The following is a 57,671-nucleotide window of genomic DNA, read 5'->3' on the forward strand; positions in this document are numbered from 1 at the left end:
CGACTGGCGCGACATCGAGATCGCGCTGCCGGCCTTCCTCACGATGGTGCTGATGCCGTTCAGCTACTCCATCTCCGCCGGCATCGGCGTCGGCTTCATCGCGTACGTCGTGATGAAGGTCGTGCGCGGCAAGGCCTCGCAGATCCACCCGCTGCTGTGGGGCGTCGCGGGGCTGTTCGTGATCTATTTCGCGATCGACCCGATCAAGCAGGTCTTCGGAGTCGCCTGAGCCGCAACGGTTCTCGGCCGGTCGCGCTGGCTCACTCGACGCGGATCTCCTCAGGCCTGATGCGGGTCGTGGTCGCGACCGTGGTGAGGGCGGCGACGACCACGGCGCCGGTGGCGATGGCCGCGAGCAGCCCGGTGACCGCACCCCACGGATATCCGATCTCCGGCGCCGCGGGGGTGAGGTAGGCCGAGCCCGCCAGCGCCCCCGCCAGCACCGACAGCACCCCGCCGGCGACGATCGGCAGCGCGGCCTCCCACCACTGCGCGCCGCGCAGGGTGCCGGGCGAGGTGCCGACCAGGCGCAGGCTGGTGAGCTCGCGACGGCGTACGAGCGCGCGGTCCACGAGCGTGATCGCCAGCCCGAGCAGGCCCAGGGCGAGGATGGTCCCGGCCACGGTCCACAGCGCGCGGCGCAGGCTCTCCACGAAGTCGTACGAGCCGAGGTCGGCCGAGCTCAGGAACGCGTGGTTCGCGTCGGGGCTGGGCCCCTCGATCAGGTCCCGACCGGGGCCCGCGACGACCCGGACGTCCCGGTCGGTCCGGGGGAGCAGCGCGGCGATCCCGGGGGCCGACGGCGGGATCACCATCGCGAAGTTCTGTCCCAACGGATCCTCGCCCCGTGCCTGCACGGGCGTGCCGACGACCGGGACCGCGGCGCCGACCGACCGCGACTGCACCGTGGCGCGGGCCACGAGGTCGCGGTCGCCCATGGGCCACAGGTTCGTCGGGCGGCCGTCCACGCACCCGCGCAGCTGCGGCGCCACGCGGCGCAGGTCGGCGCAGGTGGCGACCAGGGCGTTCCCGATGTAACCGCCCGGTGGGCTGCCGTTGGGGTCGACGCCGGGCTCCGCCAGCTGCACGACGGGCAGGGCGGTGACCGACCGGGCGCCGGGCAGCGCGCGACCCTCCTCGATCGCGCGGGGGTCTCGGCCACCGAGGCGGTCATCCACAGCCGCTGCTCCGACTCCAGGGAACGCTTGGCCTCGAGGTACTGCGGGGTGGTCTCGAACGCGACGAGCACGCCCCGGGCGCCGACCACGACGAACACGCCGATCATGAGCGCGGCCACGGTGCGGGTGACTCCAGCCGGCTGGGCCTGCAGGCGGCGGGCCGCGACGAGCAGGCTCGGTCGCGTGGCGACCCGGAGCAGCAGGTCGGCGGTGAGCCGCACGAACACCGGCACGATCAGCACGATGCCGAGACCGACGAGCGTCACGCCGGCCAGGACGACCGTGCCCCAGGCCCCACCGAGGTTGTCCGGCTTCTGGATCCGGACGACGGCGCACAGGGCCAGGCCGAGCGCCAGGGGCGCGGCGCGCCACAGGCTCGGGCGGCGGGCGTCGGCGCGGTTCGCGGTGGCGACCGCGCTGGAGATGTCCGTGCGCACCGGGATCACCGCGACGGCGACCACGGCGAGCGGCACGCCGACGAGCGCCAGCAGCCAGCCGAGCCAGCCCGGGTCGAGCTGGGCGGCGGTGCGCTCGGCCGTCACCAGGCGTACGCCCGCCAGCACCGGGCGCAGCGCGACGAACGCCACGGCCCCGACGACCGCGCCGACCAGCGCGGCGACGACCGCCTCGACGGCAGCCGTGAGCCGGGTCTCGGCAGGGCTGACGCCCAGCAGCCGCAGGCCCGCGAGGCGGCGGTCGCGCACCGTGGCGGAGAGCCGGCCGACGCTGGCGGCCAGTGCGAGCGTCGGCAGGGCGACCGTCGCGAGCACCGCGAGGTTGAGGCGCTGCAGCTCGGCCGCGGCGTACTGACCGACGAACGACTGCGTCTCGGCGCGCACCGACGCGGTGACCGCGAGCAGCACGAACGCCGAGAGCGCGCAGGCGATCGCGACGAGGACCGACCGGCCGCGCTGACCGGGGAGCCCCACGCCAGGCGCAGCCCGAGCCGCGCTGCCGGCTTCATCGTGCCCCGGCGACGGGCGCGTCGAGCGCCCCGTCGCGCATCGTCACCAGCTCGTCGAGCGAGGACGCGACCCGGTGGTCGTGGGTCACGACCAGCAGGGCGGCGCCGATGCTGGCGGTCAGTCCGACCAGGGCGTCGAGCACGACCTCGCCGGTGACCGTGTCGAGCGACCCGGTGGGCTCGTCGGCGAGCACGACCGCGGGGCGGTGCACGAGCGCCCGGGCGACGGCCGCACGCTGGGCCTGGCCTCCGGAGACGGCGCCGGCGCGCCGGTCGGCGACGTCACCGACGCCGAGGTCGTCCAGCAGCTCGCGGGCCGTGGCCGTCGCCGCCTGCCGGGAGCGGCCGAGCAGCATCAGCGGCAGCGCGGCGTTCTCGACGAGCGTCAGCTCGGGCACCAGGTCGCCGCGCTGGAAGACGATGCCGAAGCGCTCCAGCCGCAGCCGGCTGCGCCTCGCCTCGGACAGGCCCGTCAGGTCCGTGCCGTCGAGCGTCACCCGCCCGGAGTCGGGCAGGATCACCCCGCACAGGCAGTGCAGCAGGCTGGACTTCCCGCTGCCGGACGGGCCCATCAGCGCCGTGCGTTCCCCGGTCGAAGAGTCAGTGACACGCCGCCCAGGGCCGGCGTCGGCCCGTAGGACAGGTGCAGGTCAGTTGCCTCGAGCATCGTTCCCCTCCTTGCGAATCTGCTTGGCCAGCAATTCGATTCGAGTGCCCGACTCCTCGATCCAGCGCAGGTCCGCGTCGAGGTGGGCGAGCTCGTACGTCGTCGTCAGCAGGTCTGCGCCGGTCGCCTTGCGACGGAGTTCCTGCAGCACGCGCATCCGTTCGAGGTGCGCCGCGCGCTGTGCGTCGAGGATGCGTTCGACGGGCCGCCCGGACAGCAGCGCCACGGTCACCCGCGCGCACAGGTCGCTGGTGGCGAACTCGTCAGGCGCCTGCGACTCGAAGACCCACTGGTCGACCCGCGCGACCCCGGCGGGCGTGATGCCGTAGCTGCGACGGTCGGGGCCGCCCCCTGGATCGACCCCGACCATCGCGGCGAGGCCGTCGCGCTCCAGCCGCCCGAGCGTCGCGTAGACCTGCCCGAACGCCAACGGCCGCCGCTGCGCGAACCAGGTGTCGAACTTCTGCTTCAGCGTGTAGCCGTGCGCGGGCTCGGGCTCCAGGAGCGCGAGGAGAGTGGTGGCCGTCGACATGCCGGCGACTGTACACCGAGAGTATTCACTGAGTGAGTAGTTTGGCGCGTGTCGTGTCGAGGGATCGCTGTCCGGTCCGCCGCCCGACGCAGCGGCCAGCCGATCGCGTCACCAACCTCCCGGGTCAGTGCAGCTAGTCGGCGTGCTCGGACAGGTCCTCGGCATCGACGATGCGATAGGCGTAGCCCTGCTCGGCGAGGAAGCGCTGGCGGTGCGCGGCGAACTCGGCGTCGACCGTGTCGCGGGTGACGACGGTGTAGAAGTGCGCCGTGCGGCCGTCGCCCTTCGGGCGCAGCACGCGACCGAGGCGCTGGGCCTCCTCCTGGCGCGAGCCGAACGTGCCCGACACCTGGATCGCGACCGACGCCTCGGGCAGGTCGATCGAGAAGTTGGCGACCTTGCTCACCACGAGCAGCGAGATCTCGCCGTCGCGGAACGCCTGGAACAGCTTCTGCCGCTGGCCGACGGGGGTCTCGCCGGTGATCAGGTCGGCGCCGAGCCGCTCGGCGAGCCCCTCGAGCTGGTCGAGGTACTGCCCGATCACCAGGGTCGGGGCACCGCGGTGCTGCTCGACGATCCGCTCGACCACGCCGTCCTTGACCGGCGCGCACGACGACAGCCGGTAGCGGTCCTCGGGCTCGGCGGTGGCGTACGTCATCCGCTCGGACTCCGACAGCGTCACCCGCACCTCGACGCAGTCGGCGGGCGCGATGTAGCCCTGCGCCTCGATGTCCTTCCACGGGGCGTCGTAGCGCTTAGGCCCGATCAGGCTGAACACGTCGGACTCGCGGCCGTCCTCGCGCACGAGCGTGGCGGTCAGGCCGAGCCGGCGCCGCGCCTGCAGGTCGGCGGTCATCCGGAAGATCGGGGCGGGCAGCAGGTGCACCTCGTCGTAGACGACCAGGCCCCAGTCGCGCGCGTCGAGCAGGTCGAGGTGGGGATAGATGCCCTTCCGCTTCACGGTCAGCACCTGGTAGGTCGCGATCGTGACCGGCCGGATCTCCTTGCGGGACCCGGAGTACTCACCGATCTCGTCCTCGGTGAGCGTCGTGCGGGCGAGCAGCTCGTCGCGCCACTGCCGCGCGCTCACGGTGTTGGTGACCAGGATGAGCGTGGTGGCCTTGGCCTCGGCCATCGCCCCGGCGCCCACCAGCGTCTTGCCGGCGCCGCAGGGCAGCACGACCACGCCCGACCCGCCGTGCCAGAAGCCGTCGACGGCTTGCTGCTGGTAGGGCCGCAGCTCCCAGCCGTCGTGGCTCAGGTCGATCTGGTGCGCCTCGCCGTCGACGTAGCCCGCGAGGTCGTCGGCCGGCCAGCCCACCTTGATGAGCTGCTGCTTGATCGCGCCGCGCTCGGAGTTGTGCACCGCGACCGTGAGGTCGTCGAGTCGCTGCCCCACGAGGGGCTGGATCTTCTTGTGCCGCAACACTTCTTCGAGCACCGGCTTGTCGGTGGTGACCAGCACCAGCTGCTCGCCGTCGCGCTCGAGCCGCAGCCGGCCGTAGCGGTCCATCGTCTCGGCCACGTCGATCAGCAGCGCCTGCGGCACGGGGTAGCGGGAGAACCGGATGAGCGCGTCGACGACCTGCTCGGCGTCGTGCCCGGCGGCTCGTGCGTTCCACAGCGCGAGCGGCGTCACCCGATAGGTGTGCACGTGCTCGGGGGCTCGCTCGAGCTCGGCGAACGGCGCGATCGCGCGCCGCGCCTCCTCGGCCTGCTCGTGGTCGACCTCCAGCAGGATGGTCTTGTCGCTCTGGACGATCAGTGGCCCGTCGGCCATACGTGCACTTCCCCTCATAGTCCGCCAGGAGAGTAACGATCCGGGCCGCCGGATCCTTCCCGCGCCGGCACGGCGCAGATCCTCGACGCGGTTGCCGACGGCAGACGGTGATCGTCGTCGACGCCTCGGCCGTCGTGGAGGCGCTCGTCGGGCTCGAGCCCGACCCGTGGCTGTGGGACGCGCTGGCCGGCGAGCTGGCGGCGCCGCAGCTGCTGGACGTGGAGGTGCTGTCGGCGCTGCGCGGCCTCACCCTCGCCCACCGCCTCGAGCAGAAGGTGGCTGAGCAGGCGGTCCAGGACCACTTCTCCCTGAACATCCACCGGCACGAGATGGCGCCGCTCGCGACCCGGGTCTGGGGCCTGCGTCACCGGTTCACGGCGTACGAAGCGAACTACCTCGCGCTCGCAGAGGGGCTCGGCGTGCCGCTCGTCACCTGCGACGCGAAGCTGGCGACCGACGGTCACGCCGCAGAGGTGCGGGTGGCCTCGCCCAGCCGCCGGTGATTCGCGTCAGGTGCGACGATGCTGGGCATGACCGCGAACCTGCCGATGACCGTGCCGATGGACGGCATGCCCGACCGCATCACGATCTACGAGGTCGGCCCGCGCGACGGTCTGCAGAACGAGAAGTCGGTCGTGCCGACCGAGGTCAAGGCCGAGTTCGTGCAGCGGCTCGTCGGTGCCGGGCTGGAGACGGTCGAGACCACCTCGTTCGTGCCGCCGTCGTGGATCCCGCAGCTGTCCGACGCGCCCGACCTGCTGCAGCAGCTCGCGGACACGGGGCACGGCCCGAAGCGACCGGTGCTCGTGCCCAACGAGCGCGGTCTCGACAACGCGCTCGCGGCCGGCGTCGGCGCCATCGCGATCTTCGGCTCGGCCACCGAGACCTTCGCGCAGAAGAACCTCAACCGCTCGGTCGCCGAGTCGGTCGAGATGTTCACCCCGGTCGTGCGGCGCGCGCGCGAGGCGGGCCTGTGGGTGCGGGCCTACGTGTCGATGTGCTTCGGCGACCCGTGGGAGGGCCCGGTGCCCGTCGAGCAGGTCGTCGACGTGTGCGCGCGGCTGATGGACCTCGGCTGCGACCAGCTCAGCATCGGCGACACCATCGGCGTCGGGACGGTCGGTCACGTGGCCAAGCTGCTGGAATCCCTTGACGCGCAAGGAATCCCGGCGTCGAAGACCGCGGTGCACTTCCACGACACCTACGGTCAGGCGCTGTCCAACACGCTGACCGCGCTGCGCCACGGGGTCACCGTCGTCGATGCTTCGACCGGCGGCCTGGGCGGCTGCCCGTACGCCAGGAGCGCCACCGGCAACCTCGCCACCGAGGACCTCGTGTGGGCCTGCCGCGGTCTCGGCATCGAGACCGGTGTCGACCTGGACGCGCTGGTCGGCACGAGCCTGTGGATGGCCGAGCAGCTGGGGCGGCCCTCGCCGTCCGCGGTCGTCCGGGCGCTCGGCGGCGCCTGAGGCGCGCGGCAGGTCAGACCGACGTACGCCCTCCGAGCCGTGCGCGCAGCGCCGCCCGGAGCTCCTGCTCCTGCTCCGGACCCACCGGCGCCGCCGGCTGCTGCGGGACGAAGCGGGCGCCGTCGGCGTCCAGCAGCACCCACGACCCCTCGCGCACCGGACCGTGCACGAGCGCGGTGCCGGCGGCGTGCGGGTGGGCGCGGCCGAGGTCGAGCAGCCACGCGGGCCGCCCGTCCTGCACGAGCAGCGCCTGCCAGGTGTTGAGGTCGGTGCGGAGCGCGAGGAACGGCCAGGGGCGGCCGGGCTCGCGCGCGGCGGCGCTCAGCCGGGCCAGCGTGCGCGCCGCGCCGAACAGCCCGTAGCCGACGACCAGCAGCCCCGGTACGACGAACACCCATCCGCGGGGCAGCCCCAGCAGCCCCATGCCGAGCACGATCGCGGCGAACCACCACAGCACCGGACGGTGCAGCGCCGCCCGCCACCGCTGCCGGCGCTCGGGCAGGACCACCTGCTCCTCGGCGTACCAGCTCTCCCGGGCGGCCACCGCCTGCCACAGCTGGACGAACGAGGCCCCCGCCGGGACGTACGCCGTCGCGCCCGCCCCGGGGTCGGGCTCCTCCGGGAGCAGTCGGGTCGGGCGCCGGGCGATGCGCACCGCACCGGTCACGAGCTGCACCGTCGCGAGCAGCAGCATCGGCAGCAGGGTGAGCACGGTGACGGCGACGAGGGTCTCGTCGGAGATCGTCCAGCGGCTCAGCGGCCACGGCATCGTGTGGATCGTGACCTGCTCGCCGGCGCTCGCGAACCAGTCGCGGCAGCCGAGCTCGCTGGTGGCGCCGTCGGCCCAACGCACCTCGCAGCGCTCGCCTTTCGCCGGGTGCTCCCAGGTGCGCACGATCGAGACGGTTCGGTCTGAGCCGAGCCAGTAGAGCAGGTGCGTCACGACCGGGATCGGCACGATCAGCGCCAGCACGACCCCGATCCAGCGCGGCCCCGCGAGCCACCAGCGCCGCGGCCAGGCCAGCGGCCGCCGGCCCTCCACGGCGAGCGCCTGCCGCCACGCGCGCAGCACGCCGACGGTCCAGCGCTGTCCCGACTCGTCGCGCAGGACCACGGCATCGACCTCGCCCACGCCCTCGCGGACGTACGACCTCGCGACGGGGGCCTGGCGCAGCGACTCCAGGGGCAGGACCGCGTGCAGCCGGGACCCGACGACGCGGCCGGTCGGGCCGTCGAGGACCAGGCGGGCCATCTGCTCGCTGCGGGCGCCGCCGTGGCCGACGCGTCCGGGGTGCTGGACGAACGCGGGCAGCGCCACCCCGCCGCGACGGCGCCGCGCGAGCCGGATGCTGGCCCACGGCAGCACCACGACGCCGATCAGGGTGAACGCCGCGGTGAGCAGCTCGGCGACGACGCGCGTCAGGGTGCTCCCGGAGTCCACGTCCGCGACTGTATCCACGCGCTGACGCATCCCCGGCGCGGCGAGCAGGCCCCGCCCGTATGTTGGGCGGCATGACGTCTTCCGGCCTGACCCTGGACAACTTCGACCGCGACGTGCGCCCGCAGGACGATCTGTTCGGCTTCGTCAACGGGGCGTGGGTGCGCGAGCACGAGATCCCCGAGGACCGGGCCCGCTACGGCTCGTTCGACCGGCTGCGCGAGGAGTCCGAGGCGGCCATGCGCGAGCTGATCACCGAGGCCGCGGGCGCGTCGGCCGAGCCGGGCACCCCGCGCCGGCAGGTGGGTGACCTGTTCACCTCGTTCATGGACGAGGAGCAGATCGAGCAGCTGGGCGCCGAGCCGATCCGCGGGGACCTCGCGCTGGCCGACGGGCTGCAGACCGCGACCGACCTGGTGCGCGCGTCAGGAGCGTTGGCACGCAAGGGGATCGACGGTTTCGTCGGGTTCTACTCCATCGCCGACGCGCGCGAGTCGACCACGAACGTGCTCTACCTCGCGCAGCACGGCATCGGCCTGCCCGACGAGTCCTACTACCGCGAGGACCAGCACGCCGAGACCCGCGAGAAGTACGTCGCCCACATCGGGCGGATGTTCGAGCTCGCCGGGCTCGACCCCGAGCAGGCGCAGGTCGTCATGGACCTGGAGACGCGGCTGGCCAAGGCGCACCGGGACCGGGTCGCCAACCGCGACGCGGTGAAGACGTACAACAAGACGACGCGCACCGAGCTGGACGAGCTGACCCCGGGCGTCGACTGGTCGGCGTGGCTCGACGGGGTCGGCGCCGAGGAGTCGGTGCTCGACCCGGTCGTCGTCGAACAGCCTTCGTACCTCACGGGATTCGCCGAGGCGCTCGCGCAGGAGCCCATCGAGGCGTGGCGCGCCTGGCTGCGCTGGCGGATCATCTCCTCGCGCGCGGCATACCTCAGCGGGGCGTTCGTCGACGAGCAGTTCGAGTTCGTCGGCAAGCAGCTCTCGGGCATCCCGCAGCTGAAGGAGCGGTGGAAGCGCGGCGTGGGGCTCGTCGAGGAGCTGATCGGCGAGGCGGCCGGGCAGCTGTACGTCGAGAAGCACTTCCCGCCGCACGCCAAGGAGCGCATGGAGAACCTCGTCGCCAACCTCGTCGAGGCCTACCGCCGCGACTTCGAGTCGCTGCCGTGGATGAGCCAGGCGACGCGCGACAAGGCGCTGGAGAAGCTGGCCAAGTTCACGCCGAAGATCGGCTACCCGCAGGAGTGGAAGGACTACTCCTCCATCGAGATCGACGCCGCCGACCTGGTCGGCAACGTCGACCGAGCGACCGCGTGGGAGGTCGACCGGATGCTCACCCGCGTCGGCGACCCGGTCGACAAGAACGAATGGTTCATGACCCCGCAGACGGTCAACGCGTACTACATGCCGGTGATGAACGAGATCGTCTTCCCGGCCGCGATCCTGCAGCCGCCGTTCTTCGACGTCGACGCCGAGGACGCGGTCAACTACGGCGGCATCGGCGCGGTGATCGGGCACGAGATCGGTCACGGGTTCGACGACCAGGAAGCCGTTTCGACGGCGACGGCAACCTCACCGACTGGTGGACCGAGGACGACCGCGAGCGGTTCGACGGCCTGGCCAAGAAGCTCGTCGAGCAGTTCGACCAGCTCGAGCCGCGCGATGCGCCGGGGCAGAAGATCAACGGCGGCCTCACCGTCGGCGAGAACATCGGCGACCTGGGCGGGCTGACCATCGGCTACAAGGCGTTCCAGATCGCGCAGGAGACCGAGGCCTCGCCGGAGCTCGACGGCTTCACCGGCGACGAGCGGTTCTTCCTCGGGTGGGCGCAGGTGTGGTGCGGCAAGGCGCGCGAGGCCGAGGCCAAGCGGCTGCTGACGATCGACCCGCACGCGCCGACCGACCAGCGCGCCAACGTGGCCCGCAACCTGCAGGAGTTCCACGACACGTTCGGTGTGGCCGAGGGCGACGGGATGTTCCTGGCCGAGGACGACCGGGTGCGAATCTTCTGATGACGCAACCGAGCTCGTACGGCAGCTGGCCCTCGCCCATCACGGCCGACTACGTGCACGGCAGCACGGTGGGGCGCGGCCAGCCCTGGGCCGACGGGGAGCACGTCTACTGGCGGGAGACCCGCCCGCAGGACGAGGGGCGCAGCGCGCTGGTGCGTCGGGCACCCGACGGCAGCACGACGGACGTGTCGCTGCCGGGGCAGGACGTGCGCACCACGCTGCACGAGTACGGCGGCGGCGACTACGCGGTCCGCGACGGGATCGTGGTCTACGTCGTGCGCGACGGCCAGCGTGTCTGGGTGTCGCGCGACGGCGGCGAGCCGCGGCCGGTGACCGCCGAGACCGACGGGCTCGTGCGCTACTCCGGCTTCTGCATCGACCCGCGGCGCGGCGTCGCGTACGCCATCCGCGAGGACCAGCGCGACCCGAGCCTCGAGCCGGTCACCTCCCTGGTGCGGCTGGACCTGTCCGGCGACGGCTCGGGCGTGGGCGAGGTGCTGCAGCCCGGCCGGGAGCGCCAGGTCGCCGACCAAGCCGGACGAGTAGCGCGAGGGACGAGCGCGTATCGAGACCAGGCCGAGCCTGGTCAAGATGGTCGAGTAGCGCGAGGGACGAGCGCGTATCGAGACCAGGCCGAGCCTGGTCAAGATGGTCGAGTAGCGCGAGGGACGAGCGCGTATCGAGACCACGCCGAACCGGACGACACCCCCGCCCCGCCCGACTTCGTGCTGGATCCCGCGTTGTCGCCGGACGGGCGCCGGCTCGCCTGGCTGACCTGGAACCACCCCCAGATGGCCTGGGACGGCACCTTCTTGTGGGTCGCCGAGCTCGACGACGCGGGCGGCCTGCGCGAGGCGCGCGTGGTGGCGGGGTCGACCGAGGAGTCGCTGGAGGAACCGACCTGGCTCGACGACGACCGGCTGCTGGTCCTGAGCGACCGCAGCGGCTGGAGCACGTTCCACCTGCTCGACCTGCGCGAGGAGTCGGCGGGGCTGCGGCCGGTGCACGACGACCAGCACGACTACGGCATGCCGCGCTGGGTGCCGCACATGCGCAGCTTCGCCCTGCTCGACGACGGTCGCGTGCTGGCGGGCCGCATCGTCGAGGGTTTCCGCGGTGCCGTCCTGCTCGACCCGAGCAGCGGTGACGTGACCGACGTCGAGCTGCCGATCACGTACATCGACCAGCTCGGCGCCGCCCCCGGCAGCAAGGCGGTGGCCGTGGTCGGCGCGGCGGACGCGATGCCGACCGTGGTGCGCATCGACCCGGACGAGGCGACCCTGACGCCGCTCGCGGGTGAGACCGACGAGCTGCTCGAGCGGTTCGCCGCGCCGCCGGAGGCGATCACCTGGAGCGGTTTCGACGGGCAGACCGCGCACGGATTCCTTTATCTGCCAAGGAATCCCGACGTCGTTGCTCCCGAGGAGCAGCGGCCGCCGCTGCTGGTCACGACCCACGGTGGGCCGACCGCCGCGACGGCTGCGGTCGCGACCCGGGCGCGGACGTACTGGACCTCGCGCGGCTTCGCGGTGCTGGACGTGAACTACGCCGGGTCCACCGGCTTCGGCCGGGCGTACCGCGAGCGGCTGCGCGGGCAGTGGGGCTGCGCCGACGTGCAGGACGCCGCTCTCGGCGCGCAGCACCTGGCCGACAGCGGTGTCGTGGACGCCGAGCGGATGGCGATCCGCGGCGGGAGCGCGGGTGGCTACCTGACGTTGGCGGCGCTGACCACGACCGACGTGTTCTCAGCCGGCACAAGCCTTTTCGGGATCGCCGACGTCGGCGCACTGGCCGAGCACACGCACAAGCTGGAGAGCCGCTACACGTGGGGACTCATCGGTCCGTGGCCGGACGACCGGTCGACGTACGACGAGCGCTCGCCGATCAACCACCTCGGCGGACTCTCCGCGCCGCTGCTCCTGCTGCAGGGTGACGAGGACAAGGTCGTCCCGCCGAGCCAGGCGCAGATGATGGCGGATGCGTTGCAGCGCAAGGGGATTGCGCACGCGCTGGTCCTTTTCGCGGGGAGGGGCACGGCTTCCGGGTGCCCGCCAACCAGATCCGCGCGCAGGAGCTGGAGCTGTCGTTCTACGGCCAGGTGTTCGGCTTCGACCCGGCCGGTGAGGTGCAGCAGGTCACGCTGTCGTGAACGGCTGGCGGGTGCGCGCTGTCGGGGACGACCTGGACGTGGTCGACCCCGCCGGGCGCTGGCAGCTGCGGGTGACGTGCGCGTCGACGGCCGAGGGTTGGGAGGCCGCGAGGCGCGGTCGCATCCCCTCGACGCGGCCTGCACGCTCCAGACCCCGGCAGGTGAGCAGGTGACCTGTCGGCCGCGCGCGGAGATCCCGTTGCGTCGCAGGTCCGCCACGCGCGACGTCACCCTCGCCGGCAGGACGTACTCCTATCGGCCCACCACCGACCGCGTCTCGGTGCTGGAGCGTGACGGGGTGCGGATCGCGCGGCTGCACCGGTCGTGGCAGCTGGTGTGGAGCGGGCGGCGTCCGAGCACCAAGGACCCCGGCTTCACGATGGAGGCGTCGGCGCCGTTGGACGTGCTCGACGAGGCGCTCCTCGTCGCGTTCGGCGCCGTGATCGCCCCGCCGGGCCACGAGGGAGCCGTCACCAGGATCGTGCGGTGCCCGATCCGCCTGGCGTACTCGACGGCCGACCTGCTGCAGGTCTGAGCCGCGCTGCTCGGGGCGGCGGATGTCCGCCGGAGGGTGCGGGGTGCGTACGGCGTCGCGGTCCACCGCCGATGGGTGCGGTGGGGCGCTCGGGGCGGCGGTCCTCCGCCGGAGGGTGCGGCGTGCGGCGTGCGTACGACGTTGCGGTTGTCCGCCGGAGCGTGCGGTGGGGCGCTCGGGGCAGCGGATGCCCGCTGGAGGGTGCGGCGTGCGTACGACGTTGCGGTCCACCGTCGAGGGGTGCGGTGGGGCGCTCGGGGCGGCGGTTGTCCGCCGGAGCGTGCGCGGGGCGTGCGTACGGCGTTGCGGATGTCCACCGTCGAGGGGTGCGGTGGGGCGCTCGGGGCGGCGGTTGTCCGCCGGAGCGTGCGCGGGGCGTGCGTACGGCGTTGCGGTCCTCCGTCGATGGGTGCGGTGGGGCGCTCGGGGCGGCGGTCCTCCGCCGGAGCGTGCGCGGGGCGTGCGTACGGCGTTGCGGTCCACCGCCGATGGGTGCGGTGGGGCGCTCGGGGCGGCGGTCCTCCGCCGGAGTGTGCGGCGTGCGTACGACGTTGCGGTTGTCCGCCGGAGCGTGCGGAGGGGCGCTCGGGGCGGCGGTCCTCCGCCGGAGCGTGCGGCGTGCGGCGTGCGTACGACGTTGCGGTCCTCCGTCGATGGGTGCGGTGGGGCGCTCGGGGCGGCGGTCCTCCGCCGGAGCGTGCGCACGCTTGCGCGGAGGACCGCGGCGCCGGCCGGTGGCGCACCACGTGCCCCAGAGTAAAGGGGTCGTGGCACAGGTCAGGGCGGGCGGCGTAAGGCCACCCCGAACCGCCCGCCCTGACCTGGAGCGCCGACCGCCGCAGTGCTCAGCGCGCCTGCGGCACCCGGATGGTGAAGCTGCCCTGCCCGGGCGCGACCGTGCCCTCCGCGGTGTAGTAGCGCGTGTAGACGTCCAGCCAGGGGGCGCGGGCGCCGTAGGTGCGCCGGTCGTACGCCGGGTTCTGCAGGTCGAGGCTCAGCTTCGCCGCCTGCACGGTCACCTTCTGCCCGCTCGAGCTCGGCAGCCAGTAGCCGTCGTCGAAGTTCGTGCCGACGCGGACCGCGAGCCGGTGGCCCGGCTCGAGCGTCCAGTCCATCGAGCGCAGCGTGAGCGTGGTGCGTCCGTTGCGGGCGAGCACGGAGATCATGTCGTTGACCTGCACGGCCGTGCCGTCGGGTGCGACGTCCCACAGCTCACCGACCACGTTTCCGCTGCCCTTGGTGTTGACCGTGATCTGCGGCGTGCCGGTGAGCCGGACCGCGCGAGCGACCGGCGCGGAGTACGTGGTCAGCGACGAGCCCGGCGCCGCCTGCGACAGCTTGCGCGCCGCCGCCTTGCTCGGCTTGGGCGCCCGCAGGTTCTCCATGTCGAACCGGCCCTGCGGCGCCCGCCCGCGCGACCCGTCGTCCGGCCGCGAGCCTGGCCCCTTCCCCGACCCCGAGCTCGCACCCGGGTTGAAGCTGCCCGCGTCCCCGGTGTCGGTGTAGCTGCCCTTGGCCAGCGAAACCTGTTGCCGCCCAGTCACGTTCGGCCACGACTCCTCAGCGCGCCACGTCCCGCGGTTGTCCTGGACGGCGTACGCCGGGAACGGGTTGGTGGACCGGTCGCCCTTGAGATAGCGGTCGTAGAACGCCATCACCTCGGTGAACCAGCCGGGACGGCCCATCTTGAGCACGCCGGCGTCGTTGACGTCGTTGCCGCGCACGTGCTCCCACGGCCCGATCCAGCCGCGCTGCGGGCCGGCGTGGTTGTCGAGGTACTGCTGGAAGTCCTCCGGCTTGGTGTTGTCCTCGACGGTCCCCTGCGTGACGAACAGCGGCACCCGTGACCCCTTGGCCTGCGTCGCGAGGTCTCGTGCGCGCCAGTACGCCGACTGCGGGTCCGGGTCCTGGGTGTCGGTGAGGTTGTTGCTCAGGCACTGCGGGTTGCGCGTCTCGTAGGTCGCGTTCGCCTTGTAGCGCGAGGAGTCGTCGGCCATCGGCGCGATGGTGGCGATCGAGTTGTACGCCCGCGGCGTGCCGAGGTGGTTGTAGCGGCGGACCCCGTTGTTGAACAGGTAGTTGTACATGTCCCACACCGGCTCCTGCGCGACCACCGCGTCGGGGCCCTGGTCGCCGAGGTTGGCGCCGACGAGGCCGGTCGAGGCGTCGTAGGACTTGCCGTACATCCCGACCTTGCCGGTGGACCACGGCTGGTTGCGGGTCCACGCGATCGCGGCCGCCACGTCGGCCTGCTCGCCGGGCCCGACCCAGTCGAGGCAGCCGGTGCTGCCGCCGAACCCGCGCAGGTCGACCAGCACCACGGTGTAGCCGCGCTTCATCAGCTCGGCGCCGTCGATCAGGTCGTTGAACCGCTCGGACGGTCCGGTGCGCGTGAACCCGTCGTCACCCGTCTGACCCGCGTGGCTGAAGTAGGGACCGACGGACAGGATGACCGGGGTCTTCGCGTCGGCGGGCAGGTTGGCCGGCCGCAGCACGTCGGCGTGCAGCTCGGCGCCCTTGGACGGGAAGTACTCCTCGGTCCAGGCCGCGCCCTCGGGGACCCGCTCGTTCTCCTCGTGCGTGACGCCCGGAGCGGTCCGGCTCTCGGTGGGGGCGCTCGGGCTCGCCGTGGCGGGCAGGGGGTATGCCCCCGCGGACATGGCGCCGGCCGCGGCCAGGGCCGTGCCGGAGGCGAGCAGTCGACGGCTGAGCATGCGGATCTCCTCGTGGTGCGCAGGCGGTGCGGGCGGTCGGACGCGGTTCGCGCGTGCGGAGCGAACCGCGCCCGATCTTTGGAAACTAGCCCGCGGTGCGCGCCCGGAGGCGGTTCAGCGGCAACGGGATTCGGGGTCCGGGGTTACCGGTGGGTCGCCCCGCTACTCGACCGGCGCGACGCCGGTGATCCGGTGGATCGGGAGGGTGCGGCGGCTGGCCGAGCCCTCGATGCTGCCGACGACCCGCCCGCCGTTGACGCGCTCGGGGCGGAACAGCGCCCGACGTACGTCCCCGGTCTCGTCGACGTATCCCAGCCACACGGCCGCGTGGTCGGCAGCGGCGTCGGCCAGCATCGTGACGGCGACCGTGGCGTCGGTGTGCGGGATCTGCGGCCCCTGCTGGGTCTCGCGGCGCTCGGCCGCCTCGGTCTCGTGCTGCCGCAGCCGGGCGACGAGGTCGGCAGCGACCGCGTCGTCGACCGGGTCGACCGTGACCGGGCGGGCGGCGGGGGCCCCGCGGCCGGTCGCCCGCCGCGCGGTGCGGCCGGCGAGCACGAGCCCACCGTCGGAGGTCTCCGCCACGGGCGAGTGCGCGCGCAACAGCTCCATCGCGGTCGCGGCCGGAGCGGGGAGACCAGCACCGTCGGCGCGATGCGGCGCAGCTGCAGCGGTGCGAGATCGCGGTCGGCGAGCATGGCGCTGAGCGCCGTCTCGTCCTCGCTGCGCACGTAGCACCCGACCGACCCGACGCGCGCCTGACCGTGCCGCCGGGCCACGTCGGCCACGAGGTACGTCAGCGGCTGGGGGAGCGGCGTGCGCGACGCCGCCCCGAGCTGGCCGAGCAGGTCGGCGCTGGCCAGACCGCTGTCCAGCGCGCGCCGGACGCTCCCGGGTGTGAACCGGAAAACCGTTGCGCCGCCACGAGACTCGACGTCTGCGGCCAGTCGCATGAGGCGTCCCAGGTCGTCAGTGAGCGGCCCCGGCGCGATGGCGGTGAGGTCGGCCTGCACGAGCACGTGGTCGACCGGCTCCGGCAGGTGCGCGGCCGCGACCTGGCTCAGAGCGGCCGCGTCGAGGCCGTCGTGCAGCCCGCGCCCGACCGCGCTCAGCGCGCCACGCCCGGTCACCCCCAGCCACGCGGCCTCCTGCAGCACGGTGGCGACCTGCGTGGGCGCGCCGGAGGGCAGCCGCAACGGCCGGATCCACCGCAGCCGCTCCTCGACGTCGGCCAGCCGCGGCGCCGCGCCGGCCGGCAGAGCGGCGAGCACCGCCACGACGTCGTGCCGCCGGGTGCGCAGCAACGGCCAGGCGGCCTGCTCGCTGAGCACGTTCACGACCGAGCGGCCCTCGAGCCGTTCACCCACGAGCGACGGCGCCCGCACGGTGCCCCACCACGCGAGGGCGAGGTCTGCCCACCGGCGGCCGGGCTCGCGGGCGCGCCAGTCGTCGTACGCCGGGGTCGGCAGCCATGACGGGTCCAGCTCGCCGTCGGACGCGAGAAGCCCTGCAGCTGCAGCGATCTCGACGACGAATGCTGCTCGGTCGAGTCCCGAGTCGAGCCGGGTCGCGACGGCCTTGTGGTCCTTGACCGACAGCCCGCCCGACCGCAGCACCCGCGGCGGGTCGCCCTCCCAGGCGCGCGCGACCTCCTCGACCTGGTCGAGCAGCTCGAGCGCCTCGGCGCCCGCGGAGGCGTCGATGTCGGCCGTGGTGAGCGTGGTCAGGTCTGCGGAATCCGGTGGCAGCAAAGGGTTCTCGTGCAGCACGCCGCCGCGCAGCGCGATGCCGACCTCGCGCGGCACGACCGCGTCGGCGCCGTCGAGACGAGCCATGAGGCCGGCGGTGACCAGCTCGTCCCGGGCGGCCGTCAGCGCGGCCCCCTCGAACGACGCCCGCGGCACGCCCCAGCGCAGCCGGTCGAGCACCCGCCGGGCGGCGTCGCTCAGCCCGCTGACCGCCGCGCCGACGTCGGCGGGTGGGCGCACGCCGAGCTCGGCCGCCACCGGCCCGAGCCCAGCCGGGTGGGTGAGGGTCTCGCCGACCGCGCGGGCGGGGCGCATCCCCTCCGGCGAGCGCCACACCAGGCCGCGACCCCAGAGCTCGTCGAGGGGAGCCGCGAGCGTGGCCTCGTCGGCGCCGAGCAGCGCGGCCGCGGCGGGGCCGGACGCGCCTGCCACGAGCACGGACTCGAGCACGTGCAGCAGCCCGGCATCGAGCTGTTCGAGGGCGCGCCGGGTGCTCGGCACGGTCGCGGCGCGGGCCGCGAGGGCGCTGAGGTTGGCGGGGGCGGGACGCGCGAGGTCGGGCCGCAGCCGGACGAGGCGGGCGAGCTCGGCGTCGTCGCGCGCGCGAACGTCGTCGGCGAAGCTGCGAGCAGGGCTGGGCACCGCAACAGCCTAAGACCGCGCCTGCGGACGACCCGAGCCCCGCCGGGCCGATGGGCACGATCCGGCAACGGTTCGTCGACAACCCGGCGCCCCCGGTCAGCGCCGCGCCACGCTGCCTCCGTGGGGGCACGCTCGCAGCTGATGGTCCACCCGGTCTTCACCGGAGCGGTCGCGCTGCTCGCCGTCAACGACCAGCTGCTCAAGACGTACGTCGGTGGCCCGGTCGTCGGCAAGCTCAGCGACGTCGCGGGCGTGGTGCTGCTGGCCTGGGCGCTCGGCGTCGTGACGCGCCGGCCCGCCGCGTCGTCACTCGTGGTGGCGCTGGCGTTCGCAGCGCTCAAGACGGTCCCCGGCGTGGCCGAGCTGGCGGCGCCGGCGCTCGGTGGCGCGACGCTGCGCGACCCCACCGACCTCGTCGCGCTGCTCGCCCTGGTCCCGTCCACGGCGGTGCTGCGGCGCACCCTGGCGTCGGGCGGTGCGGCACTCCCCGAGCGCCCGCGCAGCCTGCTCGCGATCCCCGCCGTGGTGTTGGCGGTGCTGGCCGTCACCGCGACGAGCTGTGCCCAGGCGCCGCTGCTGACCGACCTGCGCGTCAACGGCAACCAGGTGTGGGTCCAGCAGAACGGCGTGATCGTCGGCGAGCAGACCAGCGCGGCGCCGACGACGGCGCCCGCACCGCCGGGTGCGACGTCGTCCGGGACGCTCGGGTTGCCCTCCGCCGCGCCGTCCTCGACCCGTCAGCCGTGGGAGTCGGGTCAGTGGGCGGTCAGCGGCGATGCCGGTGCGACCTGGACCGAGCGCGAGCCGACGGCCGCGCCCGGCGGGGCCCCCGCGACCCGGCAGGCCTGCGCGCCGGACGTCGGCTGCTTCCGCGTGGACGGCGGGCGACTCGTGGAGCACCGGGCGCGCGAGAGCGACCCGTGGCGTACGACCTTCGCGTTCACCTCGGAGCAGGAGCGTCGCCTCGCCCTGCGCAACAACGGCAGGTGCAACGGTGACGCGAACCGCTTCGAGCTCGACCGCGTCGCGATCGCCCGGACGGGTGCCGGTCCGGTCGTTCTGGTCAGCGCGAACAGCGAGGGCCTGGTGCGTCGCGCACCGGACGGCACCTGGAGCCGCGTGGCGGTGATCGACTGCCGCCCCACCAGGTTGTCCGGTCCGTCCTGGGTCAGCAGCCTCGTGTTCCTGCCCATCACCCTGCTGGCCTACAGCCTCGTCCTGGTTGTGCTCGCGGGCGTCCGGCGTCGCTGGTCGTGGAGTACGGCTGCGGGGGTCGCCGCCTTGGGCGGCATCGGCGTCCTGGCCTTCACCTTCGTGCTGGCGATCATGAGCATCGATTACTTGGCGCAGGGCGTCACCTCCCTGGTGCTCTCGGTGGGCGTGTTCGTCGCCAGCCTCGTCGTCGGCCGGTCCGGCGAGCCGGACGTGCCCCCGTCGCCCCGGCCGCCACCCGGCCCGCCGCCACCCGGCCCGCCCCCACCTGGTGTGCCGTCATCCGGTGCGCAGCCCCCGCAGCGCTCCTAGGGTGGGTTCACCGACCCCTCGCCGTGGAGGACGCCATGCCTGATGCACCTGTCCCGACCCCGTCGTACACGTCCGGCATCTCCGACGTGCCGCTGCTGGGCGACACGATCCCGGGCAACCTGGCGCGCACCGTGGCCCAGCACGGCGACCGCGACGCGATGGTCGACCGCACCAGCGGCCGGCGATGGAGCTATGCCGAGCTCGCGGCCGACGTCGACGCCGTCGCGAAGGGGCTGCTCGCGCTCGGGATCGCCAAGGGCGACCGCGTCGGCATCTGGGCGCCGAACTGCCCCGAGTGGACGCTCCTGCAGTACGCCACCGCCCGCGTCGGCGCCGTGCTCGTCAACGTCAACCCGGCCTACCGCGCCCACGAGCTGCAGTACGTCGTCCGCCAGTCGGGCATGCGCACTCTCGTCAGCGCGGTGCGGCACCGGTCGAGCGAGTACGCCGCGATGGTGGAGGAGGTGCGCGGCGAGACGCCCGAGCTGCGCGAGGTCTACTACGTGTCGGTGGGGGAGGCGCCGCGCACCGGCGACGACTCCTGGCAGGCGATGGTCGACGGTGGGCGTGACGTCAGCGACGCCGACCTCGACGCCCGCACGGCCGAGCTGGCACCGGACGACCCGATCAACATCCAGTACACCTCGGGCACCACGGGCTTCCCCAAGGGCGCGACGCTGTCGCACCACAACATCCTCAACAACGGCTTCTTCGTGGGCGAGCTCATCGGCTACACCGAGGCCGACCGGGTGTGCATCCCGGTGCCCTTCTATCACTGCTTCGGCATGGTCATGGGCAACCTCGCGTGCACCAGCCACGGCTCCTGCATGGTGATCCCGGCGCCCGCCTTCGACCCCGCGGCAACGCTGGAAACCGTTGCGGCAGAACGCTGCACGTCGCTCTACGGCGTCCCCACGATGTTCATCGCCGAGCTCGGTCTCGACGACTTCGCGAGCTTCGACCTGTCCACGCTGCGCACCGGGATCATGGCCGGATCGCCCTGCCCGGTCGAGGTGATGAAACGGGTGGTCGCCGAGATGAACATGGGCGAGGTGGCGATCTGCTACGGCATGACCGAGACCTCCCCGGTGTCGACCATGACGCGCGTCGACGACGACCTGCGCCGGCGCACCGAGACGGTCGGGCGGGTCATGCCGCACCTCGAGGTCGAGGTCGTCGACCCGGCCACCGGCCTGCCCGTCGGGCGCGGCGAGACGGGCGAGCTGTGCACCCGCGGCTACTCGGTGATGCTGGGCTACTGGGAGCAGGACGACAAGACGGCCGAGGCCATCGACCGGGCGCGCTGGATGCACACCGGCGACCTCGCCGAGATGGACGAGGACGGATACCTCGCGATCGTCGGCCGCATCAAGGACCTGGTCATCCGCGGCGGCGAGAACGTCTACCCCCGCGAGATCGAGGAGTTCCTCTACACCCACCCGGCCATCGCGGACGTGCAGGTCATCGGGGTCCCCGACGAGAAGTACGGCGAGGAGCTCATGGCCTGGATCATCATGCGCCCGGGCGAGCAGCCGCTCGACGCCGCCGCCGTCAAGGAGTTCGCGACCGGCAAGCTCGCGCACTACAAGATCCCGAAGTACGTCCACGTCACCGACGAGTTCCCGATGACCGTCACCGGCAAGGTGCGCAAGGTCGAGATGCGCGAGCGTGCCGGCGACATCCTGGCGGGCCGGTGAGCGCCGTCGCCCCCAGCGGGGAGCAGTGGAGCATCCACCACGGCGACCAGCGGCTCACCGTCGTCCAGGTGGGCGGCGGCATCCGCGAGTACGCCGTCGGCGACCGCCCCGTCGTCTCCGGTTATCCCGTGTCGGCCAAGGCCGACGCCGGGCGCGGCCAGCTGCTCGTGCCGTGGCCCAACCGCGTCCGCGACGGGAAGTACGCCTTCGCCGGACGCGACCAGCAGCTCGCCCTCACCGAGCCGGCCAGGGCGAACGCCTCGCACGGGCTCGTCCGCTGGGCGCTGTGGGACCTCGAGGTGCACGAGGCGTCGGTGCTCGTGGTGGCGTACTCCCTTATGCCGCAACAGGGTTGGGACTATCCGCTGCAGCTGCGGGTGCGCTACGAGCTCGGCGACGACGGCCTCACGGTCACGCCCGAGGCGACCAACGTCGGAGACGACCGCGCGCCGTTCGGCTTCGGCGTCCACCCCTATCTCACGGTGGGGGAGGCGAGGGTCGACGAGGTGACGCTCACCGTCCCGGCGAGCACGGTGCTCGACGTGGACGACCGGCTGATCCCGACCGGCAGCTCGCCGGTGGCGGGCGACCTCGACCTGCGCTCGCCGCGCGAGATCGGCGCGACCGTGCTCGACCATGCGTTCACCGACCTGACGCCGGGCGACCATGGCCGGTGGGAGGTCGTGGTCGCGCGGGGCGAGCGCCGCACGACCGTGTGGGCCGACGTCGAGGCCTACCCGTTCGTGCAGGTCTTCACCGGCGACACGCTGCCGGAGGACAAGCAGCGCACCACCGGCGTGGCCGTCGAGCCGATGACCTGCCCCGCCAACGCCCTTGCCACCGGCGACCACCTGGTCGTGCTGGAGCCCGACCAGACCTGGTCGGCCCCCTGGGGCATCCGCCCCTCCCCGCTCACTGCCTAACCCAACGTTGGCCGAGTAGCGCGAGGAACGAGCGCGTATCGAGACCCGGCGCAGGGGTCTCGATACGGCCTCCGCTGCGCTCCGGCCTACTCGACCACCATGGGCGGCTCGACGCCCAGCGCCTGCTCGACCTGTGCCAGCTCCGGGTCGCGCAGGCCGGCGGCGTCGTGGCGCCACCACACCTCGCGATAGACGACGCGGCCGGTCATCCACTCCTCGTAGCCCTCGCCGAGCACGACCTGGCAGGCCGGGGCGGGCGTACGGTCGCTCGCGGGTCGCACCCCGTGCGCGCTGGCCGGTGCGAAGCCGCGGGGGCCGTAGTACGCCGGCGAACCCTCAAGCACGAGAAGGGGACTCATCGTTCGGGCTCGTTCGACCGCGGCGCCCAGCAGGGCCGTGCCGATGCCTGCGGACTGCAGGCCGGGCAGCACCGACAGTGGGCTGAGCACGGTGATGTCGACCAGCGCGCGGCGCGCGTCGAGCCAGCCGTGGCTCAGCCCGACGTGGCCCACCACCCGGTCGTCGACGACGGCCACCAGGCCGGCGTGCGGGACGTCGCCGGCCGCGATCTCGCGCCAGATCGCCGCCACCTGCTCGCCCTCGCCGGCGAAGGCGGCACGGATGACGTCGAGCACGGTGTCGAGGTCGGCCGGCTGCTCGGGTCGGATCTGCGGTCGCGCGGTCTCGGTCATCCGGTGATCACTCGCTCCACGGCCAGGGACAGGGTCGGCTCGACACTATCGACGCGGAGCGGGCCGTCGGGGGTCATGACCTGCAGGCAGATGCCGTCCACGACCGCCAGCAGCAGGCGCAGGGCGTCCTCGACGGGCACCGCGAGCACCCCTCCTCGTCGAGGGTGGTCAGCCACCCGCGCACGCTCCCGCTGAGGCGGGTGGTGAGCCAGGTGAGCGCGGCACGCCCGCCCTCGGTGCGCTGCGGTCCGAGCGCGGTGACGTAGAGCCCGAACCACTGGTCCAGCGCCTGCTCGTTCGACATGCCGGCGAGGTGGCCCTCCTGCCCGCCCGGCAGGAACTGCATCAGGCACTCGGTGAGCCGTCGCTGCGGTCGCACGCGCCGGTCGCCGATGCGCTTGTCGGACACCAGCAGGTCCAGGGCGGGCTCGAGGACGGCGTCGTAGAGCGCGGCCTGGGTGGGGAAGTAGTGCCGCAGGGTGCTGGCGCCGATGCCCGCGCGGGCGGCCACCGCACGCACGCTGACCGAGTCGATGCCGCCCTCGACGGCCAGCTGCGCGGCAGCCTTGATGATCTGCTGCCGTCGGTCCGTTCCTGCCATCTTTCCGCCTTTGGTACGCCGTACTAGTACGCCGTGCTAGTTTGCTCCCACCAGGGACTAGCACACCGTACTAGCCCACCAGGTCACAGACAGGGAGCATCCGATGATCGACACCGTTCGCGAGTTCACCGAGGGGCTCCCGCCGCTGCTGCAGTGGCTCGGGGTCGCCCTGGGCGGCGCCATCCCGTTCGTCGAGAGCTACTTCGGGTCGGCCATCGGTGTCGTGGCCGGGCTCAACCCGGTGGTGGCTGTGGCGGCCGCCGTCGCCGGCAACGTCGTCTCGATGCTGGCCTTCGTGCTCACCGCAGACCGGATCCGGCAGCGCCGCGGCGTGCAGGACCCCGCCACGATGACGCCGAAGCGGCAGCGCGTCATGCGCATGCTCGACCGGTTCGGCGTGCCGGGGGTGAGCCTGCTGGGGCAGACGCTCCTCCCGAGCCAGATCTCCTCGGCCGCGCTGGTGGCGGCGGGCGCGCGCACCCGGTCGGTGATCGGCTGGCAGGTGGTCTCGATCATCCTCTGGGGCGTCGGGTTCGCGCTGCTCGCCCGAGCCGGCGTCAACCTGGTGGGAGCGTGAGACCCACTGCGGCTGCAGGGTTCTCGCGGGCCATGCGTCGCACGGTGTCTGGCTCGACGCCCGCTGCCAGCGCGTGCTCGACCGCCCCGCGCATGGTCAGTGTCGACCCGGCCAGCGAGCCGCCCTCGCTGAGCCGCGCCGCGCCCGCGGCGACGGTCACCGCCTGGCCGCCGAGGGCGTACGCACCGTCGGGGAGGCCCGCCGCGCTCATCGCGTCGGTCACCAGCACGGCGCGGTCGGGGCGCAGCCGGGCGACGAGGCGCAGGGTGGCGTCGTGCAGGTGCTCCCCGTCGGCGATCAGCTCGCACCAGACGCCGTGGTCGAGCGCCGCGCCCACCGGCCCGGGGTCGCGGTGGTGCAGCGGGCGCATGCCGTTGAACAGGTGGGTCGCGACGGTCGCACCGCGCGAAAAGGCCTGGGAACACTGGTCGTACGTCGCGTCGGTGTGGCCGACGGCGACGACGACGCCCCGGTCCACCGCGGCCGCGACCACGTCGAGCGCCCCCGGCAGCTCGGGCGCGAGGGTGATCATCCGCACGTGCCCCCGGCCGGCGTCGACCCAGCGGTGCAGCGCTGCCACCGACGGCGGCTGCAGGAAGGCCGGGTTCTGCGCCCCGCAGCGCGGCTCGGACAGGAACGGCCCCTCCAGGTGGATGCCTGCGACCACCGTGTCCCCCGCCTCGACGACCTGCGCCAGCACCTCGATCTGACGCACCAGGTCGTCCTCGGGCGCGGTGACCAGCGAGGCCAGCATCCGGCCCGTGCCGTGCGCGGCGTGGAACGCGGCGGCCGCCCGGATCTGCTCGGGGTCGGCCGAGGCGAAGTCGCCCCCGGCCCCGCCGTGGCAGTGGATGTCGACCAGGCCCGCGGGCGCCGGCTCGGGCAGGGGGTCAGGCATGACGGCGAGTCTGCCCGACGTGCGGGCGTGGGGCAGGATTGACCGGGTGAATCCTTCGATGGCGCTGGCGACCGTGCTCGTCGACGAGCTCGTGCGGCACGGGGTGCGCGACCTCGTGCTCTGCCCCGGGTCGCGCTCGGCACCCCTGGCGTACGCCGCCTACGAGGCCGACCGCGCGGGCCGGCTGCGGCTGCACGTGCGGGTCGACGAGCGAGCCGCGGGCTTCCTCGCCCTCGGCCTGGCCAAGGTGACCCGCGTGCCCGTCCCGGTCGTCACCACCAGCGGGACCGCCGCCGCCAACCTGCACCCCGCCGTGCTCGAGAGCGCGCAGGCCTCGGTGCCGATGATCGTCATCACCGCCGACCGGCCCTCCGAGCTGCGCGGCACCGGCGCCAACCAGACCACCGACCAGGTGAAGCTCTACGGGGCGGCGTGCCGGTGGTACCACGAGACCGCCACCCCCGAGGTGCGCCCCGGGCAGAACACCACCTGGCGCAGCGTCGTCGGCCGCGCCATCGCCGAGAGCCGCGGGCTGCCGAGCGGAGACGCCGGGCCGGTCCACCTCAACGTGCCGCTGCGCGACCCGCTCGTGCCGACCGAGGACGACACCGAGTGGCCCGAGCCGCTCGACGGCCGCGAGCGCGGCGCACCCTGGCTCGAGCTGCGCGCGCCCGACAGCCACCCCGGCGTCTCGACCGGGCCGGGCATCGCGCCCGTGCCGCGCACCCTCGTGCTCCTGGGCGACCTGCCCTCGCCCGACCTCGCCGCCGAGCTGGCCGAGCTCGCCGACGCCGCCGGCTGGCCGCTGGTGGCCGAGCCGTTCGGGCGATACCACCGCGGCCGGGTGACGCCGCACGGGCCGCTCATCCTCGGGGCGAGCGACTGGCTGGCCGACAACCTCCCCGAGCGGGTGATCGTCGGCGGCCGGGTCACGCTCGCGCGCGACGTGCAGCGCCTGCTCGGCAACCCCGCGGTGAGCGTCGAGATCGTCACGCCGCTGACCACCTGGGCCGACGCGGGCCATGTCGTACGCCGGGTGCACGACTGGTCAGACATCGCCCGCAGCCACGAGGCCGTGTCCAACTGCGTCGACCGGGCCTGGGCCTCGCGCTGGCGCAAGGCCGGCGCGGCCCTTGCCGGAGCGGTCGACCCGGTGATCCGGGACTCGTGGCCGAGCGGGCCCGCGATCGCGGCGACCGTCGCCTACAACGCGCCGGCCGGGTCGGCGATCTACGTCGGGTCGTCCAACACCGCGCGCGACCTCGACATCGGCCGCAACCCGGCTCGGATCGCGAAGAACGTTCTGGCCGTAGGGAATCGGGGCCTCGCCGGCATCGATGGTGTGGTGAGCTCGGCGATCGGGCTGGCGCTGTCGACACCGTCCGCGCAGACGTACGCGCTCGTGGGGGACCTGACCTTCCTGCACGACTCCAACGCGCTGCTGATCGGGCCCGGCGAGCCGCGGCCGAACCTGACGGTGGTCGTGATCAACGACGACGGCGGCGGCATCTTCGGCACGCTCGAGCCGGGGCGTCCCGACCTGGGGGAGCCGTTCGAGCGGGTCTTCGGCACGCCCACCGGCACCCGCATCGCCGACCTGTGCGTCGCGCACGACATCGAGCACGAGCTGGTCACCGAGCCGGACCACCTCGCCGACCGGATCCGCAAGCCTCGCAAGGGGATTCAGGTCGTCGAGGTGGCGCTGCCCCGCGTCGGTCAGCGTGCGCTGCGCGAGCGGCTGCGCGAGGTCGCGGCGCAGGCCGTCGCCTCCGTCGGGTGAGCCTGCGCCCGGCTGGGCCGGTGGGGGCGAGGCTGAGCCGGACGCACGGCCGAACGGTGTCGTGAGAGAGCCGGCCCCGTGCGTACGCCCTCGTCGGGTCAGAAGCCCGTCGCGGCGTCCGGCGCGAACGGCATCGCCAGCGCCGCGTCGAGCCGGGCCACCGCGCCCTGGCGGTGCTCCTGCAGCGTGCCGGCCTGCAGCAGCCGTAGCAGGCTGCCGTCGCCGAGGTAGGCGCCGGCCAGCTGCTGGGTCGTGATCGTGACGTCGGGGACGGCGTCGACCCGCTCCACGCGGCCGCTGCCCGCCTCGTCGGCGACCAGGCGCCAGCGACCGCCCTGGTCGGGCAGGAAGTCGTCGGTGACCTCGAGCACCAGGTCGGCCGCGCCGGAGTAGCCGCGCGCGGCCATCGCCGCCGGCAGGTCGACGAGCCGCAGCCACAGGCTGTCCAGGGCGCCGTCGACGACGCCGCGCGTGGGGCCCACCCAGCGCTGGAGCAGGTCGTCGCGTGAGCACCCGGAGATCTCGACCTTGGCCATCAGGTCCAGCTCGACCAGGCGCCGGGCGAGGGCCAGCCGTGCGGCCGGGGTGCCGACGACGTGCATGGCCTTCACCGTGCCCTGCGGCTGACCGTTCTCCCACTTCGGCTCGCGGCGGAACCAGGCGGACCCGACGTCCTCGCCGTCGAGCGTGGCGAGCAGGACGCGCTGCGGCTCCTTGTTGCGCAAGGTGTCCGGGTGCTCGTGGGCGTACGCGGCGTAGAGGTCCTCCGGCAGCGTGACGACGCCGTGCCCCACGGCCGCGCCGGCGAGCGTGGCGGCGCGCACCCGCCCCGCGACACCCTCGGCGGCGGCGTCGACCAGCTCGGTGCGCACGCGCCCGGCCTCCTCGTCGAGCCCCGGCGCCACGAGCGTCGTGCCGCGCCCCAGGGTCACCTTGCACTCGCGCGAGGCCAGGCCGTAGCCGAACCGGCGGTAGATCACCGGCTCGCTCGCGTGCAGCGCCGAGATGCCGGTCCAGTCGGTGTCGGCGACGCGGGCGAAGTGGTCGCGGATCATGCTGGTCAGCACGCCCTTGCGGCGCTGGTCGGGATGCACGCCCACCCACGTCAGGCCGCCGACCGGCACCTGCCGGACGGTGTGCCGGGGCCCGGGGATGCTGAGGGTGAGGGGAAGACCCCGTAGACGCCGGCGTACAGCGGGGCGGCGGGTGCCTCGTCGTCCGTCGCGGCGAAGCGCTGGTCGGGGGTCAGGCCCCGCAGCACCACGTCGGTCGGGTCCGGGCCGCGCCCGTCCGACCAGACCACCAGGTCGGTGTCGAGGAACTTCTCCGGGTCGTCGGCCACACCCACGCGAATCGCCATGCGTCGCAGTCAAGCAGGGCCGGACGCCGGCGAGAACCGAGTTTCCGTGGGTCAGGCCGTCAGGAGGGCGGCGAGGGTGCCGCCGAGCTCGGTGAGGCGGTCGCGGTCGGCGTCGGCGACCGGCTTGCCGACGATCTCCACCGGCTCCGCGGCGAGCCGCCAGGACAACCCGGTCGTGATCGACTCGACGGCGCGGCGTGCCCCCGTGGTGTCGGTACGTCCGTGGATCCAGAACGAGAACGGGCGCCCGTCGACGCGGCCGCGCACGTCGTCGTACGTGCTGTCGAAGGCGTGCTTCAGCGCACCGGACATGTAGCCGAAGTTGGCCGGGGTGCCGAGCAGCGTCGCGTCCGCGTCGAGGAAGTGCTCGACCCGGGCCTCGAGCGCCGGCACAACCTGCACGTCGACGCCCTCGATGTCGGGGTCGCGCGCCCCGATCAGGACCGACTGCAGGAGGTCGTCCAGGAGGGTGTCGGCGAGTGGTGCAGGACGAGCAGCGTCGGCATCAGTCGTCGCCGAGCGCGTGGCGCATCGGCAGCAGCTTGGCCTCGGACTCGGCGAGCTCGGCGGCCGGGTCAGAACCCGACACGATCCCGCAACCGGCGAAAATGCGTACGGCCGAAGGGTTTTCGCGGTCGAGCGCGCCACAGCGCAGGGCGATCGCCCACTCGCCGTCGCCGCTGGCGTCCATCCAACCGACCGGCCCGGCGTAGCGTCCACGGTCCATCTCCTCGAGCTCGCCGATCACCCGCGCTGCGGCGGGGTCGGCGTGCCGCAGACGGCGGCGGAAGGGTGCAGCGACTCGGCGAGGCGCAGCGACGACGACTCGTCGGTGAGCACCCCCGCGACGTCGGTGGCCAGGTGCATGACGTTGGGCAGGTGCAGCACGAACGGCGACTCGGGCACGTTGATCGAACGGCAGTGCGGCGCAAGGGCGTCCGCGACCGAGCGGACGGCGTACTCGTGCTCCTCGAGGTCCTTCGACGAGCGGGCGAGCTTGGCGGCCAGGGCCAGGTCGTGCTCGTCGTCGCGGGTGCGCCGGATGGTGCCGGCCAGCACGCGCGAGGTGACCAGGCCCTTCTCGCGGCGCACGAGCATCTCGGGGGAGGCGCCGACGAGGCCGTCGACGGCGAACGTCCAGGTGTTGGCGTAGCCGCCGGCGAGGCGGGTCAGCAGCCAGCGCAGGTCGACCGGCCCGTCGCACTCGGCGATGACGTCGCGCGCGAGCACGACCTTGTCGACGTCGCCACCCTGGATGCGGCTCACCGCCTTGGCGACGGCCGACTTCCATTGCTCGCGGTCCAGGGCGCCGGTGCGCAGCGTGGGCTTGGCCGGCGCCGCCGGGGCGGGGTGCGGCTCGACGGTCGGCTGCTGGGGGAGCGTCGCGCCGGTGCGGATCGTCGTGACCCAGCTGGTGCCGCCGCGCCGGCCGACCACGACCGACGGCACGACCAGCGTTGCGCCGTAAGCGGATTCGTCGGCGAACGAGAACGAGCCGAAGGCCACCGGGCCGGTGCCCGGCAGCTGCACGGCGTCGCGCACGACCGACTGGGCGCACACCTCGTGCCACCACCGGTCGGCCTGGGCGAAACGGTCGGGCCCGGAGGTGGTGACCGACGTGGCGCGACCCCAGCCGACCAGCCCGTCACCGTCGCGCAGCCAGGTCACGAGATCGGTGGCGGCGACGTCGTCGGGCAGCAGCGCGACCAGGTCGTCCGGCCGCGGCAGCAGGGCGGTGCGCGCCACCAGGGCGGGCGCTGCGCTGGGCACCGGTTCGCTCGTCACGAGGGAACAGACTAAGGGGAGCGGCTCAGGGCGCCCGGTGGCCCTGCGCGAGGATGACCCCATGAACCGCGCCAGCCTCGACAAGCGTCCGCACGACGTCGCCCGGATGTTCGACGACGTCGCGGCGCGCTACGACCTGACCAACGACGTGCTCTCCCTGGGTCAGGACCGGCGCTGGCGGCGGTTGGTCCTCGACGCCGTCGACCCGCAGCCCGGCGACCGGGTCCTCGACATCGCCGCGGGCACCGGCACCAGCTCGGTGCCGTTCCGCGACCGCGGTGCCCGGGTCGTACCCGCCGACTTCTCGCTCGGCATGCTGCGCCAGGGCAAGAAGCAGCAGCCGGCGCTCGCGTTCACCGCCGCCGACGCGATGCAGCTGCCGTTCGCCGACGACTCCTTCGACGCGGTGACGATGTCGTTCGGGCTGCGCAACGTCGTCGACCCGGAAGGGGCGCTGCGCGAGTTCCTGCGCGTCACCCGCCCGGGCGGCACGGTGGTGATCTGCGAGTTCTCGACGCCGACCAACCCGGCCTTCCGCAAGGTCTACTCCGAGTACCTCATGGCCGCCCTCCCGCGCATCGCGCGCCGCGTGGGCTCCAACGCCGAGTCGTACGTCTATCTCGCCGAGTCGATCAGCTCCTGGCCCGACCAGGCCGGCCTCGCCGACGTCCTGCGCGCCGCCGGCTGGACCACCCCGCAGTGGCGCGACCTCAGCGGCGGCATCGTCGCCCTCCACCGCGCCACCAAGCGCCCCTGACCCACAACCCCCGATATCGGCCGCAGCTGCGGGTTTCGGCGCCGCTGGGACGTCACAACCCCCGATATCGGCCGCAGCTGCCGGTTTCGGAGCCGCTGGGACGTCACAACCCCCGATGTCGGCCGCAGCTGCGGGTTTCGGAGCCGCTGAGACGTCACAACCTCCGATACCGGGGGATCGGTGCTCAGTAGTCGCGGAAGTACCGGGCGAAATCCGGCCGAGGCGTCAGCTGCCCTCGCCACCCGCGGCTGCGCAGTGCGTCGTGAACACGGCGAACCGTGCGCGACGGCTGGCGGTAGACGTCCTCCTTGAGGAAGACCGTGCTGAGCCACCCGTCGGTCGCGACGACCTCCCTGCGCTGCAGGTCCTTGCCCCACTGCTCGTCACTCGCCCGATGGCCTGCGCCGTCGTACTCGGCCGCGAGCAGGTACTCGCGGTAGCCCAGGTCGAAGCGGAAGAGCAGGATGCCCGACTCGTCGCGCACCTCGAGCTGGACCGTCGGCTCGGGCAGCCCGCCGAACACCAGGATCAACCGCAGGCGAGATTCCGGCCGCGAGTCGACTCCGGCCCGCACGAGGGCGGCAGCCTCTCGAGCCTGCACCGCTCCATCCCCGCGGAAGGTGCTGCACAGCTCGCGCAACGACTCGGGAGTCGCCCAGCCCATGCGTACGATCGAGTCGCCCAGCGTTACGAGGGCCACCAGGTCCAGGGTGTCGGCCAGCTCGAGGAACACCGTGGTCGGCGCAGACAGCGGCAGCCCGTCGCGGATCCAGACGGCGTCTTCGGCGCGACCCTCGCCATGCGACTGGCACTGGTGGGCGCGGACCCCTTGCCGGTTCGTCCGGTGCGGCGCCGCGCGGCACACGTGCACCTCCGGATGAGGGTCGACCCACAGCCCCAGCAGCTCCGCCGCGGTGTGGTGACTGATGTGGGCATCGTCGGGCAGGCACAGCAGCGCGGCGCGGCACCGCACTTTCAGGTCCACGGTGACGTCTGCTCCGATGAACACGCCGCGGTGCAGACGCCGAATATCGCGCGACCGCAGACGGCTCATCGGCATGCCGCCGGCTCTGGCGGTCGCCGTGGTGAACGGCTGTGAGGTGTCGAACGTGTCGCCCGTCATGCAAGCAGCGTGGGATCGAGGCCTGTGCCGGCCAACCTCCGCGTCCGCACCTGTGGAACACCCGCCGCGCCCGCGCGCGCATGTGGATGACGTAGATCGGCCGATATCGGGGGTTGTGACGTGCCGGGGCCTGGGCGACCTGCGTCTGCGGCCGATATCGGGGGTTGTGACGTGCCGGGGCCTCGGGGGCCTGCACCTGCGGCCGATATCGGGGCTTACCGCCCGCCGTACGCCCTCCGCACCTCACGCAGGCCGGCAGGGTAAGGGTTTCCTTAGTAGGGGCGCAGGAGCTGGCGGTCCTAGACTCGTCGAGTTCGTGAAAGCAGTCACAAGCGCGAGGAAGTAGTCGTGCCAGAGGCCACCGGAGCCACCCCCGACCACCAGGCCGATGTCATCGTCGTCGGCGCAGGTCCGGGCGGCTCGGCCGCAGCGGCCTACCTGGCGATGGCAGGTCTGGACGTCCTGCTGCTGGAGAAGACCAGCTTCCCGCGCGAGAAGGTCTGCGGCGACGGCCTCACCCCGCGCGCGGTCAAGGAGCTGATCACCCTCGGCGTCCCGACGCCCGAGGACGACGGCTGGATCCGCAACAAGGGGCTGCGCATCATCGGTGGCGGCATGCGGCTGCAGCTGGACTGGCCCGACCTCACCAGCTTCCCGCCCTACGGCCTGGTGCGCACCCGGCAGGACTTCGACGACATCCTCGCCAAGCACGCCGTCAAGCACGGCGCCCGGCTGCGCGAGCGCACCAACGTCACCGGCGCGACCCGCGACGCCCAGGGGCGTATCACCGGCGTGACCGCCAAGGACGTCGACGAGAACGGCCGCGCCACCGGCACCACGAGCACGTTCTCGGCGCCGCTGGTCATCGCCGCCGACGGCAACTCCTCGCGGCTGTCGCTCGCGATGGGCCGGGAGAAGCGCGAGGACCGCCCGATGGGCGTGGCCGTGCGCACGTACTACACCAGCCCCCGGCACGACGACGACTACCTCGAGTCCTGGCTCGAGCTGTGGTCCAAGGACGACCAGGGCAAGGACGTCCTGCTGCCCGGTTACGGCTGGATCTTCGGTGTCGGCGACGGCACCTCCAACGTCGGCCTGGGCATCCTCAACACCTCCAGCGCGTTCGGCAAGACCGACTACAAGGAGGTCATGCGGCGCTGGGTCGCGACGATGCCGGACGAGTGGACCTACAACGACCAGACGATGGTCGGCACCATCCGCGGCGCGGCGCTGCCGATGGGCTTCAACCGCCAGCCGCACTACGCCGACGGCCTGCTGCTCGTCGGCGACTCCGGCGGCATGGTGAACCCGTTCAACGGCGAGGGCATCGCGTACGCCATGGAGTCCGGCCGGCTCGCCGCCGAGGTCGCGGCGCAGGCGTTCGCCCGCGGCGACGACGCCGGGCGCGAGCGCGTGCTGCTCGGCTACAACGGCGTGATGAAGGACGCCCTGGGCGGCTACTTCACGCTCGGCCGCGGCTTCGCCAAGGTCATCGGCAACCCCGACGTCATGCGCCTCGCGGTGAAGTACGGCCTGCCGCGCGAGACGATGATGCGTTACCTGCTCAAGGTGATGGCCAACCTGTCCGAGCCGCACGGCGGTTCGGCCGGGGACCGCCTGCTCAACGCGATGTCCCGGATCACCCCCGCGGCGTGAACCACCCGGTGTACACCGTGAATACGATGGACCAGCGCCACGCCCGCGGCGCACGGAAGGAGCCAGCAGCGTGAATGGGCTGACCAACTACTCCTACCTCCCGCTGCTGTTCTTCGCGGGGATCGGTGCGTTCTTCGCGGTCTTCTCGGTCGTCGCCGGGGCGCTCGCCGGCCCCAAGCGCTACAACCGCGCCAAGGTCGAGGCGTACGAGTGCGGCATCCAGCCGAGCCCCCACGCCGAGGGTGGCGGGCGCGTGCCGATCAAGTACTACCTGACGGCGATGCTGTTCATCATCTTCGACATCGAGAGCGTGTTCCTCTACCCGTTCGCGGTCGCGTTCGACCAGCTGGGGCTGTTCGCGCTGATCGAGATGGTGCTGTTCATCACGACCGTGTTCGTCGCCTACGCCTACGTCTGGCGGCGCGGCGGCCTGGAGTGGGACTAGTCCCCCCAGGGAGAAGGAGCGAGACATGGGTATCGAAGAGAAGCTTCCCGCCGGCTTCCTGCTGACGACGGTCGAGCAGGTCGCGGGCTACATGCGCAAGAGCTCGGTCTGGCCGGCGACGTTCGGCCTGGCCTGCTGCGCGATCGAGATGATGGCCGTCGGCACACCGGACTACGACATCGCCCGGTTCGGGATGGAGCGCTTCAGCGCCACCCCGCGCCAGGCCGACCTGATGATCGTCGCCGGCCGGGTGAGCCAGAAGATGGCCCCGGTCGTGCGCCAGGTCTACGACCAGATGCCCGAGCCGAAGTGGGTCATCTCGATGGGCGTGTGCGCCAGCTCCGGCGGCATGTTCAACAACTACGCCATCGTGCAGGGCGTCGACCACGTCATCCCGGTCGACATCTATCTGCCCGGCTGTCCGCCGCGGCCGCAGATGCTGCTCAACGCGATCCTGGAGCTGCACAAGCACATCCAGAGCACGCCGCTCGGCGCGAACCGGGTCGAGGCGGCCCGCGCTGCCGAGGCCGCCGCGCTGAGCGCGACCCCGACCCACCAGATGAAGGGGCTGCTCGCGTGACCGACGACAACGGCGCCAAGCCCGACAGCAACGCGGCCGACCAGCCCGTCGACGCCAACGCCGGCAACAACACGGCCGACAAGCCCGTCGACAGCAACAACGCCGACAAGCGCAACGCCGCCGACAAGACCGGCGACAAGCCCACGCTCGGCCCGCCGACCACCGGCCCGGTCACCGAGCCGCCGACCGACCCCAAGCCGCTCACCGAGGCCGCCCAGGAGGGCGCGGTGCTGCCGTCCGAGCAGCGCCAGCCCGAGCCGGTCGAGATCGCCCGCCGCAAGGGCATGTTCGGCTCCTCGCTCGGCAACGACACCAGCGGTTACGGCGGCCTCGAGCGGCCGATCATCTTCCCGGGGCGACCCCGCGCCCGTACGGCGGCTGGTTCGACCAGCTCGCCGACGGCCTCGAGGCGGCGCTGCCCGCCGTCGGCACCGGCTTCGGCGACGCCGTCGAGCGGGTCGTCATCGACCACGGCGAGATGACGCTGTACGTCCGTCGCGAGCTGCTCGTGCCCGTCGCCCGCGCGCTGCGCGACGACCCGGCCCTGCGCTTCGAGATGTGCACCGGCGTCTCCGGCGTGCACTACCCGCAGGAGTCGCGTCGCGAGCTGCACGCGGTCTACCACTTCCTGTCGATCACCCACGGCAGCAAGCGGATCCGCGTCGAGGTGACCTGCCCCGACGACGACCCGCACATCCCCTCGATCGTGGAGGTCTACCCCTCGGCCGACTGGCACGAGCGCGAGACCTGGGACATGTTCGGCATCCAGTTCGACGGGCACCCGGCGCTGACCCGGATCCTCATGCCCGACGACTGGCCCGGCCACCCGCAGCGCAAGGACTACCCGCTCGGCGGCATCCCCGTGGAGTACAAGGGCGCCACCGTCCCGCCACCCGACCAGCGGAGGTCGTACAGCTGATGAGCACCACCCAGCACGAGCAGCCGAACGACGTCTACGGCGACGAGCAGGACGCCCCCGTCCTCAACGCCTTCGGCGGCGACTGGGACGACATCGCCGACGAGGCGTCCGCCCTCCACGAGGAGCGGATCGTCGTCAACATGGGCCCGCAGCACCCGTCGACCCACGGCGTGCTCCGGCTCATCCTCGAGCTCGACGGCGAGACCGTCACCGAGGCGCGCGCCGGCATCGGCTACCTGCACACCGGCATCGAGAAGAACATGGAGTTCCGCACCTGGGTGCAGGGCGTCACGTTCTGCACCCGGATGGACTACGTCATGCCGCTGTTCAACGAGGCGGCCTACTGCATGGCGGTCGAGAAGCTGCTCGACATCACCGACCAGGTGCCCGAGCGGGCGCAGACGATCCGGGTGCTCATGATGGAGCTCAACCGGATCACCTCCCACCTGGTGGCGCTGGCGACCGGCGGCATGGAGCTGGGCGCGACCACGGTCATGACGATCGGCTTCCGCGAGCGCGAGCGCATCCTGTCCATCTTCGAGATGGTCACCGGGCTGCGCATGAACAACGCCTACATCCGCCCCGGCGGCGTCGCCCAGGACCTCCCGCCCGGCACGATCGACAAGGTCCGCGAGACCATCCCCGAGCTGCGCCGCGGCATCGGCGAGCTGGAGTCGCTGCTGCTGGAGAACCCGATCCTCAAGGGCCGCACCGTCGACGTCGGCTACCTCGACCTCGCCGGGTGCATGGCGCTCGGCATGACCGGCCCGATCCTGCGCTCGACCGGCCTGCCGTACGACCTGCGCAAGGCCGACCCGTACTGCGGCTACGAGACGTACGACTTCGAGGTCGCCACCTGGGACACCTGCGACGCCTACGGCCGGCTGCGGGTGCGCGTCGAGGAGATGCACCAGTCGCTGCGCATCGTGGAGCAGGCGCTGGAGCGGCTCGAGGCGAACCCGGGCCCGGTCATGGTGGCCGACAAGAAGATCGCCTGGCCGGCCCAGCTGTCGGTCGGCAGCGACGGTCAGGGCAACAGCCTCGACCACATCCGCGAGATCATGGGTGAGTCGATGGAGTCGCTCATCCACCACTTCAAGCTGGTGACCGAGGGTTCCGCGTCCCGCCGGGGCAGGCGTACGTCGGGATCGAGAGCCCCAAGGGCGAGATCGGGTGCCACGTGGTGTCCGACGGCGGCACGCGCCCCTACCGCGCGCACTTCCGCGACCCCAGCTTCAACAACCTGCAGGGCACGGCGGCGATGTCCGAGGGCGGCGCGGTCGCCGACGTCATCGTGGCCGTGGCCTCGATCGACCCCGTGATGGGTGGTGTCGACCGTTGAGCCACGACGGACTGCGCCAGGAAGGCCCGTGTCATGACTGATATCGACGCGCACAGCGACCCGCTGCACCAGCTGACGCCGCTGCAGGCCAGCGACGAGCCGTACGACGAGCAGACCCTGGCCGACCTGCGCGAGGACGCGGCCGAGGTCATCGCCCGCTACCCGCAGAAGCGGTCGGCGCTGCTGCCGCTGCTGCACCTGATCCAGAGCGTCGACGGCTTCGTCACCGGCCGCGGAGTGCGGTTCTGCGCCGAGCAGCTGGACCTGTCCGAGGCGGAGGTCTCGGGCGTCGCGACGTTCTACACCCAGTACAAGCGCCACCCCAATGGCGACTACACCGTCGGCGTGTGCACCAACACGCTGTGCGCGGTGATGGGCGGCGACCTCATCTGGGAGACGGTCTCGCAGCACCTCGGCGTCGAGCACGACGAGACGACCCCGGACGGCAAGATCACCCTCGAGCGCATCGAGTGCAACGCCGCGTGCGACTTCGCCCCGGTGGTCATGGCCAACTGGGAGTTCTTCGACAACCAGACCCCCGAGTCGACGGTGCGCCTGGTCGACGACCTGCGCGCCGGGCGCGACGTGCGTCCGACCCGCGGCCCCGGCAGGGTCTGCACCTTCAAGCAGGTCTCGCGGGTGCTGGCCGGCTTCCCCGACGGCCTCGCCGACGAGGGCGTGGGCGCCGGAGCCGCCTCGCTCGAGGGGTTGCGCCTGGCCAAGGAGGCCGGCGTCGACACCAGCTCCGACGCCAGCGCGGCCGAGGCGAGCCAGGGCGACACCGAGCGCTCGGTCGCCGCCGACGACGCCGCCACGCCTGCGACGCCGCCCGTCACCGGCTCCACCGACACCCCCGCCAACGCTCCGGACGCCGACCCGCAGCCGCAGTCGCACACGCCCGCGAAGGAGGACGAGCAGTCATGAGCAGTGCCGCCGAGAAGCTCACTCCGATCCTCACCAAGTTCTGGGACGACCCGCAGTCCTGGACCCTCGCGACGTACGAACGCCACGAGGGCTACCAGGCGCTGAGCAAGGCCCTGGCCATGACCCCCGAGGACCTCGTGCAGATGTCCAAGGACTCCGGGCTGCGCGGTCGCGGCGGCGCCGGCTTCCCGACCGGCATGAAGTGGGGCTTCCTGCCGCCGCCGGACGGCGGGCCGCGCTACCTCGTGGTCAACGCCGACGAGTCCGAGCCGGGCACCTGCAAGGACATCCCGCTGATGATGGCGGCGCCGCAGTTCCTCATCGAGGGCGTGGCGATCACCTCCTACGCCATCGGCTGCAACCACGCCTTCATCTACGTGCGCGGCGAGGTCGCCCACGTCTACCGCCGCCTGCTGCGCGCGGTCGAGGAGGCGTACGCCGCCGGTCACCTCGGCACCAACATCCACGGCAGCGGCTTCGACCTGGACATCACCGTCCACGCCGGCGCCGGCGCCTACATCTGCGGCGAGGAGACCGCGCTGCTGGACAGCCTCGAGGGCCGTCGCGGCCAGCCGCGCCTGAAGCCGCCGTTCCCCGCGGTGGCCGGCCTGTACGCCCGCCCCACCGTGGTCAACAACGTGGAGAGCATCGCGTCGATCCCGCCGATCGTGCTGCACGGCGCCGACTGGTTCGGCGGCATGGGCACCGAGAAGTCCAAGGGTTTCGGCATCTTCAGCCTGTCCGGCCACGTCGAGCGCCCTGGGCAGTACGAAGCCCCGCTCGGCATCACGCTGCGCGAGCTGGTGGACCTGGCCGGCGGCATCCGCAAGGGCCACCGGCTGAAGTTCTGGACGCCGGGCGGCAGCTCGACGCCGATCTTCACCGACGAGCACTGGGACGTACCGCTGGACTTCGAGTCGGTCGCCGCGGCCGGGTCGATGCTCGGCACCCGCGCGCTGCAGATCTTCGACGAGACGGTGTCGGTCGTGCGCGCGGTGTCGCGCTGGATCGACTTCTACGCCCACGAGTCCTGCGGCAAGTGCACCCCGTGCCGCGAGGGCACCTTCTGGCTCAAGCAGATCCTGACCCGCCTCGAGCACGGCCAGGGCACCCAGGACGACATCGACAAGCTCGTCGACGTCTGTGACAACATCCTCGGTCGCAGCTTCTGCGCGCTGGGCGACGGCGCGACCTCGCCCGTCACCTCGGCCGTGCAGTACTTCCGCGACGAGTTCGAGGCCGGTATGACCACGCCCTGGTGGGAGCTGTTCCCGCCGGAGCGCTCGGTGCTGTTCCCGACGGCCGCACCGGTGAAGGAGAACGTCAGCGCATGACCGCCACCGCCCCCGCCCCCAAGGAGCAGGCGACCGACCTCGTGACCCTCACGGTCGACGGGGTCGCCGTCAGCGTGCCCAAGGGCACCCTGGTCATCCGGGCCGCCGAGCAGATCGGCATCCAGATCCCGCGGTTCTGCGACCACCCGCTGCTCGACCCGATCGGCGCGTGCCGGCAGTGCCTCGTCGAGGTGTCGACCAAGGCCCCCGACGGCGCGATGAAGCCGATGCCCAAGCCGCAGGCCTCGTGCACCCTCGAGGTCAGCGAGGGCATGGAGGTCAAGACCCAGCAGTCCTCGCCGGTGGCCGACAAGGCCCAGCAGGGCGTCATGGAGCTGCTGCTGGTCAACCACCCGCTCGACTGCCCGGTCTGCGACAAGGGCGGCGAGTGCCCCTGCAGAACCAGGCGATGAGCAACGGCCGGCCCCGCACCCGGTTCGAGGACATCAAGCGCACCTTCCCCAAGCCGATCAGCATCTCCAGCCAGGTGCTGCTCGACCGCGAGCGCTGCGTGCTGTGCGCGCGCTGCACCCGCTTCTCCGACCAGATCGCCGGTGACCCGTTCATCGCGCTCATCGAGCGCGGTGCGCTGCAGCAGGTCGGCATCTACGAGGAGAAGCCGTTCGAGTCCTACTTCTCCGGCAACACCATCCAGATCTGCCCGGTCGGTGCGCTGACCAGCGCGGCGTACCGGTTCCGCTCCCGCCCGTTCGACCTGATGTCGACCCCGAGCGTGTGCGAGCACTGCGCCAGCGGTTGCTCGCTGCGCGTCGACCACCGCCGCGGCGTGGTGCTGCGTCGCATGGCGCTGGAGAACCCCGAGGTCAACGAGGAGTGGAACTGCGACAAGGGCCGCTGGGCGTTCACCTACGCCACGGCCCGCAACCGGCTCGAGACGCCGCTGGTGCGTGACGCGTCGGGTGCGCTGCAGGTCGCGGCGTGGCCCGAGGCGATCGCGGCGGCCGCGGCCGGCCTGCAGATCGCGCGCGACGCCGGTGGCGTCGGCGTGCTGCCCGGCGGCCGGGTCAGCGCCGAGGACGCCTACGCCTACAGCAAGTTCGCGCGCATGGTGCTCGGCACCAACGACATCGACCTGCGGGCGCGCCCGCACTCGGCCGAGGAGGCGGCGTTCCTCGCGCACGCCGTCGTCGGCACCGGCCCCGACACCGGCGCGGTGACCTACACCGACGTCGAGCACGCCCCGTCGGTGCTGCTCGTCGGGCTGGAGCCCGAGGAGGAGTCGCCGATCCTGTTCCTGCGGCTGCGTCGCGCGTTCCGCAAGAACAAGACCAAGGTCGTCTCGCTCGCGCCGTACGCCACCCGCGGCCTGGAGAAGGTCGGCGGCACCCTGGTGCCGACGGCCCCCGGCACCGAGGCCGAGGTGCTCGACGCCCTCGCCGCGGGCGCGGCCGACCTCGGTGACGACGTGGCCGCGACCGTCCAGGACCTCGGCGCCGACTCGCTGATCCTCGTGGGGGAGCGGCTGGCCACGGTGGCCGGCGGCTTCTCGGCGGTGCTCGAGCTCGCCAAGGCCAAGGGCGCCCGCGTCGCGTGGGTCCCGCGGCGTGCCGGTGAGCGCGGCGGCGTCGAGGTCGGCGCCCTGCCCAACCTGCTGCCCGGCGGCCGGCTGGTCACCGACGCGGCCGCGCGCGACCAGGTCGCGACGATCTGGGGCGCCACCGACCTGCCCGACACCGAGGGCCGCGACCTGACCGCCATCCTCGAGGCCGCCGCCTCGGGGCAGCTGGCCGGTCTCGTCGTCGGCGGGGTCGACCCCGACGACCTGCCCGACCCGCAGCTCGCGCGCCGCGCGCTGGAGAAGGCGTTCGTCGTCTCCCTGGAGATCCGCGAGGAGGCCGCGGCGTCGTACGCCGACGTCGTGCTGCCCGTCGCGCCGCACCAGGAGAAGGCCGGCACGTTCTTCGACTGGGAGGGCCGCCCGCGCCCGTTCGAGCAGTCGCTGGAGTCGGTCGCGATGGCCGACTTCCGGGTGCTCGACCTGCTCGCGGCCGAGCTGGGGGAGTTCCTCGGCACCCGTTCGCTGGACCAGACCCGCGCCGAGCTCGACGAGCTGGGCACGATCGGCAGCACCGGCGCCCCGGCGCCGCGCGTGCGCCGCGGGGAGTGCCGCGGCCGCTCGTCGGCGAGGCCGTCCTCGCGACGTGGAGCCAGCTGCTCGACCTCGGCCTGATGCAGCAGAACGAGCCGTTCCTCGCCGGCACCGCCCACCGGCCGGTCGTGCGCCTCTCGGCGGCCACCGCCCAGGGCGTCGGCGTGGTCGAGGGCCAGCCGCTGAACGTGTCGACCAAGCGCGGCACCATCACCCTGCCCGCCCGCATCACGGCGATGCCCGACCACGTCGTCTGGCTGCCCACCAACTCGCCCGGCTCGACCGTGCGGGCGACCCTCGGTGCGGTCGGCGGCGACCTCGTGCGGCTCACCCCGGGTGAGGCGCTCCCGCAGCAGACCACCAAGGACGGTGTCGCATGAGCCTGCTCGCCACGGCCGCGCAGGCGGTCCCCGCCGCCGTCACCGACAACCCGTCGGCCGACTTCAGCGACACGCCCTGGTGGCTGTCGCTGGTCAAGGCGGTGCTGCTGTTCGTCTACCTGCTGCTCAGCACGCTGCTGGTCATCTGGTTCGAGCGGCGCGTCATCGGCCGCATGCAGCAGCGTCCCGGCCCCAACCGCACCGGCAAGTTCGGTCTGCTGCAGACCCTGGCCGACGGTGTGAAGCTGGCGCTGAAGGAAGACGTCGTCCCGCGCAACGCCGACAAGATCATGTTCTGGCTGGCGCCCGCGCTCGCCGGCGCGATGGCGTTCGTGTCGTTCGCGATCATCCCGCTCAGCAACGGCGTGTGGATGTTCGGTCACTTCACCCCGCTGCAGCTCACCGACACCCCGATCGCGGCGCTGCTGGTGCTCGCGGTCGCCGGTGTGGGTGCCTACGGCATCGTCCTCGCGGGCTGGAGCTCCGGCTCGACCTACCCGCTGCTCGGTGGACTGCGCTCGAGCGCCCAGGTGATCTCGTACGAGATCGCGATGGGTCTCGCGCTCGTGGCGGTCTTCCTCTACGCCGGCTCGATGTCGACCAGCCAGATCGTGACGGCGCAGAAGGGGCTGTGGTTCATCATCCCGGCCTTCTTCTCCTTCGTCGTCTACGTCATCACGATGGTCGGCGAGACCAACCGGCTCCCGTTCGACCTCGCCGAGGGCGAGGGCGAGCTCACCGGTGGCTTCCACACCGAGTACTCCTCGCTGAAGTTCGCGATGTTCTTCCTCGGCGAGTACGTCAACATGTTCACCGTCTCGGCCCTGGCCACCACGCTGTTCCTCGGCGGCTGGCAGGCGCCCCCGGCATCGCCGCCATCGGTGACGGCATGTTCAACGGCGGCTGGTGGGGCCTGTTCTGGTTCACCGCCAAGCTGTGGGCCTTCGTGTTCCTGTTCGTGTGGCTGCGCGGTTCGCTGCCGCGCGTGCGCTACGACCAGTTCATGAAGCTGGGCTGGAAGGTGCTCATCCCGACCACCCTGGTGTGGGTCGTCATGGTGGCCTTCATCCGCGCCTCCGAGCTGGGCTTCCTCGGCGAGGGCAGGGTCAGCCTGCTGGGCCGGGAGTACTCCCGCGCCACGCTGTTCGTGATCGCCTGCATCGCGCTGCTGGTGCTCGCCGCCGCCTGGATGTGGGACAGCCGCCAGGCGCGCAAGAAGGCTGAGCGCGAGGCCGACCGGCCCGCCGAGGAGGTCGACCCCTTCGCCGGCGGGCACCCCGTACCCCCGCTGCCGGGGCAGCGACTCGTCGAGCCCGCCCCGGCGCTGGCCGCCGCCCGTCCGCAGCGGGCCACCGACGACCACCCGACGGAGGAGATCCGTGGCTGACAACGCCAAGAGCAACGACGACGCGGGCATGCTCGCGAAGGTCGCCGGCTTCGGCGTGACCTTCTCGACCATGTTCCGCAAGGTCAAGACCGAGCAGTACCCCGAGGAGAAGCGGCCGACCCAGCTGCGCTACCACGGCCGTCACCAGCTGAACCGGCACCCGGACGGGCTGGAGAAGTGCGTCGGCTGCGAGCTGTGCGCCTGGGCCTGCCCGGCCGACGCGATCCTGGTCGAGGGCGCCGACAACGACGACGCCACCGGGCAGCGGTTCTCGCCCGGCGAGCGCTACGGCCGCGTCTACCAGATCAACTACCTGCGCTGCATCTTCTGCGGGCTGTGCATCGAGGCGTGCCCGACGCGCGCGCTGACGATGACCAACGAGTACGAGCTCGCCGACGACAACCGCGCCGACCTGATCTTCACCAAGGAGCAGCTCCTCGCCCCGCTGCAGGCGGGCATGCTGCCGGCGCCGCACCCGATGGTCGCCGGCATGGAGGAGCGCGACTACTACCAGGGCAAGGTCACCGGCGCCACGCAGCAGCAGGAGGAGTGGGTGCGCACGCACGAGCACGACGAGCAGCCCGACGGCGCGCAGCGGGAGACCGCGCAGCCGCAGGGCGCGCGACCGGACGGCTCGCAGCCGGTGGGCGGCGCGTCCACCGGCGCCACCCGGGCTGGTGCCGACGGGGCCGCCCGATGATGGCGCTCGGTGGCGGCGAGGCCGCGCTCTTCTGGATCGCCGGCCCGCTGAGCGTGTTCGGCGCGCTGACCCTGCTGTTCGCCCGCAAGGCCGTGCACGCCGCGATGGGCATGGCGCTGACGATGGTGCTGATGGGCGTGTTCTACATCGCCCAGCAGGCCGAGTTCCTCGGCGTCATCCAGATCTTCGTCTACTCCGGCGCCGTGATGATGCTGTTCCTGTTCGTCATCATGCTCGTCGGCGTCGACTCCTCCGACTCCCTCGTCGAGACGATCAAGGGCCAGCGCGTCGCCGGCCTGCTGCTCGCCGGGGCGCTCGCGGCCATGTCGCTCGCGCTGATCGCGCGCACCCAGTTCCGGCCGATCAACGCCTCGGTCGACCCCAACGCCGACGGCAACGTCAGCGGGGTCTCCAAGCTGATCTTCGGCCCGTACGTCTGGGCGTTCGAGGCGACCAGCGCGCTGCTGATCACCGCCGCGCTCGGCGCCATGGTGCTCGCGCACCGCGAGCGGCTGCGCCCGAAGCCGACCCAGGCCGACTGGGCCCGCCGCCGCGTCCAGTCCGGCGAGAACGTCGCCGGTCTGCCCGCGCCCGGTGTGTACGCCCGGCACAACGCGGTCGACACCCCGGCCCTGCTGCCCGACGGGCAGCCCTCGGAGCTGTCGATCTCGCGCGTGCTGCGCGCCCGCGGCCAGGTGGCCCCGACCGCTGGCTACCTCGAGGCCACCGAGGACGCCGACCGCGAGACCGGTCAGCCCGACCCCGACTCCGACGGGACGCAGACCGCGGTCGCCGACACCACCCCGGGAGGTGCCCGATGAACGTGACCAACTACATCTACCTCTCGGCGATCCTGTTCGCCATCGGCGCCGCCACGGTGCTGCTGCGCCGCAACGCGATCATCGTGTTCATGGGCGTCGAGCTGATGCTCAACGCCGCGAACCTGGCGTTCGTCACCTTCGCCCGGATGCACAGCGAGCTCGACGGTCAGGTCATCGCCCTGTTCGTCATGGTCGTCGCTGCCGCCGAGGTCGTGGTCGGCCTCGCCATCATCATGGCGATCTTCCGTGCCCGCCGGTCGGCCTCGGTCGACGACGCCAACCTGCTGAAGCTGTAAGGAGCCGGTGTGACCCTCATGACCCCCACGGGCCTGGTGGCCTCCGGCGCCACCGAACAGGCTGCCGCGGCCACCGGTGCCGCGTCGGTCGCCTGGCTCCTCGTCGCGCTGCCGCTCGCCGGCGCCGCGCTGCTGCTGCTCGGCGGCCGCGCCCTGGACAAGGTCGGCCCGCTCGTCGCCACCGCCCTGTCCTGGGGCAGCTTCGTCGTCGGCGCGCTGATCGTGCTGCAGATGATGGGCCGCGACCCCGAGGCCCGCGCCCAGCACCTGGCGCTGTACGACTGGATCCCGGCCGGCGCGTTCAACCTCAAGGCCGGTCTGCAGATCGACCAGCTGTCGATGGTCTTCGTGCTGCTCATCACGTTCGTGGGCTCGCTGATCCACGTCTACTCGCTGGGCTACATGGAGCACGACCCGGCCAAGCGGCGCTTCTTCGCCTACCTCAACCTGTTCGTCGCGGCGATGCTGCTGCTCGTGCTGGCCGACAGCTACCTGCTGCTGTTCGTCGGCTGGGAGGGCGTGGGTCTCGCGTCCTACCTGCTGATCGGGTTCTGGAACTACAACCCGGCGTACGCCACCGCGGCCAACAAGGCGTTCATCGTCAACCGCGTCGGCGACATCGGCATGCTGCTGGCGATCTTCACGATGTTCGCCACCATCGGCCGCGTCGACTTCGTGGGCGTCAACGAGGCCGTCGGCTCGATGAGCCAGGGCGCGCTGCTCGCGATCGGGCTCTTCCTGCTGCTCGCCGCCTGCGGCAAGTCCGCCCAGTTCCCGCTGCAGAGCTGGCTGGGCGACGCGATGGCCGGCCCGACCCCCGTGTCGGCGCTGATCCACGCCGCGACCATGGTGACCGCCGGCGTCTACCTCATCGTGCGCAGCGGGGCGATCTTCGACGCCTCGCCCGACGCGCGCCTCGCGGTCACCATCGTCGGTGCGATCACGCTGCTCTACGGGGCGATCGTCGGCTGCGCCAAGGACGACATGAAGAAGGCGCTCGCCGCCTCGACCATGTCGCAGATCGGCTACATGATGCTGGCCGCGGGCCTCGGCCCGGTCGGCTACGCCTTCGCGATCTTCCACCTGCTGACGCACGGCTTCTTCAAGGCCGGGATGTTCCTCGGCGCCGGCTCGGTCATGCACGGCATGAACGACCAGGTCGACATGCGCCGGTTCGGTGGGCTCAGCGCCGTCATGAAGATCACCTGGGTGACCTTCGGCCTGGGCTACCTCGCGATCATCGGCTTCCCGTTCCTGTCCGGCTACTGGTCCAAGGACAAGATCATCGAGTCCGCCTTCATCGGCGAGGGCTGGCGGCCGTGGGTCTTCGGCGGCGTGGCGATGCTCGGTGCGGGGATCACCGCGTTCTACATGTCGCGGATGTTCTTCATGATCTTCCAGGGCAAGCGCCGCTGGCTGGAGGAGTTCAACGGCAAGCCGGTGCACCCGCACGAGTCCCCGGCGACCATGACCATCCCGATGATGGTGCTGGCGGTCGGCTCGGCCCTGCTGGGCCTCGCGCTCGGCCCGACCGGGATCATCACCGACTGGCTCGAGCCGGTCGTCGGCGGCCACGGCGAGGAGCACCCGGTGCTGCCCGTCCCGGTCATCACCGGCGGCACCCTGCTGGTCGTCGCGCTCGGTGCCGGCCTGGCCTACCTGCGCTACTGGCGCGACGAGGTCCCGGTCACGCCACCGGTCGGGTCGGTCGCGACCCGGGCCGCGCGCAAGGACCTCTACCAGGACGACATCAACGAGGCGGTCTTCGCCCGTCCTGGTCTGCACCTGACCCGCTCGCTGGTCTACTTCGACAGCAAGGGGATCGACGGTGCCGCGGGCGGTCTGGCCGCGATGGTGGGCGGTAGCTCGTCCCGGTTGAAGAAGGTCCAGAACGGCTTCGTGCGGACCTATGCCCTGACGATGCTGCTCGGTGTCGTCGCGATCCTCGGTGCCGTCTGGGTGGTGCAGTGATGTCTAGCTCGTTCCCCTGGCTCACCGTCCTCGGGGTCGTCCCGCTGGTCGGTGCGCTCCTGATCCTGGTGCTGCCGCGCCGCTCGGCCGCGCTCGCGCGCCCGATCGCGCTCGCGACCTCGCTGGTCGCGCTGCTCGTCGGCGTCGGCGCCGCCACCCAGTTCGACTGGGGCGGCGGCGAGGGTCAGTTCCAGCTGACCGAGACCCACGCGTGGATCCCGCAGTTCGGCGTCTCGTACGCCCTCGGCGTCGACGGCATCGCGCTCGCCCTGATCCTGATGAGCCTGATCCTCGTCCCCATCTGCCTGCTGGCGGCCTGGGACGACGTGGCGCCCGGCGACGGGCGCCGGCTGCAGACGTACATGGCGCTCATGCTGGTCCTGGAGACCTTCATGATCGGGGTCTTCGCCGCGCGCGACGTCTTCCTGTTCTACGTGTTCTTCGAGGCCATGCTCATCCCGGTCTACTTCCTCATCGGGATGTTCGGCGGGGCGCGCCGGCAGTACGCCGCCGTGAAGTTCCTGCTGTTCTCGCTGGCCGGCGGGCTGATCATGCTCGTCGCCGTCATCGGCCTCTACCTGCAGGGCCCGCGCGGGGGCGACGGCTTCCTGGTCGAGAGCCTCACCGGCCTCGACCTGGGCACCGGCACCGAGCGCTGGCTGTTCCTCGGCTTCTTCATCGCCTTCGCGGTGAAGGCGCCGATGTGGCCGGTGCACACCTGGCTCCCCGACGCCGCGTCGGCCTCGCGCCCGGCGACCGCGACGCTGCTGGTCGGCGTGCTCGACAAGGTCGGCACCTACGGCATGATCCGGTTCTGCCTGCAGCTGTTCCCCGAGGCGTCGCAGTGGGCGACCCCCGTGGTCATCACGCTCGCGGTGATCTCGATCATCTACGGCGCGATCGTGGCCATCGGCCAGGACGACATGCTGCGCCTGATCGGCTACACCTCGATCAGCCACTTCGGCTTCATCGTGCTCGGCATCTTCGCGCTGACGACGACCGCCGGCATCGGCTCGAACCTGTACATGATCAACCACGGGTTCACCACCGCCGCGCTGTTCCTGTTCGCCGGGATGCTCATCAAGCGCCGCGGCAGCAGCCGGATCAGCGACTTCGGCGGCTGGCAGAGGGTCACCCCGGTGCTCGCCGGCGTCTTCTTCGTCGCCGGTCTGTCGGGTCTGGCGCTGCCGGGCCTGAACTCCTTCGTGTCCGAGTTCCTCGTGATGGTGGGCACGTTCGGCAAGTACAAGGTCGCGACGGTGATCGCCGTGGTCGGCGTCGTGCTCGCGGCGCTGTACATCCTGCTGATGTACCAGCGGGTGATGACCGGGCCGAAGCCCGACGACCCCGAGGTCGATGGGCGGCCCGTGCCCGACCTGAACGTGCGCGAGAAGCTCGTCGCCGCCCCGCTCATCGCCCTGTTCCTGATCCTGGGCTTCTTCCCGAAGCCCGCGCTCGACCTGCTGCGGCCGGCCGTCACCACGACGCTGCAGTACGTCGGAGTCACCGACCCGGCACCCACCCAGGGTGTCGCTGAGGGGAGCAACCCGTGATCGCCGCGCCCATCGGCGTGCCCGCCGCAGAGTTCCAGCCGAGCGACTTCGCCTACTCGGCGCTGCTGCCGATCTTCATCGTGTTCGGCGCCGCGCTGGTCGGCGTGCTGATCGACGCGTTCGCGCCGCGCGCGAGCCGTTACGTCGCCCAGGTGACGCTCACCTGCGTCGCGCTGGTCGCCGCGTTCGTCGCGGTGGTCACGATCTCCCGCGACAACCTGTCCAAGACCGCCTCGGGCGCGATCGTCATCGACGGCCCGAGCCTGTTCCTGCAGGGCGCGGTGCTGGCTCTCGGGTTCACCGCCGTGCTGGCGATGGCCGAGCGGCTCGACCGCGACCAGCCCGACACGTTCACCCAGGCCGGCGCGGCGACGCCCGGCTCCCCGCAGGAGACCGCCGCCGTGCGGCTCGGCGCCACCAGCACCGAGGTCTTCCCGCTGACGCTGTTCTCCATCGCGGGCATGATGATGTTCGTCGCCGCCGGTGACCTGCTGGTCATGTTCGTGGCGCTCGAGGTCCTCTCCTCCCGCTGTACATCCTCGCCGGGCTCGCGCGGCGCCGTCGCCTGCTGTCGCAGGAGGCGTCGCTGAAGTACTTCCTGCTCGGGGCGTTCTCCTCGGCGTTCTTCCTCTTCGGTGCGGCGCTGATCTACGGCTACTCCGGCTCGGTGCACCTGAACGAGATCGCCGCGTCGCTGAACCAGGTCGTCGGGCAGGACCCGCTGCTGATCACCGGGCTGGTGCTGGTGCTGGTCGGCCTGCTGTTCAAGATCGGCGCGGTGCCGTTCCACTCCTGGACGCCCGACGTCTACCAGGGCTCGCCCACCCCGGTCACCGGGTTCATGGCGGCCTGCACCAAGCTCGCGGCCTTCGGCGCGCTGCTGCGCGTGCTGTACGTCGGGTTCGACGGGCTGGCCTGGAACTGGAAGCCGATCATCGCCGTCGTCGCGGTGCTGACGATGGTCGTGGGCGCCGTGCTCTCGGTGACGCAGACCGACGTCAAGCGGCTGCTGGCGTACAGCTCGATCACGCACGCCGGGTTCATCCTGGTCGGGCTGATCGCGCTCGACCGCGCCGGCCTGTCCGGGGTGATGTTCTACCTCGTCGCCTACGGCTTCAGCACCATCGCGGCGTTCGCGCTGATCGCGCTGGTGCGCAGCCAGGGCAGCGAGGCGACGCACCTGTCGCAGTGGGCCGGTCTCGGCCGGCGCAGCCCGCTCGTGGCGGCGCTGTTCAGCTTCCTGCTGCTGGCCTTCGCCGGCATCCCGCTCACGGCCGGGTTCACCGCGAAGTTCGCGGTGTTCGGCGCCGCGATCGGTGGCGGGGCCACCTGGCTCGCGGTCGTCGGCGTGGTCGCGTCGGCGGTCACGGCGTTCGTCTACGTCAAGGTGATCGTGCTGATGTACTTCTCCGAGCCGACCGGTGACACCGCCGCCGTCGTGCCGTCGGCGCTGGGCGCCGTGTCGGTCGCCATCGGCGTGCTCGCCACGGTCGTGCTCGGCGTCGCGCCGTCGCCGCTGCTCGACCTCGCGCACTCCTCGTCGTTGTTCATCCGGTGACGCAGGCACCCGCCGCCCTGTCCGGCCTCCCCGGCGCCTCGCCCGAGCTCGCGGCTCGGCTGCTCGAGGGCCTCGGCCGGGTCGACGCCCGGCTGCGCGAGGTCGTCGACCACGACGACCCGTTCGTCGCGCAGGCCTCGCAGCACCTGGTCGACGCCGGGGGCAAGCGCTTCCGGCCGATGCTGACGCTGCTGGCCGCCGAGATCGGGGAGGCGTGTCGCCCGAGGTGGTCGACGCCGCCACCGGTGTCGAGCTGACCCACCTGGCCTCGCTCTACCACGACGACGTCATGGACGAGGCCACGCTGCGGCGCGGCGTCGCCAGCGCCAACGCGGTCTACGACAACTCCACCGCGATCCTCGTCGGCGACCTGCTGTTCGGGCGGGCCTCGGAGATCATCGCCGGGCTCGGCGCCGAGGCGGTGCGCATCCAGGCGCAGACGTTCGTGCGGCTGTGCGCCGGTCAGATCCAGGACGACCGGCAGGCGCCCGGCGACACCGAGCCGATGGCGTACTACCTGCAGGTGCTGGCCGACAAGACCGGTGTGCTGATCGCGACGGCCGCGCGCTACGGCGCGATGTTCTCCGGCTGCACCGACGAGCAGGTCGAGACGCTGCGCGAGTACGGCGAGCTCATCGGCATCGTCTTCCAGCTGTCCGACGACATCCTCGACGTCACCAGCGAGGCCGACGACTCCGGCAAGACCCCCGGCACCGACCTGCGCGAGGGCGTCGCCACCCTGCCCGTGCTGTACGCCCGCGCCGACGACTCGCCCGCCAACGCCCGGCTTCGCGAGCTGCTGGCCGAGCCGCTCACCGACGACACGCTGCATGCCGAGGCGCTGGAGCTGCTGCGCGCCCACCCGGCGATCGAGCAGGCCCGCGCGCACACGCTGCGGCTGGCCGACCAGGCCGCTGACCTGGCCCGCCGGCTCCCCGCCGGCGACGCCCGCGACGCGCTCGAGGCGCTGCCGCTGTCGGTGGCGCAGCGCTCGGCCTGAGCGGTCGGGCTTCCTCCGGCGACGTCCCCGCCCTGCCTCCGTTCCCTGGCACGAAACCGGGTTAGGTTCGTTTGACCCCCATCGATCGAGGTCAAACGCACGTAACCCGGTTTCATGCGGAGGGGTGGCGGATCCGCTGCCGGCCGGGCGAGCCCCGTCCCACAACGGGGCGAGCGCGCACGAGCCCGGCGATGACGTACGCCCTCGCCCACGCACGAGCGCCCGGCACCGTGATGGTGCCGGGCGCTCGCGTCGTACGTCATGGTCGAGCGGTACGTCCTCGCGACCTGGTCAGTCCTGCTCGGCCGGGTCGTTGATCCGGCGGCCGGCGACCGCCGCGCCACCGACGACCGCGGCGCCCACGGCTGCGGCGGCCACCGAGGTGGCGGCGTTGCTGCCCTGGCGCGAGACGCCGGTCTCGACGGGCGGGCCCGTGGGGCCGGTCGGCTGGGTGCCGGTGGCCGTCGGCGAGGGCTCCTGCGTGCCGGTCGCGGTCGGCGACGGCGAGGGCTCGCCCGGCTCGTCGGTCGGCTTCTCGACGTAGAGCTGGATGACCGACGGGCGCGGCTGGCCGGTGCCGTCGTAGGGGAACAGCGAGGCCGGGTTGGCCGGGGTGCGGCCCTCGATCTCGCCCGGGTGCTGCACCGAGCAGAGCACCGTGATGTCGTCGACGATGAGCGGTCCGGCCGACTCGGCGCCGTGCGGCACGGTGTGGAACTGCTGCAGGTGACCGGCCTTGTCACCGGCCAGCGGCATCATGAAGAACGCGTCGGCGTTGCCGAGGTCGTTGCCGTCGGTCGAGATCCACAGGTTGCCCTTGCCGTCGAACGCGACGTTGTCGGGGCAGGAGATCGGGCTGACCTGCGACTTGTCGTAGCCGTCGAAGTAGGTCGTCGGGTCCTTCGGGTCGCCACAGATCAGCACGAGCTTCCAGACGAAGTCGGTCTTGGTGTGGTCGTTGCCGGGCGCGGTGATCTCGAGGATCTGGCCGTGCTTGTTGTTCGCGCGCGGGTTGGCCTCGTCGATCTGGCTCGGGACACGCTTGCTGTTGTTGGTGAGCGCGGCGTACACCCGGGTGTTGACCGGGTTGACCTCGACGTCCTCGGGGCGGTCCATCTTGGTCGGGCCGACCTTGTCGGCGGCGATGCGGGTGTGGACCAGCACCTCCTCGACGCTCATGCCGGGCACCTTCGACTTGCCGCCGACGACCAGCGGCAGCCACTCGCCGGTGCCGTCGCTCACGCCGTCGTCGGCGCCGTCGCCGGTGAACTTCGCGACGTAGAGGTCGCCGTCCTCGAGCAGCTTCTTGTTGTGCTGGCGCGAGCCGGCGACGTACTTCTTGCGCGAGACGAACTTGTACATGTAGTCGAAGCGCTCGTCGTCACCCATGACCGCGACGACGCGGCCGTCGGGGGCCACGGTCACGTTGGCGCCCTCGTGCTTGAAGCGGCCGAGGCCGGTGAGCTTCTTCGGGGTGGAGGTGGGGTCTAGCGGGTCGACCTCGACGATGTAGCCGAACCGGTTGGGCTCGTTCGGCTCCTGCGCGGTGTCGAAGCGCGGGTCGACCTTGTCCCAGCCGCGGCCCTCGCCGTCGATGCCGTAGCGGGCGTACGACTCCTCCTGGCCGGCCGGGGCCGACTCGGCCTTGAAGTAGCCGTTGAAGTTCTCCTCGCCCGACAGGATCGTGCCCCACGGCGTCATGCCGCCGGCGCAGTTGGCGATCGTGCCGAGGACGGTGCGGGCCTTCGGGTCGGCCTTGGTCGCGAGCAGCTTGCTGCCGCGCAGCGGGCCGACGACCTCGAACGGCGTGGAGGCGGTGATGCGGCGGTTCTTGCCGGCGCCCATGTGCGCGGTCCACTCGGCGCCCTTGCGGGTGACCTCCACGATCGACAGGCCGTGGGCCATCATGACGACCTTCAGCTGCTCGACGCTCAGCTCGGACGCCTCGAACATCAGCTCGTCGTTGGTGTACTCATTGTTGACCACGAGGACGCCCGCGTCGTCACCGGTCTTGACCAGGCCGACGTAGTCGCAGTTGTAACCGAACTGCTTCTCCTGCGCGGCGGCCGTCTGGTTGTCGAAGTCGAACTCCGGCGCGCCCTTGACGATCGGGTCGCCCCACTTGACCAGCGGCTTCCAGACGAAGCCCTCGGGGGTGACGACCTTGTCGGTCTCGAACGGCACGGGGGCGGTGCCGGTGAAGTCGTAGACGAAGCGGCTGCGGGTGGCCGGCGCGGCGGGAGCGGCGGCCGGTGCGGCGGCGGCGCGCTGCCCGCCGGCGAAGGTGGTGAGGCCGGCGATGGCGGCCACGGCGCCGGACGCCTGCAGCACGCGGCGGCGGCTGGCGCCACGGGCGACGACGTCGCCGAAGTAGTCGTTGTCGGAGGTGTTCGGCACCGGCTTGGAGCAGGCGTCGTCACACTTGTACTTGCAGGTCATGGGGCTTCGGCCACCTGCGTGCGACGGGCGCAGGAGCGGCAGGAACGTGCGGGTGGGGGCAGTCACGTGAACGGAGTCCTTCGTCGTGCTTGATGGGGTCCCCAGGACGCTAGAGCGACAGGGCGCCCGGTGTCTCGGGTTAGAGGGAAGCCTGGGGGAAGGGTTGGTGACATCGAGGAGAACGAGCCTGCGACGTGGGGGGCGAGCGAGCTTCGGGCGAGCCGACGTGCGGGTGGCAAGCCGACGTGCGGGTGGCAAGCCCGATGTACGGGTGGCGAGCCGATTTGCGGGTGGCGAGCCGATGTGCGGGTGGCGAGCCGGCGTACGGGTGGCGAGCCGACGGCCGGTGCGGGCGCACGAGCCTCCGGCGGGCCGACGTACGACCGCGTAGCCTGACGGACGTGTCGTCGCCGTGGTCGTCCGTGCTGGAGGGGATCGCCGCGCCGACGGCGGTCATCGACGCGGCGGCGCTGCGCGCCAACGCCGACGACCTGAGGCGCCGATCGCCGTTGCCGATTCGCTTGGCCTCCAAGTCGATTCGCGTGCGCGGGTTGCTCGAGCGGCTGCTGGGCGAAGACGGTTTCGCCGGGGTGCTGGCCTACTCCGCGGCCGAGGCGCGGTGGCTGGTCGGGCACGGCGTGCAGGACGTGCTGGTCGCCTACCCGACGGTCGATCGCGACACCGTGCGCGCGGTCAGCGCCGACCCGGTGGCGGCGGAGCAGGTGACGTTCATGGTCGATCTCGAGGAGCACGTGCGGCTGCTCGCGGAGTCCGCGACGGAGCACCCGGTGCGGGTGTGCATCGACGTCGACAGCTCGCTGCGGCTCGGCCCGGTCCACCTCGGTGCGCACCGCTCGGCCGTGCACTCGCCGGATGAGGTGTCTGCGCTCGCGGCCGAGGTCGTACGTCGGGCGAACCTGCGGCTCGTCGGTCTGATGTTCTACGACGCGCAGGTCGCGGGGGTGCCGGACACCGGTCGGCACGTGCGGCTGATGAAGGAGCGATCGTGGGCCGACCTGGTGCGGCGACGCCGGGCGGTGCGGGAGGCCGTCGAGCAGCACGCGCCGCTGGAGATCGTGAACGCGGGCGGGACGGGGAGCCTGCACCGGTTCGCCGACGACGGGGTGGTGACCGATCTCGCTGCGGGCTCGGGGCTGTTCGCGCCGGCGCTGTTCGACCGCTACGACGGCGCGCGGCTGCGACCGGCGGCGTTTTTCGTCTCGCCCGTGGTGCGCAAGCCGGCCGACGATGTCGTCGTGACGTTCGCCGGCGGATATCTCGCGAGCGGCCCGGCAGACCCTTCGCGCGAACCGGTCGTGGCATTCCCCGAGGGGCTGAAACCGTTGTCCCAGGAGGGTTTTGGCGAGGTACAGACTCCGCTGCGTGGGCCGGCGGCCCGGTCGATGCGGCTCGGTGACCCGGTGTGGTTCCGGCACGCGAAGGCCGGGGAGATGTGCGAGCGGTTCGACCAGGTGCTGCTCGTGGAGGCGAGCGGCGAGGTCGAGCCGCTGCGGACGTACCGCGGGGAGGGGAAGAACTTTGGCTGACCGCGTCTGGCGCAACTGGGCCGGCAACGTCGAGGCGGTGGGGTTCGACGCGCTGGCGCCGGCCAGCGCCGAGGAGGTCGTGCACGCGGTGACGCTCGCGGCGCGCACGGGGCGGCGGGTGAAGCCGATCGGCTCGGGCCACTCGTTCACCGCGATCGGGCAGCCGGTCGACCTGCAGCTGCAGCTGCACCGACTGACGGGCGTGGTCGCGCACGACCCCGAGACCGGGCGGGTGCGGGTGCGCGCGGGGTCGCGGCTGCGCGACCTGAACCGCGGCTGCACGCGCTGGGGCTGGCGTTCCCCAACCTCGGCGACTACGACGGGCAGACCGTCTCGGGCGCGATCGCGACCGGCACGCACGGGACGGGCGCCGGGCTCACCGGTCTCGCCGGGTTCGTGCGCGGCGTCGAGATGGTGCTCGCCGACGGGTCGGTGGCGCGGTTCGACGACGACCACCAGTCCGAGCTCGTGCCCGCGGTGACGGTCGGTCTCGGGGCGCTGGGCGTCGTCACCGAGCTCGAGCTGCAGTGCGTCCCGACGTTCCTGCTGCGCGCCGGGGAGGCGCCCGACCGGCTCGACGGAGTCTTGGAGCGACTCGACGAAACCATCGACGGCACAGACCATTTCGAGTTCTACTTCTTCCCGCACACCGACTGGGTGCAGACGAAGACGAACACCCGCGTCGAGGACCTCGGGGAGCGCGCCCCGCTGCCTCGCTGGCGCGCCGTGCTCGACGACCGGCTGATCGCGAACACCGCGTTCGAGGGGCTGAACCGGGTGGTCAGCCGCGCGCCCGGCGCGATCCCGCGCGTCAACCAGGTGAGCGCGCGGGCGTTGTCGCGGCGGACGTACACCGATCTGTCGTACGCCGTCCTCGCCACCGAGCGCACCGTCCGGTTCACCGAGTCGGAGTTCGCGGTGCGGCGTGGTGACGTGGCGGACCTGCTGCGCGAGCTGCGGGCGTACTTCCGGCGCGGGGAGCAGCAGGTGGCGTTCCCGATCGAGGTGCGCTTCAGCGGCGCGGACGACCGGTGGCTGTCGACGGGGTACCAGCGCGCGAACGCCTACGTCGCCGTCCACCAGTACCACCGGCGCTCGAATCAGCCCTATTTCCAAGACTTCTGGGCGATGCTGCCCGGCGATGCCCGCCCGCACTGGGGCAAGCTGCACGACCTCGGTCACGAGGAGCTGCGCGCGCTGTACCCGCGCTTCGACGACTTCGTCGCGCTGCGCGACCGCCTGGACCCCACCCGCGTGTTCGCGAATCCGTACCTCGACCGGGTGCTGGGGGTCTAGGGGGCGCGCGCGGGAGGCCAGCTGCATTTCGTACGTTCATGCACGATCTGAGAGGCCCCGCCCCGGGATCTCGTGGGCGGCCCGCTGTATTTCGTGCGTTGGTGCACGATCTGGAGGCTCCGGTCCGCGCCATGCTGGTCGAGTAGCCCGAACAAGCGGGTCGAGTAGTCCGAGGCGCTGGCCGAGGGCGCATCGAGACCGATCGGTCAGAAGCGGCCGCTGGGGACAGCATGAGCGGTCAGCGGCGCAGCCCGCCAGCGACTCGCGGGTCAGGCCGGTGTGCGACAGCCCGGGGAGGGCGGTCTGCCTCAACGGTCGAGCGACACGGGGTAGGCGAGGTCGTCGAGGAGTTCGAGGAGGCCGGGCCTGGTGGTGTGCGTACGACCGGTGGGGCTGGTCCATGTGCAGGTCCCGTCGGGGGTCATGACGACTCGCCACCCGGCTTCGTGCTTCGTGCAGTGGTGGTGCCGGCAGAGGTTCTGCAGGTTGGTCGCGGTCGTCCGCCCCCTCGGCCAGGGTTCGACGTGATCGAGGTCGGTGAACAGGGCGCGCCGGTCGCATCCGGGGTAGCGGCAACGCCGGTCGCGGCGTTTCACGGCGCGGCGCAGCCGCGCTCCGGGACGGTAGCCGTTGCTTCCTGCTGCGGGTGGTGCGACCGACCGTTCCTCGGGAGGGTCCTCGGCCAGGGCGTGCGGGTCGAAGCGTTCCACGGTGACGCGGGCAGCGCGTTCGCGCAGCAGCTGGATGACCTGTTCGGTCGGGACCGGACCGGCGCGATCGTGGACCACGACTGTGGCGGAGTTCTTCAGGATCGCGGCGGCCTGTTCGAGGGTGACGGTCGAGCGGGCTGACGTGGCGGCCGCCTCACGGGTGGCCGAAGCGCTGACTGCGCACGGGTCATCGTCAGGGTGCTGGCATGGGACGGCAGCGGAGCCGTCTCCTTCGGGCGGGGAGGCGTCCCACTCCGGCGGTGAACCTGCCGCCGGCGGTGAGCCGCGCTTCCCTGTCGGCGGTGAGTCTCCGGCCGGGGGCGGCGAGACTGCGGCGGACGGTGAGCCCTTCCTCTCCCGCGGGAAACCTGCGGCGGCCGCTGAGTCGTTCTCCTCGGGCGAGGGGCCTGTGGTCGGCGGCGAGCCCCCGGCCGGCGGCGGGGCGTCGCTCTGCGGCGGCGGTCCTCCGGGCGGGACGATCAGCTCGAGATGAGCGATGAGCTCCACGTTGGTCAGGGCCAGGTCGTGGAGCGCGTTGGCGCGGTGCTGTCCGAGCAGCAGCGCCTCACCGGCGCCGTCGCCCGACTTCGCTTCCTGCTGGGCGGCGCGGGCACGCTGGTCGACCGCGTCCATGACGGAGGCGGCCTGCCCGGTGGGCATGACCGCAGTGAGGGCGGACAGCCCGGGGGTGGTGTGCGGGTCGAGCCAGACCCCCGTGTGCTGGGCCTGGGTGCGGCGCAGGGTCGTGCGGGCGGCGCTGGCTTCGAACCGCTCGACCAGGGTGCGTGCCGAGCGGCGGGCCTGGGTGGTCGACCGGTGGTGGACCTCGCGGCCGAGCACGGCCTCCTCGACCAGCTCGCACGTGTCGGGGCGGGCGTCCTGGACCTCGCGCGCGATCGCTGCGGCGGTGTCGAGGTTGGCCTCGCCCCGCGCGACCTCGGCCAGCACGGCCGGGACCCGTTGGGTCAGCCAGACCGCCTCGTCGACCATCGAGTCCGCCGCGTGCGGGCCGAGCCGCAGGGAGGGCGCCAGCAGGTCACCGGCGAAACGGCCCCGGTGGCCCGCGGGGTGCTCGGTGACGTCTCCGGGACGCGGCGCGTCGCCAGCCAGGCAGTCCGTGGCCGACCAGCGCGCCGAGTCGGGAGCAGTG

The 57,671-nt window shown here is 72.4% G+C and carries 41 protein-coding genes and 8 pseudogenes (2 of these 49 cut by a window edge); 31 read left to right on the forward strand and 18 right to left on the reverse strand.

The features are described from left to right. Window positions 1–229: the end of an NCS2 family permease gene (locus QUE40_RS02025; protein ID WP_142004189.1), read on the forward strand. The gene continues 1,247 nt to the left of window position 1, outside the view; the window shows 229 of its 1,476 coding nt (coding positions 1,248–1,476); its start codon lies off the left edge, out of view; the stop codon is at window positions 227–229. A gap of 31 nt (window positions 230–260) precedes the next feature. Here the strand turns inward: QUE40_RS02025 and QUE40_RS02030 are convergent, their stop codons facing one another. The 5 genes from QUE40_RS02030 to QUE40_RS02050 form a co-directional block, all read right to left on the reverse strand. Continuing rightward, window positions 261–833, reverse strand: coding sequence for an FtsX-like permease family protein (locus QUE40_RS02030; protein ID WP_289232166.1), 573 nt, complete (start codon window positions 831–833; stop codon window positions 261–263). Then, window positions 809–2,107 carry an FtsX-like permease family protein gene (locus tag QUE40_RS02035; protein ID WP_289232167.1) on the reverse strand — a complete coding sequence of 433 codons (1,299 nt, stop codon included), beginning with the start codon at window positions 2,105–2,107 and terminating at the stop codon, window positions 809–811. Before QUE40_RS02035 ends, QUE40_RS02030 begins: the two co-directional genes overlap by 25 nt. 31 nt (window positions 2,108–2,138) lie before the next feature. After that, window positions 2,139–2,714: an ABC transporter ATP-binding protein gene (locus tag QUE40_RS02040; RefSeq protein WP_289232168.1), complete on the reverse strand. Its 576-nt coding sequence runs from the start codon at window positions 2,712–2,714 to the stop codon at window positions 2,139–2,141. A 78-nt stretch (window positions 2,715–2,792) separates the two neighbouring features. After that, a complete protein-coding gene (locus QUE40_RS02045; protein WP_142004192.1) occupies window positions 2,793–3,341 on the reverse strand; it encodes a PadR family transcriptional regulator in 549 nt (182 codons plus the stop codon). 133 nt (window positions 3,342–3,474) lie between these two features. Further along, window positions 3,475–5,121: a DNA repair helicase XPB gene (locus QUE40_RS02050; RefSeq protein ID WP_289232169.1), complete on the reverse strand. Its 1,647-nt coding sequence runs from the start codon at window positions 5,119–5,121 to the stop codon at window positions 3,475–3,477. 107 nt (window positions 5,122–5,228) lie between these two features. Between QUE40_RS02050 and QUE40_RS02055 the strand changes: the two genes are divergently transcribed. Continuing rightward, complete coding sequence (locus tag QUE40_RS02055; RefSeq protein WP_289232170.1) at window positions 5,229–5,624, forward strand: type II toxin-antitoxin system VapC family toxin; 396 nt, start codon at window positions 5,229–5,231, stop codon at window positions 5,622–5,624. 27 nt (window positions 5,625–5,651) lie between these two features. Beyond that, entirely contained in the window at window positions 5,652–6,590 is a 939-nt protein-coding gene (locus tag QUE40_RS02060) for a hydroxymethylglutaryl-CoA lyase (RefSeq protein WP_142004195.1), read from the forward strand. A 13-nt stretch (window positions 6,591–6,603) separates the two neighbouring features. Here the strand turns inward: QUE40_RS02060 and QUE40_RS02065 are convergent, their stop codons facing one another. Further along, window positions 6,604–8,031, reverse strand: coding sequence for a hypothetical protein (locus QUE40_RS02065; protein WP_289232171.1), 1,428 nt, complete (start codon window positions 8,029–8,031; stop codon window positions 6,604–6,606). A 71-nt stretch (window positions 8,032–8,102) separates the two neighbouring features. Between QUE40_RS02065 and QUE40_RS02070 the strand changes: the two are divergent. Both QUE40_RS02070 and QUE40_RS02075 read left to right on the forward strand, forming a co-directional pair. After that, window positions 8,103–10,051, forward strand: a pseudogene (locus QUE40_RS02070) (M13 family metallopeptidase). Further along, window positions 10,051–12,735 (forward strand): S9 family peptidase, encoded by a 2,685-nt coding sequence (locus QUE40_RS02075; protein ID WP_289232172.1) that lies wholly within the window; start codon window positions 10,051–10,053, stop codon window positions 12,733–12,735. Before QUE40_RS02070 ends, QUE40_RS02075 begins: the two are co-directional and overlap by 1 nt. A gap of 845 nt (window positions 12,736–13,580) precedes the next feature. Here QUE40_RS02075 and QUE40_RS02080 read toward each other — a convergent pair. Together QUE40_RS02080 and QUE40_RS02085 are read right to left on the reverse strand one after the other, a co-directional pair. Next, a complete protein-coding gene (locus tag QUE40_RS02080; protein WP_289232173.1) occupies window positions 13,581–15,449 on the reverse strand; it encodes a CocE/NonD family hydrolase in 1,869 nt (622 codons plus the stop codon). Window positions 15,450–15,592: 143 nt separating this feature from the next. Then, a complete protein-coding gene (locus tag QUE40_RS02085) occupies window positions 15,593–17,836 on the reverse strand; it encodes a helicase-associated domain-containing protein (RefSeq protein ID WP_289232174.1) in 2,244 nt (747 codons plus the stop codon). Window positions 17,837–17,956: 120 nt separating this feature from the next. Between QUE40_RS02085 and QUE40_RS02090 the strand changes: the two genes are divergently transcribed. The 3 genes from QUE40_RS02090 to QUE40_RS02100 are packed head-to-tail and all read left to right on the forward strand — an operon-like array spanning window position 17,957 to window position 21,980. Then, complete coding sequence (locus QUE40_RS02090; RefSeq protein ID WP_289232175.1) at window positions 17,957–19,360, forward strand: hypothetical protein; 1,404 nt, start codon at window positions 17,957–17,959, stop codon at window positions 19,358–19,360. Between the two features lie 35 nt (window positions 19,361–19,395). Continuing rightward, a complete protein-coding gene (locus tag QUE40_RS02095; protein ID WP_289232176.1) occupies window positions 19,396–21,057 on the forward strand; it encodes an AMP-binding protein in 1,662 nt (553 codons plus the stop codon). Then, a complete protein-coding gene (locus QUE40_RS02100; protein ID WP_289232177.1) occupies window positions 21,054–21,980 on the forward strand; it encodes an aldose 1-epimerase family protein in 927 nt (308 codons plus the stop codon). Before QUE40_RS02095 ends, QUE40_RS02100 begins: the two co-directional genes overlap by 4 nt. Window positions 21,981–22,066: 86 nt before the next feature. Here QUE40_RS02100 and QUE40_RS02105 read toward each other — a convergent pair whose 3' ends face one another. Then, window positions 22,067–22,672 (reverse strand): GNAT family N-acetyltransferase, encoded by a 606-nt coding sequence (locus QUE40_RS02105; RefSeq protein ID WP_289232178.1) that lies wholly within the window; start codon window positions 22,670–22,672, stop codon window positions 22,067–22,069. Window positions 22,673–22,745: 73 nt separating this feature from the next. Further along, the gene (locus tag QUE40_RS02110; RefSeq protein WP_289232179.1) at window positions 22,746–23,273 is read right to left on the reverse strand and encodes a TetR/AcrR family transcriptional regulator; all 528 of its coding nucleotides are present in this window, start codon (window positions 23,271–23,273) and stop codon (window positions 22,746–22,748) included. Between the two features lie 103 nt (window positions 23,274–23,376). Here QUE40_RS02110 and QUE40_RS02115 point away from each other — a divergent pair, with 103 nt between their 5' ends. Continuing rightward, window positions 23,377–23,850, forward strand: a complete 474-nt coding sequence (locus QUE40_RS02115; protein WP_142004207.1) for a hypothetical protein — start codon at window positions 23,377–23,379, stop codon at window positions 23,848–23,850. On the opposite strand, the gene nagA is transcribed toward QUE40_RS02115, so the two are convergent. Then, a complete protein-coding gene (gene nagA, locus QUE40_RS02120; protein WP_289232180.1) occupies window positions 23,831–24,748 on the reverse strand; it encodes an N-acetylglucosamine-6-phosphate deacetylase in 918 nt (305 codons plus the stop codon). The two genes, QUE40_RS02115 and nagA, sit on opposite strands and share 20 nt — an antisense overlap. A gap of 58 nt (window positions 24,749–24,806) precedes the next feature. Between nagA and menD the strand changes: the two genes are divergently transcribed. After that, the gene (gene menD, locus QUE40_RS02125) at window positions 24,807–26,528 is read left to right on the forward strand and encodes a 2-succinyl-5-enolpyruvyl-6-hydroxy-3-cyclohexene-1-carboxylic-acid synthase (RefSeq protein WP_289232181.1); all 1,722 of its coding nucleotides are present in this window, start codon (window positions 24,807–24,809) and stop codon (window positions 26,526–26,528) included. Between the two features lie 98 nt (window positions 26,529–26,626). On the opposite strand, the gene QUE40_RS02130 is transcribed toward menD, so the two are convergent. The 4 genes and pseudogenes from QUE40_RS02130 to QUE40_RS02145 form a co-directional block, all read right to left on the reverse strand. Next, the gene (locus QUE40_RS02130) at window positions 26,627–27,652 is read right to left on the reverse strand and encodes a GNAT family N-acetyltransferase (protein ID WP_289232182.1); all 1,026 of its coding nucleotides are present in this window, start codon (window positions 27,650–27,652) and stop codon (window positions 26,627–26,629) included. Continuing rightward, window positions 27,634–27,888 carry a hypothetical protein gene (locus QUE40_RS02135; protein WP_289232183.1) on the reverse strand — a complete coding sequence of 85 codons (255 nt, stop codon included), beginning with the start codon at window positions 27,886–27,888 and terminating at the stop codon, window positions 27,634–27,636. The genes QUE40_RS02130 and QUE40_RS02135 overlap by 19 nt, the downstream gene beginning before the upstream one ends. A 51-nt stretch (window positions 27,889–27,939) precedes the next feature. Then, window positions 27,940–28,353, reverse strand: coding sequence for an NAD(P)H-dependent oxidoreductase (locus QUE40_RS18775; protein WP_433997066.1), 414 nt, complete (start codon window positions 28,351–28,353; stop codon window positions 27,940–27,942). A gap of 40 nt (window positions 28,354–28,393) precedes the next feature. After that, window positions 28,394–29,736 (reverse strand): annotated as a pseudogene (locus QUE40_RS02145) (isochorismate synthase). On the opposite strand from QUE40_RS02145, the gene QUE40_RS02150 reads away from it, so the two are divergent. Beyond that, a complete protein-coding gene (locus QUE40_RS02150) occupies window positions 29,735–30,430 on the forward strand; it encodes a demethylmenaquinone methyltransferase (protein WP_289232184.1) in 696 nt (231 codons plus the stop codon). The pseudogene QUE40_RS02145 and the gene QUE40_RS02150 overlap by 2 nt on opposite strands. A 184-nt stretch (window positions 30,431–30,614) precedes the next feature. Here QUE40_RS02150 and QUE40_RS02155 read toward each other — a convergent pair whose 3' ends face one another. Continuing rightward, entirely contained in the window at window positions 30,615–31,553 is a 939-nt protein-coding gene (locus tag QUE40_RS02155) for a hypothetical protein (RefSeq protein WP_142004213.1), read from the reverse strand. Window positions 31,554–31,901: 348 nt separating this feature from the next. Between QUE40_RS02155 and QUE40_RS02160 the strand changes: the two genes are divergently transcribed. The 17 genes and pseudogenes from QUE40_RS02160 (at window position 31,902) to QUE40_RS02235 (ending at window position 50,529) form a co-directional block, all read left to right on the forward strand. Next, window positions 31,902–33,209, forward strand: a complete 1,308-nt coding sequence (locus QUE40_RS02160; protein WP_142004214.1) for a geranylgeranyl reductase family protein — start codon at window positions 31,902–31,904, stop codon at window positions 33,207–33,209. A 70-nt stretch (window positions 33,210–33,279) separates the two neighbouring features. Continuing rightward, the gene (locus tag QUE40_RS02165) at window positions 33,280–33,654 is read left to right on the forward strand and encodes an NADH-quinone oxidoreductase subunit A (RefSeq protein WP_433997035.1); all 375 of its coding nucleotides are present in this window, start codon (window positions 33,280–33,282) and stop codon (window positions 33,652–33,654) included. 25 nt (window positions 33,655–33,679) lie between these two features. Continuing rightward, window positions 33,680–34,234 carry a NuoB/complex I 20 kDa subunit family protein gene (locus QUE40_RS02170; protein ID WP_142004215.1) on the forward strand — a complete coding sequence of 185 codons (555 nt, stop codon included), beginning with the start codon at window positions 33,680–33,682 and terminating at the stop codon, window positions 34,232–34,234. A 227-nt stretch (window positions 34,235–34,461) separates the two neighbouring features. Further along, a pseudogene (locus QUE40_RS02175) lies at window positions 34,462–35,153 on the forward strand (NADH-quinone oxidoreductase subunit C). Continuing rightward, window positions 35,153–36,495 (forward strand): annotated as a pseudogene (locus QUE40_RS02180) (NADH-quinone oxidoreductase subunit D). Before QUE40_RS02175 ends, QUE40_RS02180 begins: the two co-directional pseudogenes overlap by 1 nt. Window positions 36,496–36,528: 33 nt before the next feature. Continuing rightward, window positions 36,529–37,419: an NADH-quinone oxidoreductase subunit NuoE gene (gene nuoE / locus QUE40_RS02185; protein ID WP_289232185.1), complete on the forward strand. Its 891-nt coding sequence runs from the start codon at window positions 36,529–36,531 to the stop codon at window positions 37,417–37,419. Continuing rightward, a complete protein-coding gene (gene nuoF / locus QUE40_RS02190) occupies window positions 37,416–38,753 on the forward strand; it encodes an NADH-quinone oxidoreductase subunit NuoF (protein ID WP_289232186.1) in 1,338 nt (445 codons plus the stop codon). Before nuoE ends, nuoF begins: the two co-directional genes overlap by 4 nt. Then, a pseudogene (locus tag QUE40_RS02195) lies at window positions 38,750–41,243 on the forward strand (NADH-quinone oxidoreductase subunit G). The gene nuoF and the pseudogene QUE40_RS02195 overlap by 4 nt, the downstream one beginning before the upstream one ends. Next, window positions 41,240–42,630 (forward strand): annotated as a pseudogene (gene nuoH / locus QUE40_RS02200) (NADH-quinone oxidoreductase subunit NuoH). Before QUE40_RS02195 ends, nuoH begins: the two co-directional pseudogenes overlap by 4 nt. Before the next feature lie 28 nt (window positions 42,631–42,658). Beyond that, on the forward strand, window positions 42,659–43,330 hold the full coding sequence (nuoI, locus tag QUE40_RS02205; protein WP_142007348.1) for an NADH-quinone oxidoreductase subunit NuoI: 672 nt from the start codon (window positions 42,659–42,661) through the stop codon (window positions 43,328–43,330). Then, the gene (locus QUE40_RS02210) at window positions 43,327–44,151 is read left to right on the forward strand and encodes an NADH-quinone oxidoreductase subunit J (RefSeq protein ID WP_289232187.1); all 825 of its coding nucleotides are present in this window, start codon (window positions 43,327–43,329) and stop codon (window positions 44,149–44,151) included. Before nuoI ends, QUE40_RS02210 begins: the two co-directional genes overlap by 4 nt. Beyond that, a complete protein-coding gene (nuoK, locus tag QUE40_RS02215) occupies window positions 44,148–44,447 on the forward strand; it encodes an NADH-quinone oxidoreductase subunit NuoK (RefSeq protein ID WP_142004222.1) in 300 nt (99 codons plus the stop codon). Before QUE40_RS02210 ends, nuoK begins: the two co-directional genes overlap by 4 nt. A gap of 18 nt (window positions 44,448–44,465) precedes the next feature. After that, complete coding sequence (gene nuoL, locus QUE40_RS02220) at window positions 44,466–46,418, forward strand: NADH-quinone oxidoreductase subunit L (RefSeq protein ID WP_289232989.1); 1,953 nt, start codon at window positions 44,466–44,468, stop codon at window positions 46,416–46,418. Further along, entirely contained in the window at window positions 46,418–47,971 is a 1,554-nt protein-coding gene (locus QUE40_RS02225; RefSeq protein ID WP_289232188.1) for an NADH-quinone oxidoreductase subunit M, read from the forward strand. The genes nuoL and QUE40_RS02225 overlap by 1 nt, the downstream gene beginning before the upstream one ends. Beyond that, a complete protein-coding gene (locus QUE40_RS18780; RefSeq protein ID WP_350227048.1) occupies window positions 47,968–48,561 on the forward strand; it encodes a hypothetical protein in 594 nt (197 codons plus the stop codon). Before QUE40_RS02225 ends, QUE40_RS18780 begins: the two co-directional genes overlap by 4 nt. Next, complete coding sequence (gene nuoN, locus QUE40_RS18785; protein WP_350227124.1) at window positions 48,540–49,529, forward strand: NADH-quinone oxidoreductase subunit NuoN; 990 nt, start codon at window positions 48,540–48,542, stop codon at window positions 49,527–49,529. The genes QUE40_RS18780 and nuoN overlap by 22 nt, the downstream gene beginning before the upstream one ends. Next, window positions 49,526–50,529 (forward strand): annotated as a pseudogene (locus tag QUE40_RS02235) (polyprenyl synthetase family protein). The gene nuoN and the pseudogene QUE40_RS02235 overlap by 4 nt, the downstream one beginning before the upstream one ends. 291 nt (window positions 50,530–50,820) lie before the next feature. Here the strand turns inward: QUE40_RS02235 and QUE40_RS02240 are convergent. Further along, complete coding sequence (locus QUE40_RS02240; RefSeq protein ID WP_350227049.1) at window positions 50,821–53,034, reverse strand: PhoX family protein; 2,214 nt, start codon at window positions 53,032–53,034, stop codon at window positions 50,821–50,823. Window positions 53,035–53,369: 335 nt separating this feature from the next. Between QUE40_RS02240 and QUE40_RS02245 the strand changes: the two genes are divergently transcribed. From QUE40_RS02245 to QUE40_RS02255, 3 genes and pseudogenes are all read left to right on the forward strand, one after another. Then, complete coding sequence (locus QUE40_RS02245; protein WP_289232189.1) at window positions 53,370–54,515, forward strand: alanine racemase; 1,146 nt, start codon at window positions 53,370–53,372, stop codon at window positions 54,513–54,515. Between the two features lie 88 nt (window positions 54,516–54,603). Next, window positions 54,604–54,899: pseudogene (locus tag QUE40_RS02250) on the forward strand (FAD-binding protein); the annotation flags it as partial. Between the two features lie 12 nt (window positions 54,900–54,911). After that, window positions 54,912–55,811 (forward strand): D-arabinono-1,4-lactone oxidase, encoded by a 900-nt coding sequence (locus tag QUE40_RS02255; RefSeq protein WP_289232991.1) that lies wholly within the window; start codon window positions 54,912–54,914, stop codon window positions 55,809–55,811. A 308-nt stretch (window positions 55,812–56,119) separates the two neighbouring features. Here the strand turns inward: QUE40_RS02255 and QUE40_RS02260 are convergent, their stop codons facing one another. After that, a protein-coding gene (locus tag QUE40_RS02260; RefSeq protein WP_289232190.1) for a DUF222 domain-containing protein crosses the window boundary here: on the reverse strand, window positions 56,120–57,671 show its 3' portion. The gene runs 575 nt beyond the window's last position; 1,552 of the gene's 2,127 nt are visible here — the last part of the coding sequence; the start codon falls outside the window, past its right edge; the stop codon is at window positions 56,120–56,122.

It is taken from the genome of Barrientosiimonas endolithica (assembly GCF_030296655.1).
Taxonomy (GTDB): domain Bacteria; phylum Actinomycetota; class Actinomycetes; order Actinomycetales; family Dermatophilaceae; genus Barrientosiimonas; species Barrientosiimonas humi.

Excerpts from the sequence above, each read along its gene's own strand:
- QUE40_RS02040 (WP_289232168.1), bottom strand. The coding sequence starts at position 2,714 with ATGGGCCCGTCCGGCAGCGGGAAGTCCAGCCTGCTGCACTGCCTGTGC.
- QUE40_RS02045 (WP_142004192.1), bottom strand. The coding sequence starts at position 3,341 with ATGTCGACGGCCACCACTCTCCTCGCGCTCCTGGAGCCCGAGCCCGCG.
- QUE40_RS02050 (WP_289232169.1), bottom strand. The coding sequence starts at position 5,121 with ATGGCCGACGGGCCACTGATCGTCCAGAGCGACAAGACCATCCTGCTG.
- QUE40_RS02060 (WP_142004195.1), top strand. The coding sequence starts at position 5,652 with ATGACCGCGAACCTGCCGATGACCGTGCCGATGGACGGCATGCCCGAC.
- QUE40_RS02075 (WP_289232172.1), top strand. The coding sequence starts at position 10,051 with ATGACGCAACCGAGCTCGTACGGCAGCTGGCCCTCGCCCATCACGGCC.
- QUE40_RS02080 (WP_289232173.1), bottom strand. The coding sequence starts at position 15,449 with ATGCTCAGCCGTCGACTGCTCGCCTCCGGCACGGCCCTGGCCGCGGCC.
- QUE40_RS02095 (WP_289232176.1), top strand. The coding sequence starts at position 19,396 with ATGCCTGATGCACCTGTCCCGACCCCGTCGTACACGTCCGGCATCTCC.
- QUE40_RS02105 (WP_289232178.1), bottom strand. The coding sequence starts at position 22,672 with ATGACCGAGACCGCGCGACCGCAGATCCGACCCGAGCAGCCGGCCGAC.
- QUE40_RS02110 (WP_289232179.1), bottom strand. The coding sequence starts at position 23,273 with ATGGCAGGAACGGACCGACGGCAGCAGATCATCAAGGCTGCCGCGCAG.
- QUE40_RS02115 (WP_142004207.1), top strand. The coding sequence starts at position 23,377 with ATGATCGACACCGTTCGCGAGTTCACCGAGGGGCTCCCGCCGCTGCTG.
- nagA (WP_289232180.1), bottom strand. The coding sequence starts at position 24,748 with ATGCCTGACCCCCTGCCCGAGCCGGCGCCCGCGGGCCTGGTCGACATC.
- menD (WP_289232181.1), top strand. The coding sequence starts at position 24,807 with ATGGCGCTGGCGACCGTGCTCGTCGACGAGCTCGTGCGGCACGGGGTG.
- QUE40_RS02135 (WP_289232183.1), bottom strand. The coding sequence starts at position 27,888 with ATGGCGATTCGCGTGGGTGTGGCCGACGACCCGGAGAAGTTCCTCGAC.
- QUE40_RS02150 (WP_289232184.1), top strand. The coding sequence starts at position 29,735 with ATGAACCGCGCCAGCCTCGACAAGCGTCCGCACGACGTCGCCCGGATG.
- QUE40_RS02155 (WP_142004213.1), bottom strand. The coding sequence starts at position 31,553 with ATGACGGGCGACACGTTCGACACCTCACAGCCGTTCACCACGGCGACC.
- QUE40_RS02170 (WP_142004215.1), top strand. The coding sequence starts at position 33,680 with ATGGGTATCGAAGAGAAGCTTCCCGCCGGCTTCCTGCTGACGACGGTC.
- nuoE (WP_289232185.1), top strand. The coding sequence starts at position 36,529 with ATGACTGATATCGACGCGCACAGCGACCCGCTGCACCAGCTGACGCCG.
- nuoF (WP_289232186.1), top strand. The coding sequence starts at position 37,416 with ATGAGCAGTGCCGCCGAGAAGCTCACTCCGATCCTCACCAAGTTCTGG.
- nuoI (WP_142007348.1), top strand. The coding sequence starts at position 42,659 with ATGCTCGCGAAGGTCGCCGGCTTCGGCGTGACCTTCTCGACCATGTTC.
- QUE40_RS02210 (WP_289232187.1), top strand. The coding sequence starts at position 43,327 with ATGATGGCGCTCGGTGGCGGCGAGGCCGCGCTCTTCTGGATCGCCGGC.
- nuoK (WP_142004222.1), top strand. The coding sequence starts at position 44,148 with ATGAACGTGACCAACTACATCTACCTCTCGGCGATCCTGTTCGCCATC.
- nuoL (WP_289232989.1), top strand. The coding sequence starts at position 44,466 with ATGACCCCCACGGGCCTGGTGGCCTCCGGCGCCACCGAACAGGCTGCC.
- QUE40_RS02225 (WP_289232188.1), top strand. The coding sequence starts at position 46,418 with ATGTCTAGCTCGTTCCCCTGGCTCACCGTCCTCGGGGTCGTCCCGCTG.